General features: G+C 63.0%; 55 protein-coding genes and 1 tRNA gene (2 of these 56 only partly in view). 32 read left to right on the top strand and 24 right to left on the bottom strand.

Annotation, left to right across the window (positions count from 1 at the left end):
• From PAF12_RS05215 to PAF12_RS05205, 3 genes are all read left to right on the top strand, one after another.
• Nucleotides 1–59 carry the end of a glycine zipper 2TM domain-containing protein gene (locus PAF12_RS05215; protein ID WP_271108934.1) on the top strand. It extends 166 nt beyond the left edge of the window, so only the last 59 of its 225 coding nucleotides appear in the window; its start codon lies beyond the left edge, outside the window; its stop codon occupies nt 57–59.
• 99 nt (nt 60–158) lie between these two features.
• Nucleotides 159–2,216, top strand: a complete 2,058-nt coding sequence (locus PAF12_RS05210; RefSeq protein WP_271108933.1) for an acetyl/propionyl/methylcrotonyl-CoA carboxylase subunit alpha — start codon at nt 159–161, stop codon at nt 2,214–2,216.
• A gap of 2 nt (nt 2,217–2,218) precedes the next feature.
• On the top strand, nt 2,219–2,791 hold the full coding sequence (locus tag PAF12_RS05205; protein ID WP_271108932.1) for a hypothetical protein: 573 nt from the start codon (nt 2,219–2,221) through the stop codon (nt 2,789–2,791).
• 90 nt (nt 2,792–2,881) lie between these two features.
• On the opposite strand, the gene PAF12_RS05200 is transcribed toward PAF12_RS05205, so the two are convergent.
• Nucleotides 2,882–3,418 (bottom strand): DUF4174 domain-containing protein, encoded by a 537-nt coding sequence (locus PAF12_RS05200; protein WP_271108931.1) that lies wholly within the window; start codon nt 3,416–3,418, stop codon nt 2,882–2,884.
• Nucleotides 3,419–3,539: 121 nt separating this feature from the next.
• Here PAF12_RS05200 and PAF12_RS05195 point away from each other — a divergent pair, with 121 nt between their 5' ends.
• From PAF12_RS05195 to PAF12_RS05180, 4 genes are all read left to right on the top strand, one after another.
• Nucleotides 3,540–4,034 (top strand): MAPEG family protein, encoded by a 495-nt coding sequence (locus tag PAF12_RS05195; RefSeq protein WP_271108930.1) that lies wholly within the window; start codon nt 3,540–3,542, stop codon nt 4,032–4,034.
• Nucleotides 4,035–4,081: 47 nt separating this feature from the next.
• Nucleotides 4,082–4,618 carry a hypothetical protein gene (locus PAF12_RS05190; RefSeq protein ID WP_271108929.1) on the top strand — a complete coding sequence of 179 codons (537 nt, stop codon included), beginning with the start codon at nt 4,082–4,084 and terminating at the stop codon, nt 4,616–4,618.
• Between the two features lie 124 nt (nt 4,619–4,742).
• On the top strand, nt 4,743–6,029 hold the full coding sequence (locus PAF12_RS05185) for a homoserine dehydrogenase (RefSeq protein ID WP_271108928.1): 1,287 nt from the start codon (nt 4,743–4,745) through the stop codon (nt 6,027–6,029).
• Nucleotides 6,030–6,059: 30 nt separating this feature from the next.
• Complete coding sequence (locus tag PAF12_RS05180) at nt 6,060–6,413, top strand: MmcQ/YjbR family DNA-binding protein (protein WP_271108927.1); 354 nt, start codon at nt 6,060–6,062, stop codon at nt 6,411–6,413.
• Here the strand turns inward: PAF12_RS05180 and PAF12_RS05175 are convergent.
• The 4 genes from PAF12_RS05175 to PAF12_RS05160 all read right to left on the bottom strand — a co-directional run bounded on the left by PAF12_RS05175 (nt 6,410) and on the right by PAF12_RS05160 (nt 9,491).
• Nucleotides 6,410–7,504, bottom strand: a complete 1,095-nt coding sequence (locus PAF12_RS05175; RefSeq protein WP_271109653.1) for an ABC transporter ATP-binding protein — start codon at nt 7,502–7,504, stop codon at nt 6,410–6,412. The two genes, PAF12_RS05180 and PAF12_RS05175, sit on opposite strands and share 4 nt — an antisense overlap.
• Nucleotides 7,505–7,593: 89 nt before the next feature.
• Complete coding sequence (locus tag PAF12_RS05170; RefSeq protein ID WP_271108926.1) at nt 7,594–8,400, bottom strand: ABC transporter permease; 807 nt, start codon at nt 8,398–8,400, stop codon at nt 7,594–7,596.
• Nucleotides 8,397–9,266: an ABC transporter permease gene (locus PAF12_RS05165; RefSeq protein WP_271108925.1), complete on the bottom strand. Its 870-nt coding sequence runs from the start codon at nt 9,264–9,266 to the stop codon at nt 8,397–8,399. Before PAF12_RS05165 ends, PAF12_RS05170 begins: the two co-directional genes overlap by 4 nt.
• A 45-nt stretch (nt 9,267–9,311) precedes the next feature.
• Nucleotides 9,312–9,491 (bottom strand): hypothetical protein, encoded by a 180-nt coding sequence (locus PAF12_RS05160; protein WP_271108924.1) that lies wholly within the window; start codon nt 9,489–9,491, stop codon nt 9,312–9,314.
• A 51-nt stretch (nt 9,492–9,542) separates the two neighbouring features.
• Here PAF12_RS05160 and PAF12_RS05155 point away from each other — a divergent pair, with 51 nt between their 5' ends.
• Nucleotides 9,543–10,667 carry a TRAP transporter substrate-binding protein gene (locus PAF12_RS05155; protein WP_271108923.1) on the top strand — a complete coding sequence of 375 codons (1,125 nt, stop codon included), beginning with the start codon at nt 9,543–9,545 and terminating at the stop codon, nt 10,665–10,667.
• 67 nt (nt 10,668–10,734) lie between these two features.
• Here PAF12_RS05155 and PAF12_RS05150 read toward each other — a convergent pair whose 3' ends face one another.
• Complete coding sequence (locus PAF12_RS05150; protein WP_271108922.1) at nt 10,735–11,250, bottom strand: DinB family protein; 516 nt, start codon at nt 11,248–11,250, stop codon at nt 10,735–10,737.
• A gap of 202 nt (nt 11,251–11,452) precedes the next feature.
• Between PAF12_RS05150 and PAF12_RS05145 the strand changes: the two genes are divergently transcribed.
• Together PAF12_RS05145 and PAF12_RS05140 are read left to right on the top strand one after the other, a co-directional pair.
• Nucleotides 11,453–12,112 (top strand): 50S ribosomal protein L25/general stress protein Ctc, encoded by a 660-nt coding sequence (locus PAF12_RS05145; protein WP_271108921.1) that lies wholly within the window; start codon nt 11,453–11,455, stop codon nt 12,110–12,112.
• Between the two features lie 167 nt (nt 12,113–12,279).
• A complete protein-coding gene (locus tag PAF12_RS05140) occupies nt 12,280–12,663 on the top strand; it encodes a hypothetical protein (RefSeq protein WP_271108920.1) in 384 nt (127 codons plus the stop codon).
• A 17-nt stretch (nt 12,664–12,680) separates the two neighbouring features.
• On the opposite strand, the gene PAF12_RS05135 is transcribed toward PAF12_RS05140, so the two are convergent.
• Entirely contained in the window at nt 12,681–13,451 is a 771-nt protein-coding gene (locus tag PAF12_RS05135) for a hypothetical protein (RefSeq protein WP_271108919.1), read from the bottom strand.
• Between the two features lie 153 nt (nt 13,452–13,604).
• On the opposite strand from PAF12_RS05135, the gene yecR reads away from it, so the two are divergent.
• Nucleotides 13,605–13,910 (top strand): YecR family lipoprotein, encoded by a 306-nt coding sequence (gene yecR / locus PAF12_RS05130; protein ID WP_271108918.1) that lies wholly within the window; start codon nt 13,605–13,607, stop codon nt 13,908–13,910.
• Between the two features lie 8 nt (nt 13,911–13,918).
• Entirely contained in the window at nt 13,919–14,386 is a 468-nt protein-coding gene (locus PAF12_RS05125) for a transposase (protein ID WP_271108917.1), read from the top strand.
• A 181-nt stretch (nt 14,387–14,567) separates the two neighbouring features.
• Here PAF12_RS05125 and lepA read toward each other — a convergent pair whose 3' ends face one another.
• Entirely contained in the window at nt 14,568–16,367 is a 1,800-nt protein-coding gene (gene lepA / locus PAF12_RS05120; protein WP_271108916.1) for a translation elongation factor 4, read from the bottom strand.
• A 137-nt stretch (nt 16,368–16,504) separates the two neighbouring features.
• Here lepA and ade point away from each other — a divergent pair, with 137 nt between their 5' ends.
• Entirely contained in the window at nt 16,505–18,199 is a 1,695-nt protein-coding gene (gene ade / locus PAF12_RS05115; protein ID WP_271108915.1) for an adenine deaminase, read from the top strand.
• 170 nt (nt 18,200–18,369) lie between these two features.
• The gene (locus PAF12_RS05110; protein WP_271108914.1) at nt 18,370–19,035 is read left to right on the top strand and encodes a L,D-transpeptidase; all 666 of its coding nucleotides are present in this window, start codon (nt 18,370–18,372) and stop codon (nt 19,033–19,035) included.
• 52 nt (nt 19,036–19,087) lie between these two features.
• On the opposite strand, the gene PAF12_RS05105 is transcribed toward PAF12_RS05110, so the two are convergent.
• The 9 genes from PAF12_RS05105 to PAF12_RS05065 all read right to left on the bottom strand — a co-directional run bounded on the left by PAF12_RS05105 (nt 19,088) and on the right by PAF12_RS05065 (nt 30,032).
• Nucleotides 19,088–19,360: a hypothetical protein gene (locus PAF12_RS05105; protein WP_271108913.1), complete on the bottom strand. Its 273-nt coding sequence runs from the start codon at nt 19,358–19,360 to the stop codon at nt 19,088–19,090.
• Nucleotides 19,361–19,428: 68 nt separating this feature from the next.
• Entirely contained in the window at nt 19,429–20,211 is a 783-nt protein-coding gene (locus PAF12_RS05100; RefSeq protein ID WP_271109652.1) for a ZIP family metal transporter, read from the bottom strand.
• Nucleotides 20,212–20,347: 136 nt separating this feature from the next.
• Nucleotides 20,348–21,712, bottom strand: a complete 1,365-nt coding sequence (locus tag PAF12_RS05095) for a sigma-54 dependent transcriptional regulator (protein ID WP_271108912.1) — start codon at nt 21,710–21,712, stop codon at nt 20,348–20,350.
• Complete coding sequence (locus tag PAF12_RS05090) at nt 21,709–23,511, bottom strand: ATP-binding protein (RefSeq protein ID WP_271108911.1); 1,803 nt, start codon at nt 23,509–23,511, stop codon at nt 21,709–21,711. Before PAF12_RS05090 ends, PAF12_RS05095 begins: the two co-directional genes overlap by 4 nt.
• Complete coding sequence (locus tag PAF12_RS05085; RefSeq protein ID WP_271108910.1) at nt 23,508–24,521, bottom strand: 4Fe-4S dicluster domain-containing protein; 1,014 nt, start codon at nt 24,519–24,521, stop codon at nt 23,508–23,510. The genes PAF12_RS05090 and PAF12_RS05085 overlap by 4 nt, the downstream gene beginning before the upstream one ends.
• Nucleotides 24,521–25,270: a molecular chaperone gene (locus PAF12_RS05080; RefSeq protein WP_271108909.1), complete on the bottom strand. Its 750-nt coding sequence runs from the start codon at nt 25,268–25,270 to the stop codon at nt 24,521–24,523. The genes PAF12_RS05085 and PAF12_RS05080 overlap by 1 nt, the downstream gene beginning before the upstream one ends.
• The gene (locus PAF12_RS05075; RefSeq protein WP_271108908.1) at nt 25,263–25,931 is read right to left on the bottom strand and encodes a 4Fe-4S dicluster domain-containing protein; all 669 of its coding nucleotides are present in this window, start codon (nt 25,929–25,931) and stop codon (nt 25,263–25,265) included. Before PAF12_RS05075 ends, PAF12_RS05080 begins: the two co-directional genes overlap by 8 nt.
• 12 nt (nt 25,932–25,943) lie before the next feature.
• Nucleotides 25,944–28,502 carry a molybdopterin-dependent oxidoreductase gene (locus PAF12_RS05070; RefSeq protein ID WP_271108907.1) on the bottom strand — a complete coding sequence of 853 codons (2,559 nt, stop codon included), beginning with the start codon at nt 28,500–28,502 and terminating at the stop codon, nt 25,944–25,946.
• A gap of 12 nt (nt 28,503–28,514) precedes the next feature.
• Entirely contained in the window at nt 28,515–30,032 is a 1,518-nt protein-coding gene (locus PAF12_RS05065; protein WP_271108906.1) for a cytochrome c family protein, read from the bottom strand.
• Between the two features lie 104 nt (nt 30,033–30,136).
• Between PAF12_RS05065 and PAF12_RS18995 the strand changes: the two genes are divergently transcribed.
• The gene (locus PAF12_RS18995) at nt 30,137–31,129 is read left to right on the top strand and encodes a DUF4573 domain-containing protein (RefSeq protein WP_368045171.1); all 993 of its coding nucleotides are present in this window, start codon (nt 30,137–30,139) and stop codon (nt 31,127–31,129) included.
• Nucleotides 31,130–31,238: 109 nt separating this feature from the next.
• Here PAF12_RS18995 and PAF12_RS05055 read toward each other — a convergent pair whose 3' ends face one another.
• Entirely contained in the window at nt 31,239–31,553 is a 315-nt protein-coding gene (locus PAF12_RS05055; RefSeq protein ID WP_271108904.1) for a hypothetical protein, read from the bottom strand.
• Between the two features lie 308 nt (nt 31,554–31,861).
• Here PAF12_RS05055 and PAF12_RS05050 point away from each other — a divergent pair, with 308 nt between their 5' ends.
• The 7 genes from PAF12_RS05050 to PAF12_RS05020 all read left to right on the top strand — a co-directional run bounded on the left by PAF12_RS05050 (nt 31,862) and on the right by PAF12_RS05020 (nt 40,268).
• Nucleotides 31,862–32,893, top strand: a complete 1,032-nt coding sequence (locus tag PAF12_RS05050; protein WP_271108903.1) for an Mrp/NBP35 family ATP-binding protein — start codon at nt 31,862–31,864, stop codon at nt 32,891–32,893.
• Between the two features lie 219 nt (nt 32,894–33,112).
• On the top strand, nt 33,113–33,877 hold the full coding sequence (fabI, locus tag PAF12_RS05045; RefSeq protein ID WP_271108902.1) for an enoyl-ACP reductase FabI: 765 nt from the start codon (nt 33,113–33,115) through the stop codon (nt 33,875–33,877).
• A gap of 12 nt (nt 33,878–33,889) precedes the next feature.
• A complete protein-coding gene (locus PAF12_RS05040) occupies nt 33,890–36,358 on the top strand; it encodes a DUF3141 domain-containing protein (protein WP_271108901.1) in 2,469 nt (822 codons plus the stop codon).
• Complete coding sequence (locus tag PAF12_RS05035) at nt 36,358–37,767, top strand: bifunctional enoyl-CoA hydratase/phosphate acetyltransferase (RefSeq protein WP_271108900.1); 1,410 nt, start codon at nt 36,358–36,360, stop codon at nt 37,765–37,767. Before PAF12_RS05040 ends, PAF12_RS05035 begins: the two co-directional genes overlap by 1 nt.
• Nucleotides 37,764–38,948, top strand: a complete 1,185-nt coding sequence (locus PAF12_RS05030) for an acetate/propionate family kinase (RefSeq protein ID WP_271108899.1) — start codon at nt 37,764–37,766, stop codon at nt 38,946–38,948. Before PAF12_RS05035 ends, PAF12_RS05030 begins: the two co-directional genes overlap by 4 nt.
• Nucleotides 38,945–39,595: a CoA transferase subunit A gene (locus PAF12_RS05025; RefSeq protein WP_271108898.1), complete on the top strand. Its 651-nt coding sequence runs from the start codon at nt 38,945–38,947 to the stop codon at nt 39,593–39,595. Before PAF12_RS05030 ends, PAF12_RS05025 begins: the two co-directional genes overlap by 4 nt.
• A 10-nt stretch (nt 39,596–39,605) precedes the next feature.
• Nucleotides 39,606–40,268, top strand: a complete 663-nt coding sequence (locus PAF12_RS05020) for a 3-oxoacid CoA-transferase subunit B (protein WP_271108897.1) — start codon at nt 39,606–39,608, stop codon at nt 40,266–40,268.
• A gap of 354 nt (nt 40,269–40,622) precedes the next feature.
• On the opposite strand, the gene PAF12_RS05015 is transcribed toward PAF12_RS05020, so the two are convergent.
• The 3 genes from PAF12_RS05015 to PAF12_RS05005 all read right to left on the bottom strand — a co-directional run bounded on the left by PAF12_RS05015 (nt 40,623) and on the right by PAF12_RS05005 (nt 44,297).
• Entirely contained in the window at nt 40,623–41,858 is a 1,236-nt protein-coding gene (locus tag PAF12_RS05015) for a calcium-binding protein (RefSeq protein WP_368045170.1), read from the bottom strand.
• An 861-nt stretch (nt 41,859–42,719) separates the two neighbouring features.
• Nucleotides 42,720–42,796, bottom strand: a tRNA-Arg gene (locus PAF12_RS05010).
• 76 nt (nt 42,797–42,872) lie between these two features.
• The gene (locus PAF12_RS05005; protein WP_271108895.1) at nt 42,873–44,297 is read right to left on the bottom strand and encodes a sensor histidine kinase; all 1,425 of its coding nucleotides are present in this window, start codon (nt 44,295–44,297) and stop codon (nt 42,873–42,875) included.
• A gap of 258 nt (nt 44,298–44,555) precedes the next feature.
• Between PAF12_RS05005 and rpmH the strand changes: the two genes are divergently transcribed.
• The 6 genes from rpmH to PAF12_RS04975 all read left to right on the top strand — a co-directional run bounded on the left by rpmH (nt 44,556) and on the right by PAF12_RS04975 (nt 48,057).
• Nucleotides 44,556–44,693, top strand: coding sequence for a 50S ribosomal protein L34 (gene rpmH / locus PAF12_RS05000; RefSeq protein WP_090525302.1), 138 nt, complete (start codon nt 44,556–44,558; stop codon nt 44,691–44,693).
• Nucleotides 44,694–44,836: 143 nt separating this feature from the next.
• Entirely contained in the window at nt 44,837–45,190 is a 354-nt protein-coding gene (rnpA, locus tag PAF12_RS04995) for a ribonuclease P protein component (protein ID WP_271108894.1), read from the top strand.
• Nucleotides 45,187–45,456 (top strand): membrane protein insertion efficiency factor YidD, encoded by a 270-nt coding sequence (gene yidD / locus PAF12_RS04990; protein WP_271108893.1) that lies wholly within the window; start codon nt 45,187–45,189, stop codon nt 45,454–45,456. The genes rnpA and yidD overlap by 4 nt, the downstream gene beginning before the upstream one ends.
• On the top strand, nt 45,453–46,373 hold the full coding sequence (gene ttcA, locus PAF12_RS04985; RefSeq protein ID WP_271108892.1) for a tRNA 2-thiocytidine(32) synthetase TtcA: 921 nt from the start codon (nt 45,453–45,455) through the stop codon (nt 46,371–46,373). Before yidD ends, ttcA begins: the two co-directional genes overlap by 4 nt.
• Nucleotides 46,374–46,557: 184 nt before the next feature.
• Nucleotides 46,558–47,265, top strand: coding sequence for an EAL domain-containing protein (locus PAF12_RS04980; RefSeq protein ID WP_271108891.1), 708 nt, complete (start codon nt 46,558–46,560; stop codon nt 47,263–47,265).
• 81 nt (nt 47,266–47,346) lie between these two features.
• Complete coding sequence (locus PAF12_RS04975; RefSeq protein ID WP_271108890.1) at nt 47,347–48,057, top strand: methyltransferase; 711 nt, start codon at nt 47,347–47,349, stop codon at nt 48,055–48,057.
• Between the two features lie 6 nt (nt 48,058–48,063).
• On the opposite strand, the gene aroB is transcribed toward PAF12_RS04975, so the two are convergent.
• Nucleotides 48,064–49,164, bottom strand: coding sequence for a 3-dehydroquinate synthase (gene aroB, locus PAF12_RS04970; RefSeq protein WP_271108889.1), 1,101 nt, complete (start codon nt 49,162–49,164; stop codon nt 48,064–48,066).
• Nucleotides 49,161–49,697, bottom strand: a complete 537-nt coding sequence (locus PAF12_RS04965; protein ID WP_271108888.1) for a shikimate kinase — start codon at nt 49,695–49,697, stop codon at nt 49,161–49,163. Before PAF12_RS04965 ends, aroB begins: the two co-directional genes overlap by 4 nt.
• A gap of 113 nt (nt 49,698–49,810) precedes the next feature.
• On the opposite strand from PAF12_RS04965, the gene PAF12_RS04960 reads away from it, so the two are divergent.
• The 4 genes from PAF12_RS04960 to PAF12_RS04945 all read left to right on the top strand — a co-directional run bounded on the left by PAF12_RS04960 (nt 49,811) and on the right by PAF12_RS04945 (nt 53,948).
• Nucleotides 49,811–50,020, top strand: coding sequence for a hypothetical protein (locus PAF12_RS04960; protein WP_271108887.1), 210 nt, complete (start codon nt 49,811–49,813; stop codon nt 50,018–50,020).
• On the top strand, nt 50,007–51,629 hold the full coding sequence (locus PAF12_RS04955; protein ID WP_271108886.1) for a hypothetical protein: 1,623 nt from the start codon (nt 50,007–50,009) through the stop codon (nt 51,627–51,629). The genes PAF12_RS04960 and PAF12_RS04955 overlap by 14 nt, the downstream gene beginning before the upstream one ends.
• A complete protein-coding gene (locus tag PAF12_RS04950) occupies nt 51,626–52,561 on the top strand; it encodes a tyrosine recombinase (RefSeq protein WP_271108885.1) in 936 nt (311 codons plus the stop codon). Before PAF12_RS04955 ends, PAF12_RS04950 begins: the two co-directional genes overlap by 4 nt.
• Before the next feature lie 85 nt (nt 52,562–52,646).
• Nucleotides 52,647–53,948 (top strand): HlyC/CorC family transporter, encoded by a 1,302-nt coding sequence (locus PAF12_RS04945; protein WP_271109651.1) that lies wholly within the window; start codon nt 52,647–52,649, stop codon nt 53,946–53,948.
• A gap of 17 nt (nt 53,949–53,965) precedes the next feature.
• Here the strand turns inward: PAF12_RS04945 and PAF12_RS04940 are convergent, their stop codons facing one another.
• A protein-coding gene (locus PAF12_RS04940) for an ABC-F family ATP-binding cassette domain-containing protein (RefSeq protein WP_271108884.1) crosses the window boundary here: on the bottom strand, nt 53,966–55,489 show its 3' portion. The gene runs 300 nt beyond the window's last position; only the last 1,524 of its 1,824 coding nucleotides appear in the window; its start codon lies off the right edge, out of view — the gene reads right to left on this strand; the stop codon is at nt 53,966–53,968.

Genomic DNA, 55,489 nt, shown 5'->3' with positions numbered 1-55,489 from the left:
CCGCCGCAGCCGGAGCGGCTGCTGGTGCGGTCTGCAACGACGTCGGTTTCTGCGAATAATACCAACACGCCGCGCCTGATCTCGCGGCGTGTATCCGACACGAACCTCGCCGCCTGCGGAGCCTCCGCGGGCGGCTTTTTCTTGCCAGCGATGCCGATATGTTCAAGAAAATCCTGATTGCCAATCGCGGCGAGATTGCCTGCCGCATCATCAAGACCGCCCGGAAAATGGGGATCGCCACCGTCGCGGTCTATTCCGACGCCGACCGGCATGCGCTGCATGTGAAGATGGCGGATGAGGCGGTCCATATCGGCCCGGCACAGGCCAGCCAGTCTTATATCGACATCGACCGGATCATGACCGCCATTCGCGAGAGCGGCGCGGATGCCGTCCATCCGGGCTACGGGTTTCTGTCCGAGAACCGTAGATTTGCCGAGGCTCTGGCGGCTGAAGGCGTCACCTTCATCGGCCCGCCTGCTGCGGCCATCGAAGCCATGGGCGACAAGATCACCTCGAAGAAGATCGCGGACGAGGCGGGCGTGTCCACGGTTCCGGGCCATATGGGGCTGATCACGGATGCGGAGGACGCGGTGCGCATCGCCGCGCAGATCGGCTATCCGGTGATGATAAAGGCGTCGGCGGGTGGCGGCGGCAAGGGAATGCGCATCGCCTGGAACGACGACGATGCACGGGCGGGGTTTCAGTCCTCGAAGAACGAGGCGGCGGCGAGTTTCGGCGATGACCGTATCTTTATCGAGAAATTCGTCACCTCGCCGCGCCATATCGAAATCCAGCTTCTGGCCGACAGCCACGGCAAGTGCGTCTATCTGCACGAGCGCGAATGCTCCATCCAGCGGCGCAACCAGAAGGTAATCGAAGAGGCCCCCTCACCGTTTCTGGACCCGAAGACGCGCGCCGCTATGGGCGAACAGGCGGTGCGGCTTGCGCAGGCCGTGGGCTATGTCAGCGCCGGGACAGTCGAATTCATCGTCGATGCGGCGCGGAATTTCTATTTCCTCGAAATGAACACGCGGCTTCAGGTCGAACATCCGGTGACGGAGTTGATTTCCGGCATCGATCTGGTCGAACAGATGATCCGCGTTGCAGCGGGTGAGCCTCTGGCCTTCGCGCAGCAGGATCTGGCGCTGAACGGCTGGGCCATCGAATCCCGCGTCTATGCGGAGGACCCGTATCGCGGCTTTCTGCCCTCCACGGGCCGGCTGACCCGCTATCAGCCCCCGGAAGAACAGCAGGCAGGTCCGTTGGCGCAGGCAGGCAACTGGGTGCCAGCGGTCCCGGACGCGGCCCCGCCAGAGGCCGCAACCGGCATCCGCAACGATACCGGCGTCTATGAGGGCGGCGAAATTTCGGTGTTCTACGATCCGATGATTGCCAAGCTGTGCAGTTGGGCCCCGTCCCGCGAGCAGGCGATTGAGACCATGCGCGGCGCGCTGAATGCTTTCGAGATTGACGGGATCGGCCATAATATCCCGTTCCTGTCCGCCGTCATGGATCACCCTAAATTCATCGCAGGCGACATCTCGACCGGGTTCATCGCCGAGGAATATCCGACCGGATTTCACGGCACCGAACTGCCCGAGCGGGAGTTGCACCGGATCGCCGCTGCCGCCTCGGCCATGTACCGGGTCACGGAAATCCGCCGCAGCCGGATCAGCGGGCGGCTTGGCAATCACGAACGCAAGGTGGGCAGCGACTGGGTCGTCTGCATCGGCGATCAGGAGTTCGAGACGCGGATCGACGCCGACCGCGCGGGCTCGACCGTCACGGTGGCGGGGCGCGCGCTTCGGGTGGTTTCCGACTGGGTGCCGGGTCGCAGCCTCGCCCGCATGACGGTCGAGGGGCGGCCTTTGGTGATGAAGGTCGACCGGATCAGTGCGGGTTTCCGGCTGCGGACCTCCGGCGCGGATCTGGCGGTGCATGTCCGTACGCCCCGTGCCGCCCGCCTCGCCCGGCTGATGCCGGTGATCGAGAAGCCTGACCAGTCGAAGCTGCTGCTCTGCCCGATGCCGGGGCTGGTGCAGTCCATTGCCGTGTCCGAGGGGGATACGGTGGAGGAAGGCCAGCCGCTCGCCACCATCGAGGCGATGAAGATGGAAAATATCCTGCGCGCCGAAACCAGGGGCGTGGTCAAACGCATCGCGGCGGAACCGGGCCAGAGCCTCAAGGTCGACGACATCATCATGGAGTTCGCCTGAACATGGCCGCCCCGCTGGACCAGTTCCTTGCCCCGCAGGCACAATCCGCGATGATCGCGGGGTGCTTCATCGTTCTGGGCTGGTGGGTGGTCTGGTGGCAGGGCCGCAAGCGCGACGCGCGGCAGCGGGCGGATCGGGTGCGCGACGTTCAGCGCGCCATCTTCGCAGAAATCCGCGCCTATCTGTCGGTTCTGGAGCGCGATCATATCGCGGAATATGGCGAAGACATCGCGCAGCGGATCGAGCATCAGACGGGATATTTCCCGGTCATCCCGACCGAGCATAACAATGCGGTTTTCCACGCGATCATCGGGGAAATCCACATTCTGCCGCGCGATACGATTGATCCGGTGGTGCTTTATTACAGCCAGCTCAACGCGATTTCGGCGATGATTACCGATCTGCGGGAGCTGGACACGGCGAAAATCGGCGCAAAACGCGCCGCGGCCATGTATCGTGACTATATTTCGATGAAACTTGGCGCAATCGAACTTGGCGAAGGCGCATTATCGGCCATCCTGTCGAATATGGACGGCAGGGGTCGTATCAGTAACCTGGACGCGGGCCGGTCCTGACCTTGATCGGTTTCGGTGCGTAGGATGCGGACATGATGCATTCCTCCTTTTCACGCATAATATAGGGCGTCGGCGCGATTTTCGCAAGAATTACGGCAAGACCCCTGCCCTGCCGATCTCCTCTCGCCGCATCGGGAATTTGTCGATGGCGCGCGAGATTTCCCGCACGCTCCACGGGCGGGGTTTGCGCAGCTCTGCCTGACCGTCCTTGTCGAGCAGCACGAGGGAGAAGCCGCGCGGACGCAATTCCTGCCGCCAGACCGTATTCGCCGCCGGATCGGCGTCGAAGATCACCACCACGTCGCGTTCGATCAGCGCCGCCGGGCGGTCGCGCAACGACTGCATCTGGGTGATGAAAGCCGGATCGGACGGGGTTTCCGCGAACACCACCAGCGGGCGGAACTCCCACAGGAATGCCTCCGGGTCGACATCGGCGGCGTCATGGATCAGCAACTCGCTCAGCACCGGATTGCCGTTGTCCTGCGGCGCTGCGGGACGCGGGGATTGCGCGGCATCCACCTCTGCCGGGGATGGTGGATTGACCTGTGACGGCGGCGGCGCATCGCGCCCCGGCCCCATTGCCATAAGCATCATTCCGAAAGCCGTGAACCGGATCAAGTTTATCATCGCCACCTCGCTCATAGGACTCATATAGTCCGGCAGAGGGAATGGGAAAGACATGCTGTCACGTTATCCGGCGTCAGATCGGTTATATGGGACTGACTGACGCGTGAATGGGGGGCAGAGAATGGAAAAACAACGGAAGGTCGCAGCCGGGATGGTGATCGCCGCCATCTGGGTGCTGCCGGTCCTGTGGCTGGGGTTTTCATGGGGGCATTGGATCGACCCGCTTCCGGCGATCATGCTGGCGGGGTTGCCGGGCGGGATGGTGATGCTCACAATGGTCGCCCGCCTCGCCGCAGGACGGTTTTTCAGCCCCGGCAATATCGACGGCGAGGCCTTCGCGCCCGGCAGCACGGAGGAGATCACGCAGCGTGTCCTGACCAACACCACCGAACAGCTTGTCCTTGCCGCTGCCATCTGGCCTGCCGCCGGGGTGCTGTTCGGCCCCGGCCTTCCGGCTGCGCTCGGGATCAGCTTCGGGTTGACGCGGATTGCCTTCTGGCTCGGCTATCTGAAATCTCCGCCGCTGCGCGCCTTCGGCTTTGCAGCCGGGTTCTACCCCACGGTCGTCTGCGCGGTGCTGAGCGCCATCGTCGGGCTTGGGCGGGTGTTTTTCTGAGCCTCGGGGGGCAGACAAGTCCGAAAAGCTGATTTAGGAATCGCCCCATGAGCATGAGCCGCGCGCCAGACCGCCTGCCCGACGACTTCGCCGCCGCGATCGGTCACGCTGTGGCCAGTTTCGGCTTTTTGGAGGAGGCTCTGAAACGCGCCATCTTCGCGCTGTCCAGGGACGGGCTGGGCGAGACCCCGAATGACCGCGCGCTGGCAGCCTGGCTGCGCCGGATGGAGGAGATCGCGGACGACACAATGGGTACGCTGATCGACCAGTTCGTCAAACAGATGGGCCGCGCCCAGGTTCGCGGGCGCGACGATCTGGCCCGCGATCTGCGCGCCATCCGCAAATCCCGCAATATGCTGTGCCATGCCTCATGGAAGCCGGTCGCCGACAGCCCCCGCTGGCATCCGGCATTTCTGAATACCAAGGGGGAGAGCTTCCCCGATGATCTGAGCGCCGAGGATATTTACCAGATCCACGAAGCCACGCTGAACGCCGCCGCCCGGATCGTCTCCATCATGCGGGCGACCGGGATCGAGGGCGAATGGGTCGGCCACGATCAGGGCGACGACCATGATCACGGCTGAGCCTCGCGAAAACGGGACCACGCGGTACACGAAATTTCCCATGCGTCACCGGCGCGCCGACAGACGCGTTGCAACCCGGCGCGGCTCGCGATAACAGGCGGATCAAGCGAAAAAAGAGGCTATCATGTCCGCCCCATTACGGCTTGGCATTGCCGGGCTCGGCACCGTCGGGATCGGTGTCGTCAAGATCATTCAGAAACATGCCGACCTGATCGCGGCGCGGTCCGGTCGTCCGGTTGCCATCACCGCTGTGAGCGCGCGCGACCGGATGAAGAACCGCGACGCGGATCTGTCGGCCTATGAATGGGTGGACGACCCGACCCAGCTTGCCGCGCGCGACGATGTGGATGTCTATATTGAACTCGTCGGCGGGGATGAGGGCATCGCAAAGGACTCCGTCGAGCGCGCGCTGAAATCCGGCAAGGATGTCGTGACCGCGAACAAGGCGCTTCTGGCCCGTCACGGTCAGGAACTGGCCGAACTGGCCGAAGCCGAGGGCCGCGTCCTGCGGTTCGAGGCAGCGGTCGCGGGCGGGATTCCGGTCATCAAGACGATGACGGAGTCACTCGCCGGGAACGATCTGCATCGGGTCATGGGCGTGATGAACGGCACCTGCAACTATATCCTGACCCGGATGGAAAGCGGCGGCCTGCCCTATGAGGCCGTGTTCGAGGAGGCCCGCCAGCTTGGCTATCTGGAGGCCGATCCGACGCTTGACGTGGGCGGCATTGACGCCTCGCACAAGCTGTCCATCCTGTCATCCATCGCCTTCGGCACCAGGGTCGATTTCGACGCGGTCGAGATCGAGGGGATTGAGCGGGTCAGCATCGACGATATCCGCCGCGCCGCCGATATGGGCTATCGCATCAAACTTCTCGGCGTGGCGCAGATGACCGCGCGCGGGCTGGAGCAGCGCATGTCCCCCTGCCTCGTCCCCGCCGACAGCCCCATCGGGCAATTGCAGGGCGGCACCAATATGGTGGTGATCGAGGGCGACGCGGTCGGCCAGATCGTCCTGCGGGGCGCCGGTGCGGGCGAAGGCCCGACGGCGAGCGCGGTCCTGTCCGATATCGTGGAGCTTGCCCGTGGCGTGCGCATCCCGGTATTCGGCCAGCCCGCCAAGGGTCTGAAACAGGCGGTTCCGGCGCGGACGGCTGTGCCTGCGGCCTATTACATGCGGCTGGCCCTGCTGGACAAACCCGGCGCGCTTGCCAAGGTGGCGAGTGTGCTGGGCGATGCCGGCATTTCCATCCACCGGATGCGGCAATACGACCATGAGGACGGCCCGGCCCCGGTGCTGATCGTGACCCATAAAACCACGCCCGACGCGATTGACCATGCCATCGAGATGCTGCCGAAAACCGGCGTTATCGCGGAAGACCCGGTCGAGTTGCGCATCGAAGAGGTTTGAGCGCGGCCTCTTTCAGGCTAAGCTGTCCCCATGAGCCGGAAACAGGTAAACGAGCTTTGCGCGACCTATCCCGGGGCGGAACATTCCGATCCCTGGGGCGGCGGTCATGATTGCTGGAAGGTGGGCGACAAGATCTTCGCCCTGATCGGCATGAAGGAGGACCGGGTCTCCGTCAAATGCGACAGCATCGACACCGCCGCCATGCTGATTGACGCAGGCGTGGCGGCAAAGGCCCCCTATATGCATCGAAGCTGGGTCGCCCTGCCCTGCGATGCCGACCGGGACGAGCTTGAACACCGGATCAGCCAGTCCTACCGGCTGATCCGCAAATCGCTGACGAAGAAGGCTCAGGCAGAGCTCGCCCCGTTCGACGAGGAACCTTAACGGAACAGGATCATGCTTGCCGGTGACCACGCGACCGAAACGCGGGTGCCGACGCTGGGAATATCGCGGCCATAGACATTGCGCATGGAGATCCGAACCGGCTCTGACGTGGTGCCGTCCTCCTCGTCCAGCCGCACATCGTAATAGGTCATGTCGCCGTAATAGACGACCTCGTCGATGATGCCGCCACTCTGCCGCGCGGCATTCTGGGCCTGACCTTCGGGAAAGACGCTGACCGCCTCGGGCCGGAAGCCGATAAGGGGGTCTGCATCGTTCTCGTTCTTCGCGGCGATCTGACCGGGGGCGATGTCGAACTCTCCCAGCCCCTCGACATCCACGCGGGCGCCGGTTTCGTCCTCCGACAGCACCGTCACCGGCAGGAAATTCATCACCCCGATGAAATCCGCCACCCGCCGGCTGACCGGACGAGCATAGAGCGATTCCGGCTCATCAAGCTGGGCAATGCCGCCCTCGAACATCACGGCGATCCGGTCCGACATCACCAGAGCCTCCTCCTGATCGTGGGTGACCAGAACGAAGGTGATGCCAACCTGACGTTGCAGCTTGATAAGCTCCACCTGCATCTGTTCGCGCATCTTGCGATCAAGCGCCGAAAGCGGCTCATCCAGCAGCAGCACCTTCGGCTTCAGGATCAGGGCGCGGGCCAAAGCAACCCGCTGCCGCTGCCCACCTGAAAGCGCATGCGCCGCGCGCTCGCCATAACCGGCAAGGCCCACCATCGAAAGCGCCTCCTCCACGGCGGCATCTTTTTCGGCACGCGACCGCGGATCACGGCGCAGCCCGAAGGCGACATTCTGCGCCACCGTCAGATGCGGGAAGATGGCATAAGACTGGAAAACCATATTCGTCGGGCGCTTGTTCGCGGGCACCGACACCATATCGCCACCGTCGATCATCACCACGCCCGAGGAAATCTCCTCAAACCCGGCGATGACCCGCAACAGCGTGGTCTTGCCGCAGCCGGACGGCCCGAGCAGCGAAAAGAACTCGCCCGCGCGGATGTCCAGATCGATGCCGCGCAGCGCGTGGTAATCGCCGTAATATTTATGCACCTCCCGACACTCGATCATCGGTCTGGCCGCCTGCAACTCCGCATAGCGGTTTGCGGCCTTGGACATGCGGGAGGCAGGTTTGGCGGCGCTGGCCTGTGCGGTCTCGGTCAAATGAAGCCTCCGGTGTCTTTCTGGCCGGTCCGGGCAACACCCCGGCGGCGGTAATATTCGGCAGCGGTCAGGAGCAGGATCGACATCGCCACCAGAACGGTGCCGAGCGCCATGATGACCGGGATGGATTGCGGGAAACGCAGCTGACTGAAGATATAGGTCGGCAGCGTCGGTTCGTTCCCGGCGAGGAAGAAGGCGATGATGAATTCGTCAAGGCTGATGGTGAAGCTCATCAGCAGCGACGACACGATCCCCGGCATGACCAGTGGCAGGATCACCAGCCGGAACGCGCTCCATCTCGTTTCGCCCAGATCATAGGCGGCCTCCTCCAGCGATTTGTCGAGGCTGTTGAACGCCGTCGACAGGATCGCGATGGCATAGGGCATGCAGATCAGCGTGTGACCCAGAATGACGGTGAACACCGATAGCTGCACCCCGATCGCCAGCAGCACCACCAGAAGCGACATCGCCACGATGATTTCCGGCAGGACCAGCGGCAGCATGATCAGCCCCATGATCCCTGTCTTGCCCGGAAAGCTGAACCGGGTGGAGGCACGCGCCGCGAAGATACCAAGCGCGGTCGCCAGCACAGCGGAACTGACGGCGATAATCATCGAATTGGTGAAAGCACGCCGCAGGGTCTGATTGCCCAGCATCTCCGCGAACCAGTCCGTTGTGAAACCGCGCAGCGGAAAGGCGATGATCGTGCCGGAGTTGAACGCGAACAGCGGCAAAAGCAGGATCGGCGCATAAAGAAACAGCAGATAAAGGATCGCGTAGACGCGCAGCCCGGTGAACTTCATTGCCTCACCCTCAGAAAGCGTCGGTTGAGCAGGATGAAGATCACGCTGACCACAGCCACGATCAGCATCGCCGTCACCGCAAGCGCCGAGCCCATTGGCTTGTTGTCGAGCGCCAGCATATTCACCTGCACCATATTGGCGATCATCGGCACCTTGCCGCCGCCGATCAGCTCGGGCGTGACGTAATCGCCGATGGTCGGGATGAACACGATCAGCGTTGCCGCCACCACCCCCGGCATGGCCAGCGGCAGGGTCACGCGCCAGAAGGTCATCAGCCGGGATTCGCCCAAATCCCGCCCCGCCTCCAGCAGCGATCGGTCGACCTTTTCAAGCGCGACATAGATCGGCAGGATCGCAAAGGGCGCATAGGCATGGGCCAGCGTCACCACAATGGCCTGAACATTATACAACATGTCCCCGGCAGGCTGGACCAGTGGCAGAAGATCGAGGACGGAGTTGATAACCCCCTCCTCCGACAGGATCACCTTCCACAGGAACACCCGGATCAGATACGAGGTCCAGAACGGAATGGTGATGAGGAAAATCCACATCGCCTTGCGCTCCGGCCTGAGCCCGAAGGACAGGAAATAGGCCACCGGAAACGCCAGCACCACGGTCGCCAGCGTCACCAGAACCGCCACCAGCAGCGAGCGGATCATGATCTTGTGGAACACCGGATCGGCCCAGACGGCGCGGTAATTATCCAGCGTGAATTCCCGGATGACCTCCAGATAGCCGTCGCGGAAGAAGGAATAGGCGAGGATCGTCAACAGGGGTGCCGCCAGCATCAGCACCGCATAGATCAGCGGCGGCGACACCATTGTCAGGCCCTGACGCGCCTCGGCGTCGAAACGGGTGGCGGACATGAACTCTCCCTGCGGCCGCGCTTTTCCAGCGAGCTTATAAACGGATCAGGGCGATGAAAAGTGCGATTGCGCTGCATTGGCGCGTTCTTCTTCGCCGCCGGATCGGGCACGCATAAGCTGCCGCTTGCCGTGCGCCGCGCCGAGGCGGGTCTGAACTGGCCCGGAGTTGTGATCGAAAAATTCTTGCTGGCCGGGTGTTTGATCTCGACAGAATGCTGCGGCCATGCACAATATGTTCCAAGCGCGGCGAAGCGAGCCGCGCAATGTGGAGGACTTATGACAGAAAAATCAAACCTCAACCGCCGTCGTTTCCTGACCCATGCCACCATCGGCGGCGCAGGCGCTGCTGCGGCAACGACGCTTGCTGCCCCGGCCATCGCGCAGGAGATGCCGACGATCAACTGGCGTCTGACCTCGTCTTTCCCGAAATCGCTCGACACGATCTATGGCGGCGCAGAAGTGCTGGCCCGGATGCTGAGCGAGGCGACGGACGGCAAGTTCACCATCCAGCCTTTCGCCGCCGGTGAAATCGTGCCCGGCCTGCAGGCTGCCGATGCCGCCAGCGAAGGCACCGTCGATTGCTGCCACACGGTTGCCTATTACTATTGGGGCAAGGATCCGACCTGGGCGCTTGGTGCAACGGTGCCATTCGCATTGTCGGCGCGCGCGCAGAACGCCTGGCACTATCACGGCGGCGGGATTGATCTGTTCAACGAGTTCATGGCGACCCAGAACATCGTCGCCTATCCCGGCGGCAATACCGGCGTCCAGATGGGCGGCTGGTATCGGAAAGAGATCAACTCGGTCGAGGATCTGGCCGGTCTCAAGGTCCGGCTCGGCGGTTTTGCGGGCGCGGTCTGCGAACGTCTGGGCGTTGTGCCGCAGCAGCTTGCAGGTGGCGATGTCTATCCGGCGCTTGAGAAAGGCACCATCGACGGCGCCGAATGGGTTGGCCCCTATGACGACCAGAAGCTCGGCTTCGCGAAGGTCGCGCCGTATTACTACTACCCCGGTTGGTGGGAAGGCGGCCCGACGGTCCACTTCATGTTCAACAAGGCCAAATTCGAGGAATTGCCGGCGAATTATCAGTCCCTGCTGCGCACCTGCTGTCAGGCGGCCGATGCCGACATGCTCCAGAAATACGACTGGAAGAACCCGACGGCGCTGAAAGAGCTGGTCGCGGGCGGCGCGCAGCTTCGTCCCTTCCCGCCGGAGGTGATGGAGGCGTTCTATAAAGCCGCCAACGAGGTCTATGCCGAACTCGACGCCAGCAACGAGAACTGGAACAAGATCTGGTCCTCGATCAAGGCTTTCCGTGCCGACTGGTATCTGTACAACCAGACTGCGGAATACACCTATGATACCTTCATGATGATCCAGCAGCGTAACGGCACGCTCTGATCCTCTCCCACGCTCAGCAGAAGGACGCCTTCGGGCGTCCTTTTCTTTTGGCGTCAGTCAGAATGATTTACAGACCCTGATAATCCTTGGGCATGAACGGCACATCCGTTGCGCCGGGTTTTGCCCCCGCAGCGGTCAGCATGGCATGGACCTGCCCCCGGTGATGGGTCTGGTGGTTGAACATCTGGATCACGAGCGTCGAGCGGGGCCGGGTCAGTTCTTTCCCGCTCGCACCGGAATACCATTTCAGATCACCGGCAAACCAATCCGGCGCCACCTCATGCGCCCATTGCAGGATGCGCCGGTCAAACTTTGCGCGAGCCGCGCAGTAATCGTCCCAATCGGCAATCAGCCCGGTCGAGTCCGCAATCCCGCAATCCGGGGCCGGCGTGTCCGCAAACCTTGCGAGCCAGACCTGATCGCCCCAGAACAGATGCGACAAGGTCCGCTCGATCGAGCCGAAGAACGCACCCCGGTCCTTCTGCCGCTCAGCCTCGCTCAGAGTGCTTGCGGCTGTCAGGATATTCTCATTCTGCCAGAGATTATATCTGGCCATCGTCAGCGCGTATTCCTTGCTTGCCATCGCGTCCTCCAGTGGTCATCACCTGCGCAACCATAGCCCGACCGGTGACACCAAACCATGACAGGCCGCATCACTTGGCGGCTCGGGGGTCGGTTTTTGCCAATTCCCCCTTTTCAAACCGCCCGATCACTGCTAAAGGCGCGTCTTCGCGGCCACGCACCCTTGGAGGATGGCCGTCAACTTAAACCTGAAGGAATATATCATGGCCAAAGAGATCCCGGATCTGGTGGCCGAGGCACGCACGGGGACAGGCAAGGGGGCCGCCCGTAAAGCTCGCCGTGAAGGCAAGGTGCCCGGCATTGTATATGGCGACGGAAAAGACCCGCTGCCGGTACAGTTCGAATTCAACAACCTGCTGACCAAGCTGCGCGCCGGTCGCTTCATGTCCACGCTGTGGAACCTGAAAGTCGAAGGTCAGGAAGACGTGCGGATCATCTGCCGCGGCGTTCAGAAAGACGTCGTGAAAGACCTGCCGACGCATATCGACTTCATGCGCCTGCGCCGCACCACGAAGGTGAACCTGTTCATCCATGTCGAGTTCATCAACGAAGACAAGGCACCCGGCCTGAAACGCGGCGGCACGCTTGTGACCGTGCGTCCGGAAGTCGAGCTGGTCGTGACCGCCGGTGACATCCCGGAAAGCGTGATCGTCGATCTGGAAGGCCGCGAAATCGGCGACTCGATTCATATCGGCGACGTGAAGCTGCCCGAAGGCGCGAAGCCGACCACTGATCGTAACTTCGTGATCGCGAATATCGCCGCACCGTCGGCTCTGGTTTCGGAAGAAGCCGAAGAGGGTGGCGAAGGCGAAGCTGCGGCGGAAGCCGAGGGCGAAGCAGAGGCAGAAGCCAGCGAAGAGTAATCTTCCCGCAATATTTGCAGACAGGGCGGCACTTCCGGGTGCCGCCCTTTTCTATTCCGCTGCCCCTGAGGCGCGGCTGTCCGAAGCGTGATTTGGCGGCCCTGTCTATCCGCGATATGCTGTTCCCTCGCCCCACACCCGGTCGCGGCGATAAAACGGAGTTCACCATGCGGCTGCTATGCCTCGCCTTCCTGCTGTTTCCGCTTCAGGCTGCTGCGTTTACCGCGCAGAACGGCATGACGGCAGTGCAGATCAGCCCGACGGAAATCGCTGTCGATTATCATTCACGCCGGGATGAGACCGATTACTGGTGTGCCGCCGGGGATTTTGCACAGCGTGTCATGGACGCCCCCGGCAAGACGCGGATCTGGCGCGCTTCCCCCAAGCCGCGCAAGGCGGGCGGCGGCATCGTCTTCACCCTCGATCCGGCGCGCAAGGCCGAAGGTGCGGGGCTGTCCAGCTTCGGCTCCGGCCCGCGCGACGGCTCGATCTCCGTTGCGATGGCGGTCGGCAATCACTGCCGGGTGATCCGCCCGATCTGGGATTACTGATCGCAGACGCGCCGCAACTAAGACCGCGCCGCCTCGCTCAGCCGCCATTCCAGCAGCCCATCCTTATTGGACATGGCCCGAACCCTGACAGCCTCCTGCCCAAGATGGGCGATCCGCTGATGCCCTTCGGCCAGAGCCCGCAAAGGGTTCGCCGTAAACCCCAGACGCTGAGTCGGCGTGAAGAATTTCAGTGGCCGCTGCAGATGCGCCGCTTCATAGAAAAGCGGCTCGCGCGGCGTATAAACCTTAACCGAGTTCATCGCATAGGCGGTCATGATATCGAATGGCCGGCGCAGTTCCAGCGCCTGCGCCACTGCTCCACGCCACGCGTCCAGCCCCCGCTGCGACACATAAAGGATCGCGAAAGCCCCGGTCATCGAATGAAGCCTGAGCCAGTCAGCCCCCGCAGCCGAAGCAAGCGCCAACCCGCTTGCCGCGCGATGCCCGAACCTGCCGATATTCTCCTCGCTGTCGGGCAGACAGCCGAAGGGCACCACCCCGAGGTAAACGATATCCGCATCCTGCGGTATGTCCGGCAGGCCGATTTCAGCTGTGAAAGGCGCGACATCATCCTCCAGCACCAGCGCAGGCAGCCGGTCGATAGCATCCAGCGCCGCCCGATGTGCAAGCGAGCAGCCCATGAAATGACGTTTCGCCTTCACACCTTCGGAGAAGCTGAAACCGATACCCTGATGGCCGAGCACCGCTGTCACATGCTCACGACGGATCGTGGAGCCCGGCAGGCTGATGACGCGGCACTCCGCTATCACGTCGCGTAATCTCTGCATCTTTTCGCCAATCCCTGCCCGCCACTGATCCGCCCACAGCCTAGCGAAGCCGCAGGACTGCGGGAAGCCGAAGCGGATCGCGCCTTAACCGGTTATTAGCCTTTTCATGCGAGGCAGAGACCGACCAAACGCGCAAATACCAAAGGATCCGCGATGAAGACCTACCTGCTCTGCCTGCCGCTCATCCTGACCGCCGCTTGCGAGGTTCAGAAAACCCCGGTCCCAACCGGCGGCAGCCGCTCCGACGCCTCGGTCGATATGTCATACGAGGTGCTGCCGCTTGAAAAACCGCTGGTGGACTGGGCCAGCGCCGAAAGCTCCGCCACCAAACGCTGCAATGCCTGGGGCTACAGCAAGGCCGACCCCTTCGAGGGCGTGCGCACTCAGTGCCAGGCGGCGGATCTGTACGGCAACTGCAACCGGGCGACAGTCACGAAAACCTATCAATGCACAGGGTAACCCTACCCATGCCCCGCTATATCCGCCCGCGCCTGAACGGCGTCCCGATCTTCTTCACAGTCACACTCGCCACACGCGGCGGTCATCTGCTGACAACGGAAATCGAGCATCTGCGCGATGCGGTACGGCAAACACGGGCGGAGCGCCCTTTCGCCATCAAGGCGTGGGTTGTCCTGCCGGATCACCTGCATTGCATCTGGCGTCTGCCGGACGGAGATGTCGATTACTCAACCCGTTGGCGTCTCATCAAATCCCGCTTTTCACGCGGTTTGCCGGCCGGCCCACGACGCAGCAGCCATATCGCGCGGCAGGAGCGCGGCATTTGGCAGCGGCGTTTCTGGGAGCATCATATCCGTGATGATGCGGATTTCGCGGCACATATGCGCTATTGCTGGTGGAACCCGGTCAAACATGGATATGTGAGCCGCCCGGAGGATTGGCCTTATTCATCCTATCAACGGGATGGGGATGGGTGATTGATGGTGCGTGTGAACACACGCCCTACGCTTATCGGCACCGTATATGGTGCGTGCGAGCACGCACCTACGATTATCGGCATAATCGGCCCGGTATTGCCCCGTAGGGTGCGTGTTCACACGCACCATTTACACAAGGCACGCTCCCGCAAACGGCACATGTTCACACGCACCATTAACGCTACCCATCCATCTTCAACGCCTGAATAAACGCCGTCTGCGGGATCTCCACTTTGCCGAACTGGCGCATCTTCTTCTTACCGGCCTTCTGCTTCTCCAGCAGCTTCTTCTTCCGCGTCGCGTCCCCGCCATAGCATTTCGCCGTCACGTCCTTGCGCATGGCGCTCAGCGTTTCGCGGGCGATGACGCGCGACCCGATGGCCGCCTGAATCGGGATCTTGAACATGTGACGCGGGATCAGCTCTTTCAGTTTCTCGACCATCACCCGGCCCCGAGCCTCGGCCCGGTCGCGGTGAACCATGATCGACAGCGCATCGACCGGCTCGTCATTCACGAGGATCGACATCTTGACCAGATAATCCTCGCGATATTCGCTGATCTGGTAATCGAAAGACGCATAACCCTTGGTCACCGATTTCAGCCGGTCGTAGAAATCGAACACGACCTCCGCCAGCGGCAAATCATAGACAACCATCGCCCGCGCCCCGGCATAGGTCAGGTCGATCTGGATGCCGCGCCGGTCCTGACACAGCTTCAGCACATCGCCCAGATACTCATCCGGGACCATGATCGTGGCTTTGATGCGCGGCTCCTCGATATGGTCGACCAGAGTCAGGTCAGGCATATCGGCGGGGTTGTGCAGTTCGATCACCTCGCCGTCGCGCATATGCAGGCGGAACACGACGGAAGGTGCGGTCGTGATCAGGTCCAGATCATATTCACGCTCCAGCCGGTCGCGGATCACCTCCAGATGCAGAAGCCCGAGGAAACCGCAACGGAAGCCGAAGCCAAGCGCGGCGGATGTCTCCATCTCATAGCTGAAGGACGCATCGTTCAGCGCCAGCTTCTCGATGGCATCGCGCAGCGCCTCGAAATCATTCGCATCAACCGGGAAGAGGCCGCAGAACACCACCGGCTGCGCGGGTTTGAAGCCCGGCAGCGGCTTGTCGGTCGGTTTCTTCTCATGGGTAATCGTATCGCCCACGCGGGTGTCGCGGACCTGCTTGATGGACGCGGTAAAGACTCCGATCTCCCCCGGTCCAAGTTCCGCAATATCCTTCATCGCGGGCGTCAGCACGGCCAGCTTGTCCAGCTTGTAGGTCGCGCCGGTCTGCATCATCTTGACCTGATCGCCCTTGCGGATGACGCCGTCCATGACCCGGATCATGACCACAACGCCCAGATAGGAATCGTACCAGCTATCAACCAGCATGGCCTTCAGCGGCGCATCGCGGTCGCCGGTCGGTGCGGGCAGGCGCGTCACGATCGCCTCCAGCACATCGGGGATCCCGAGGCCGGTCTTGGCGGAGATCGGCACGGCTTCGGATGCGTCGATACCGATCACATCCTCGATCTGCTCCTTGACCCGGTCGGGTTCCGCCGCCGGCAGGTCGATCTTGTTCAGCACCGGCACGATGTCGTGATCCGCGTCGATGGCCTGATAGACATTGGCCAGCGTCTGCGCCTCCACCCCTTGCGTGGCGTCGACGACCAGCAGAGAGCCCTCGACCGCGCGCATCGACCGGCTGACCTCATAAGCGAAATCGACATGGCCGGGCGTGTCGATCAGGTTGAGGATATAGGTCCGCCCGTCCTTTGCCGGATAGGCGATCCGCACGGTATTGGCCTTGATGGTGATGCCGCGCTCCCGCTCGATATCCATCGCGTCCAGAAGCTGCGCCTTCATATCCCGCTCGGCCACCGTGCCGGTCAGCTGGATCAGCCGGTCGGCCAGCGTGGATTTGCCGTGGTCGATATGCGCCACGATGGAGAAATTGCGGATGAGATCAAGATCGGTCATGGAGCGCATATACAGGGGCGCGATTGGACGTGGAAGAGGCCAGATGCACGCCCGCGCAATGAATTCGTGGCGAATCTTCGCCCCCTTTACGGCAAAGCGCCGCTGGCCGATCATTGCCCAAACCGACGGAGAAGACGATGCCCGAATCCCCCCTTGAAACCCGTATCGCCCAAGGACGCGGCGAAGTGCCGGCCGATCTTGTCCTGAAAGGCGGGGAAATCTGGTGCATGGTCACCGGCAGCCGTATCCCGGGCGATGTGGCGATCTGCGGCGAACGGATCGTCGGGATCGGGACGGACTATAGCGGCAGGCAGGAAATCGACGTGGCCGGGGCGGTTCTGGTCCCCGGCTTCATCGACACGCATCTGCATATCGAAAGCTCCTGCGTGATGCCTGCGGAATTCGACCGCTGCGTCACGCCGCGCGGCGTCACCACGGCGATCTGCGACCCGCATGAGATCGCCAATGTGGTCGGGGAAAACGGGATCCGCTATTTTCTCGACGCCTCCGAAACCACGCTGATGAGCCTGCGCGTCAATCTGTCCTCCTGCGTGCCGTCATCGCCGCTAGAAACCTCGGGCGCGGCATTATCGGCCAGTGATCTGGCTGCTCTCGCGGATCACCCGGCGGTCATCGGGCTGGCGGAGTTCATGAACTACCCCGGCGTCCTGACCCGCGATCCCGCCTGCATGGAGAAGCTGGAAACCTTCGCGGGCGGCCATATCGACGGGCATGCGCCGCTGCTGTCGGGGCGCGATCTGAACGGCTATATCGCCGCAGGCATCCGCACCGAGCATGAGGCGACCACAGCCGCCGAAGCGACCGAGAAGCTGCAAAAGGGCATGCGCATCCTGATCCGCGAGGGGTCCGTGTCGAAAGACCTCGACGCGCTCGCCCCGGTTCTGACGCCGCTGACCGCGCCCTATATCTGCCTGTGCACCGATGACCGTAATCCGCTGGATATTGCGGAGGAAGGCCATCTCGACAGCATGATCCGGCGGCTGATCGGGCATGGTTGTGATGAACTGGCGGTCTATCGCGCCGCCACGCTCTCGGCGGCGGAGGCGTTCGGGCTGAAAGATCGCGGCCAGATCGCACCGGGCAAGCGCGCCGATATCGTCATGCTGGACGATATTGCGGATTGCCGGGTCCGCCGCGTGATCTGCGGCGGCGTTCCGGTTTCGGAGGACGCGTTCGCAGGGCGCGAGCCACCCGCCCCGGTCGGCCTTCACTCCGTCCGATTGCCGGACATCTCCGCCGAGAGCTTCCGCCTGCCCGGCGACGGCGAAACCCCGGTCATCGGCATTCAGCCGGGCCGCATCATCACCGATCATCTCCGCGAAGACATCGCCGCAACCGATGGCGACCGCCGCCCCGACCCGGCCCGCGACCTCGCCCGGATCTCCATCGTCGAGCGGCACGGCAGAAACGGTAATATCGCGAATGGTGTCGTGCGCGGTTTCGGCATCAGCTCGGGCGCCATCGGATCGACCGTTTGCCACGATCACCACAATATCGCGCTGGTCGGGGTGGATTACGACGACATGGCCCTCGCCGCCCGGCATCTGGCCCGGATCGGCGGCGGTTTCGTCGTCGCAGAAGGCGGCGAGATCAAAGCGGAACTGCCGCTGGAGATCGCCGGCCTGATGAGCCACCAGCCCTTCGAGGAGGTCCACGCCGCGCTGAAAACCCTGCGACACGCCGCAAGCGACCTCGGCATCACCCTGCATGAGCCATTCCTGCAACTCGCCTTCCTCGCCCTGCCGGTGATCCCGCATCTGAAAATCACGGATCGCGGTATGGTCGATGTGGATCGGTTTGAACTGATCTGACGAGACAGTGACGCTGCGTCGCGTGTTTTTGGATGCAGCGCGGCGGCCAAAGGGCTATGACCTTATCGTTATCAGATTTTCCTTGAAGCTCTAGCCGCTAGAGGCTTTATCCGGCTTAAATACCGATTTGCCGCCATCGGCGGCGACACGCAGAACGACGAAGGGGACAGATGCTTACGAGACGACATTTCATCCAGACCACCACGGCGCTTTTCTCGGCAACGGCGGCAGGGCCGCTGCTTGCCTCGACCTGGCCGACCGGCGCGCAGAAAGCGGCGTGGGACGCGGAAGTGACGCCGCCCGGCTATAACGCCGCCATCTCGAACCCCTGGGGGCTGCATCCGCGGTTTCTGCCACAACGGGTCTTTGCGAATGCCGGGTTGGTTCCGGGCGATATTCACGTCGATGCGGTCGCGCGGTATCTTTACCATATCGAACAGGGCGGCACGGCGATGCGTTATGGTGTCGCAATCGGGCGCGGCGATCTTTACGAGCCCGGCGTCTACACGATCAAGCGCAAGGTCCAGTGGCCGCACTGGACGCCGACGCAAAACATGATCGACCGCGAACCGGAGATCTACGCCCAATATGCAAACGGCATGGAGCCGGGGCCGGAAAACGCGCTTGGGTCACGCGCGCTGTATCTCTATGTCGGGGATCGCGACACCTATCTGCGCATTCACGGCACGCCGTTCCCCAGATCCATCGGCAGCCGCGCCAGTTCCGGCTGCGTCCGCATGGTCATGCCGCATATCAACGATCTTTATCCGCTGGTTGAGATGGGTTCGACAGCCTATCTCTACTCCGCCGATGGCGGGCTGACGGCACGAAGCTGACCCGGCATTTCCAAAGGACCGTCCGTCATCACGCCGGACGGTCCTGACCGGATCAGGCGGAAACCGCGTTGCAGATCTGGTTGCCGTTTGCAGCGCGCAGCGGAACCGTGGTCGTCTCAACGGGTCCGGCGTAATCATACCAATAGCAACCATCCTCCGGCCGGAAACGCGCCGATGCGAGGTTCTGGCCCGGTGCCGCGATCGCGGCGACCTCGGGGGGCAGTCCCTCGTCCTGCGCCGGCTCCGCGCTGGTTTCAATTGTCCGTGCGGTGCAGCCCGCCGTAATCAGCAACGCAAATGCGACGACTGCGTAACGTTTTGCCATGTGAGTATCTCCCAGATTCAGTGTAATATTTGGTGGCGGTTTACGGGTGTGCGGGGTGCGCCGTGGCCTCACCCCAGCCAGACATCGAGAAACAGCATGATGACCAACCCGACCGCGAGGCCAAGCGTGGCCTTGTTCTGGTGGCCGCCACGATGGGTTTCGGGGATGATCTCATGGCTGATGACATAGAGCATTGCACCAGCGGCAAAGGCCAGCCCCCAGGGCAGGATCGGTTCGGACAGCACCATGATCCCGGCACCGATCAGGCCCCCGATCGGTTCGACCATGCCGGTCATCGCGGCAATCCCCCAGGCGCGATATTTGTTGTAGCCCTCGCCCAGCAGCGACACGGCGACCGCCAGACCTTCGGGCGCGTTCTGCAGACCGATCCCGATGGCCAGCGGCATCCCGCCCTCCACCCCGCCGGAGCCGAAACCGACACCAACGGCCAGCCCTTCCGGGAAATTATGGATCGTGATCGCGATAATGAACAACCATACACGCCGCAGGGATGCGGCCTCCGGCCCTTCCCGACCGGTCTTGAAATGCTCATGGGGCAGTTTTTCGTTCATCAGCGCCACGGCACCCATGCCAAGCAGAATGGCGATACAGACGATGGCAGCGGGTGCTGCCTCGTTGGTATACATGCCTTCCGCAGCATCAAGCGCCGGGATGATCAGCGAAAAGAACGACGCGGCCAGCATCACGCCAGCGGCAAATCCCAGCGAAAGATCGCGCATCGCCCTTGAGGGGACACGCCCGAACAGCACCGGGATCGCCCCGATGGCCGTCAGCGATCCAGCCGCCAGACTGCCCATAAAGCCAAGCATCACAGGTGAAAGATGATCCACGTCGACGAACCTCATCCGAATTGCCCCGGCGCAATATCGTGAATTGCTTGGGTATTCACCGGGCATTTACAACTTCCCCGGATGACTACGCGTCCCGGCGGCAATGTAAAGGGCTTGGCGCAGGTTCAGCCGGACATCAGGCGCGAGGTTTCAGCAGCCGGTAGAGGTTCCGCTCCGATATGCCCAGCACAGTGGCGATGCGCTGACGGTTTCCGTCCAGCCGTTCGATCAGTTCCGCGATATAGGCATCGCGCAGGTCGTCCAGCGTCGGCGGGGCGGCAAAACGCAGCGTAACCGCCGTGGCGTCGTCCCCTGTGGCGCTCTTGCGATGCGTCAGGCCAAGCTGATCCGGCTCTATCACTGCCTCGCCAGCGGACAGCATGACACCGCGATCCACGGCATTCGCAAGCTCGCGGATATTTCCCGGCCAGTCGTGATGCAGCAGCAGATCCCGCGCATCGGCTGAGAAGGATTTCTCCACCCCCCGCTGGAAACTGCGATTGGCCAGCAGCGAGTCCGCCAGCGGCAGAATATCCTCGCGCCGGTCCCGCAATGGCGGCACAACCAGCGCAAAGCCCGACAGCTTGTAGTAAAGCTGAGACCGGAACCGGTCCTGCGTCACAAGCGCATCGAGATCCGCAGCGGTCGAAACGATCACCCGCGCATCCTTGTAGATCTCGGCATTGCTGCCATGCGGGCGGTAACTGCCCTTTTCAAGCAGGCGCAGCAGCCGGCTCTGCATGGTGCCGCTGAGTTTTTCGATGTCGTTCAGAAACACGGTGCCGTGATCCGCCGCCGCCAGAAGCCCCTCGATCAGCTGACCGTTCCGAACCTTGCCGAACAATTCGGATTCCATCATCTCCGGATCGCAATCGACGGTCACGAAACGGCCATTGGCGCGCGGTCCCTGGGCATGGATCGCGGCGGCGATCACGCCTTTGCCGACGCCGCTTTCGCCCCGTATCAGCACCGGCGAATCCGATGCCGCCAGCAACCCGACCATGCGGCGCAACTCCGCCAGCGCCGCACTGTCCCCGATCAGCTCATGACGCGCCGCACGTTGCGCCTCCGCCTGCCAGAAGGCCAGATCGCGACGCAGCGCCATCGTCTCCAGCGCACGACTGATCGCCAGTTCAAGCCGGGCGGGGCTGACCGGCTTGACGAGATACTCGCTTGCCCCTTCCTTCACAGCCTCAACCGCCTGATTGATCGAGGCATAGGCGGTCAGGACGATCACCGGGCAATATTCGCGCAGTTCCGACAGAAAGCTCAGCCCGCTGCTGTCAGGCAGACGAACATCGAGCAGCGCCAGATCCGGCGCAATGCCGCCCAGCAGCTCCATTGCGTCAGCGCGCGAGGCCACCCCATGCACGGCATGGCCCATTTCGCTCAACTGTCCGCAAAGCAGGCGGTTCAGCGTCATGTCATCCTCGATGACCAGAATGGTGCGGCGGCTGCCGTTTCCGGGCTTCTCGGGTGACGAAATATCCGACTGTGTCATGATGCTGCATCCGGGTCGGGGAACGAGATGGTGAAGCGGCTGCCCTGGCCGGGCGCGCTTTCGACGCTGATCCGCGCATTCGCACGGTCGACAATTGCACGGGTGATCGCAAGGCCAAGGCCGCGCCCCGTGGTCTCATCCGCGCGGCGCGACCAGAACGGCATGAAAATATCGTTGATGTCCTGCGCCGGAATGCCGACGCCGGTATCGCACACCTCCAGCAAGATGCGCGCCTCGCTCCGGCGGCCGGACAGTGTCAGCACGCCGCCACCGGGCATGGCGTGGATCGCATTCAGCGCAAGATTGCTGATCGCCATCAGAAGATCGGCCTCGGCGATCAGAACCCGCAACTCGTCGGATATATCAATCGCGACACTGACGCCCCGACGCTCCGCCTCGAAGGACAAAAGCCCGGTTACGCCCGTCACGGCGCGGCGCAGATCGACAAGCTGCTGCCCCTCCTCCGCCGGACCGCCGAGGCGCATCAGATTATCAGTGATCTCAAGGCATTTGGCGATTTCCCCACGGATCAGCGGGAAATATTCCTGCGCCTTGTCATCGCGCCCCTGTGCCAGATCGCGGGTGATCCGGTCCAGCGCCAGTTCCATCGAACTGAGCGGGTTGTGGATCTCATGCGCCACGCCGGTCGCCAGCAGACCGATTTCCGACAGGCGCTGCGCCTGAGAAATTCGCGCCTGTTCGTCCAGATTGCGGATCGCCTCGACCACGCAATCCTCCATCGGCGCGGCGGAAACCTCCACCGGGATCTGCACCCCGTCCGGGTTCAGATGCACGTCGCGAAAGGTAAGATGGCGGGCGGTTTTGCGCATTTCCGCAACCGGACAGGTCACCAGCGTGTAGGGACAGGGTTCATCCCTGCCGTGGCTGGAGGCATAGCAGGGCTGGCCGATAATCTCGGACAGGGGCCGTCCGGTCTGCTCGCCATAAGCGGCATTGGCGCGGAGGATGCGGAAATCCGGGCCGATGACCCGGATACCGTCAGGGATGGCGTCGATCAGCGCCTGGCTCATCCGCTCCGACCGGGTCAGCGCAGCCTGCCCGGCTTCGATATTCTCCGCCATCTGGTTGAAGCTTCGGCCAAGGGCGGAAATCTCATTGCCGCCGGGATCGGGGGCGACCCGCGAACTCAGGTCACCCGCAGCCATCTGTTCCGTCGCCATGCCGAGCGCCTTGACCGGCCGCACCACGATCCGCCGCAACCCGAGCGCCAAAACGGTCGAGGCTGCCAGCGTCACCAGACCGCCCAGCACCACCAGCCCGACCGCACTAACCAGCGTGTCACGCATGATCCCGCTGACGGCATAATCCACCACCAGAAACCCGTTCACAGGGTTTTCCACGACCGCGCCGTGACAGCTTTCGCAGGCCGGCTGGTTGGGGACCGGGCGCTCGATCCGGGCGAAACCGTCCTGCCCGGCGGGCTGATCCGGTTGCAGGATGCCGCCCGCAGGCAGCGCGCCGCTGGTAAAGCGAATGCGCCGATCCCGGTCGAGAACCGCGATCTCCGCAATCGTCGGCGTGGCGCTCAGCGCATCGACCGTCCCCTGAAGGGCTGGGATGTCACGGGCGAGCATGGCCTTTTCCAGCGCGGTTTGCAGCAGGTCGCCGATCATCTCCGCCGAGTTATCCTGCGTCGCTGACAACCGCTGATAATAAAACCCGATGACCAGAACCAGCAAAACGGTGGAGGCCGCAAGCAGCGTCGCGCCCAGCAGGGTGACAAGCTGTATCCAGACCCGCGACGCGATCCGGTCCCGAAACCCGGTCATGATGGTCATGCAAGAACCTGAAACAGCTTCTTGTGATGCCCGGTCCGCTCGCAAACCGGGCACAGCCCGGTTCTGCCGAAATCACCTGCGGCAGGCACATGGGTTTCCCTGCCACAGGCGCGGCAGCGAAACTCATTCAGGGCGACAGCTGGCGGCGCTGGCTTCATCGCATCAACCTCGATCGCGGCATCCGTGCAGACATCCTCGCAAAGCAGGCAACCCGTGCACGCATCCGCAGAAACCACATAGCGCATTTCGCCGTCATCGTCGTTGATCAGGGTCAAGGCCGCTTCGGGACACAGACGGATGCAGGCATCGCAGCCTGTGCAGGTCGCGGCATCTATCACCGGCACGAAGGCGCGCGGCGCATCGGCGGGCATTTCGGATTGCAACCGCCGCAATGCGGGCCCTGCCCGGTCATCCGCCACGCTTTCCCGCAACGGCGCGACCACAGCGCGCAGAAGGGCACGGCGTGATTGGGCCGGGGCGTCTTGTGCATGCCGACGCCATGTCTCGACCTCAGAAAGGCTCGCCTGCGTGATCCGTGGCGGTATCCGGCCTGCGGCCTCGGCCAGCGGGGCCAGATCATTCACCGTTTCAGCCAGACCGGCAGCAGGCGCATCGGGGCAGGTTTCGCAATCCCCGGTGGCGCAGGCGATATGGCGGATATTGTCGAGCATCCAGCGCGCCACCTGCTCCCGCCCGGCAGACTGGATACAGGCACGGGCGGTCAACCCGCGCGCGGCCTTGTGGCGCTGACAGACAAGGGTCAGCGTTCCGGTATCGGCCAGCGGCGTCACCTGAGGCTGCCCGGCAGTTATCGCCCGAACCGGACAGACCCCAACACAAGCGCCACAATCATTGCAGGCAACCGGGTCGAGGTGAATGGCTCCGCCGGAAAAGCTCAGCGCCTCATGCGGACAGGCGGCGATGCAATCGGCGCATCCCGCCATGACCGACAGCCCATGCAAACAGGCCTCGTGATCGATCCGGGGGCCGCGCTGTCCCCGCGAGGACATCACCAGCTCGGTGCGGCACCGGGAATATAAAGCTCCCGTTCCGGCGCTTTCGGATGTGGCTTGTCCCCCGGCAGAGGCGCGATGCTGATCGCGACGCCAGTCAACTCCGCCAGCAACTCGCGCAGCACCGGCAGCAGATCCGCGACAAGCGCCCCGGTCGCGGCATAGAGCGGCGTCGCACAGCGCTGCGCCATGCGGCGACCCATCTCCGGCGCCCAGGGCAGGACATGGCGGTCCATGAAATGCGCGGCATCGACAAGCGCGACCTGTTCCGACAACTCCATCAGATGCTGCACGAATTGCAACTGGTGGACGAGATGATCGTCGGACCTGATCCGCCAGTCCGGCACTTCCAGCCCGTAATGCGCATACCACTCGCGCACCTCGAACATCGGCAATTGCCGTTCCAGCCGCTCCTCCATCATCCAGACAGAGCCATTGGGCGACAGCCTGTATCCGTGGGTCAGGAAGCAATCGGCGAAATCGGCCGCGAGCAGGTCTAGCACCTGCTGATCCGGCGCGTCAGGCAGACTGTCCAGCGCCGATTGCAGCGCCAGCCCGGCCTCGTGCCCGCGCCCGACCGGCAGCAATTCGGCATAGAAATCGCCCGCCCGCATCTCCTTCAACGCCGAGAGCAGTTCCGCATCCGGTTCCCGGTCCAAAAGCCGGATCAGCAGGCCGAGCGCCTGCGCCCCGACGCCAAGTGCCTCGACCGCTTCCTGATCCGGCGTTCCGCTTTGATCATCCATCGACACGCCCCTTGCTGTGCGGCACGAAGCGGATAGAGGGGTTGGTCAGTTCCGGATCGGCCATCGTGCGGACCTGACGGACCATTTCGTCATTCGGCCCGACCGCCTTGGTTTCATAGCTGCCCGCGTCGATCTGATCGATCGGCCCGACATCCAGCACCCGCATCATGCAGGCGGCGACGCAGTAAGGTTTGCGATCCGCCTCCAACTCGTCGATGCACATATTGCATTTCTTGACGACGTTTTCCTCCGGGTCGAATTGCGGCGCGCCGAAGGGACAGGCGGCTTCGCATTTCCGGCAGCCGATGCACAGCGTGCTGTCGATGTCGACGACGCCGTTATCGGCCCGTTTCCAGATCGCGCCGGTCGGACAGGCCGGAAGGCAGGCCGGTTCGGCGCAGTGGTTGCAGGACATGTTGATCTTGAAGGCGAACACGTCCGGGAACACCCCGCCCTCGATATACTGCACCCGGCGGAAGCGCGGCCCCGCCGACAGCCCGTTCTTGTCCTTGCAGGCAATTTCGCAGGCCCGGCAGCCGATGCAGTCCACATTGTTGTGGATGAAGCCCATCTGCATATCCGGCACCACCGGGGTGTAACCCTCACGCTTGATGCGGGCGGCGTTCTCCTTGATCCGGGCCTTGTCGATCTTGTTTGCCATGATCGTTACTCCTCACAGATCGCGACGGAAGACATGGCTGCGCGCGGTCGCAAGCTGATCCCATCCCGGTCGGTGGCTGAGATCGGTTTTGCGGATATCACACAGCACCGTGTTGTAAGCGAAGGCACCTGCCGGGCTGGGTTCGTCCAGCGTCAGGAAATCCGGGTTGCCCGACAGATCCTTGCCGTTCTCGTCCAGATCCATCCACGCGCCTTCATGCAGCACGGCCACGCCGGGCATGCAGCGCTCCGTCACATAGACCGGCACGATGCAGGAGCCGCGGTCGTTATAGACCTCGACCGTGTCGCCCATTTCGATCCCCAGCCGTTTCGCGTCCGAGGCATTGACCGTCAGTTCCTGACTGAACGTCTCGCGCAGCCACGGGATATTGTTGAAGATCGAATGCGTCCGCCAGCGCGGATGCGGCGAGATGACGTGGAACGGGAAGTCGGCGGTTTTTTCGCTGTTCAGGCTCTCCCACGGTTCGATCCATTTCGGGATCGCGGGGATTTCATAGCCATACTGGGTCCGTGTCCAGTCAGGCGTCTGGGCCAGCGTCGTCGAGAATATCTCGATCTTGCCCGACGGGGTCTGGAACGGCACCCCCTGTTCGATCTGCTCGCGGAACGCCACATGCGGCTCGTGTAGGATGAACTTATAAACGCCGCGTTTCTTGAACGTCTCCCAATCGATCTCCACGCCCTGATTCATCTGCACCCGAGACCACCAGTCGCGCAGATAGGCCTCATCGACCGAGGTCGGATCCCAGAAGTAATCGCGGGTGGCCTTCGGGTTATACCCCTCCCCAAAGCCCAGCCGGTAGGCAAGTTCGGTGAAGACCTGCAAATCCGTGCGGCTTTCGCCCAAGGGCTGAATAACGACGGGACGGTGAATATAGTAGTGCCCCTTATACCACGGCAGCGCCACGTCATGCCGTTCGAAATGGGTGGCAATCGGCAGCAGGTAATCGCACCAGATGCCGGTCGGGGTGATGGTCGAGTCCATGCAGACGAACAGGCTTTCTTCGTCCCCTTCCGCCTCCAGCTTGCGGATCGCCTCGATCTCCTTGTTGATATTGGTCAGCTGGTTGAACCAGTCCGAGCCCTGATAGAAAATCCCGCGAATATTCGGGATCACCCCGTCGAGATTGTCCTGACGCGGCCACAGCCCGACCTCTTCGCGCTTCAGGTTCGGATAGTTCAGCACGCAATGCGCCCAGCGGTCGGACTTGATCGAGGCGTACCAGACATTTGCATATTGGTCGTAAGGATAGGCCACGCCTTCCGCGTGCCACGCCTTGCCGACACCTTCCGCGCAGCCGCCGAGAATGCCGATATTGCCGGTCATCGCCTGAAGGGCTGCGGCCATGCGGTTATATTGTTCGCCATACGCGTTGCGGCCTGGTGCCCAGCTTGCCTTCAGCGCGGCTGGCTTGGTGGTCGCATACATCTCGGCCAGCTTGCGGATGTCATCGGCGCTGACGCCGCAGATCTCCGCCGCCCATTCCGGGGTTTTGGGCGTGCCGTCACGCTCGCCATAGATATATTCCCGGAAGCTCTCCTGACCCTGTGCCCAGTCCGGCATCGTGCCGGGGTCCATGCCCTGCACGAAACTGTCGATAAAGCCCTGATCGTGCCATTCGTTTTCCCAGATATGATAGGCCATGCCGGCCATCATCGCGGCATCGGTGTTGGGCCGGATCGGGATCCACCACGCGTCATAGGCCGCAGCACTATCGGTATATTGCGGATCGACCAGCACGAATTTGCAACCGCGCTGCTTGGCCATACGCATATAGTAGAACGTATTGCCACCGTGGAACGTATAGGCCGGGTTCCAGCCCCACATGATCATCAGCTTGGTGTGGGCGAAGGTGTCGTCCTCGTTCCCGTCCTCGATGGTGCCGAAGGTGGTGCGGCTGCTGAAGGTCGTGCCCTGATAGGACGGCACCGACCAGCAATTCGTCCGGCAGCCGAACATGCCGAGGAAGCGGCCCAGAAGCCCCTCGATCTGGTCGGATTTATGCAGCACGCCATAGGACGCCCCGGCATAGGACTGATCGACCAGAGCCGTGGGGCCGTATTTATCCTTCAGGTAAACCATGCGGTTGGCGATATCGGTCAGCGCCTCGTCCCAGCTTACGCGCTTGAACTTGCCCTCGCCGCGCTTGCCGACCCGCTTCATCGGGTAGAGCAGACGTTCGGGGCTATAGAGGCGCGAGCGATAGGACCGGCCGCGCAGACAGGCCCTGATCTGCGGCTTCTCCTCGGTATCGGTGCCATAAGCATCGCCCTGATAGGTGCCGTTATCGGTCGACAGGCGCACGATCACGTCGCCCTTCTTATGCGCGACCAGCATGTGACGGCTGCCGCAGTTATGCGCGCAGGAGGTCACGACGGTCTCCAACTCGTCATCGGTCGGATAGGGCTCATAGGCGAAGCCATGCGCCTTGCGCGGCATATTGCCCGCGACCAGCACCGTGGCGGCGGTCGCACTCGCGGATTGCAGGAAGCGGCGACGGGTCGGGGTGATGGCCTTGGCCCAGTTCGACAGGCGGGATTGCAGTGTCATCTTGGGTTCTCCTCAGTTCGCCGGACGCTGAAAGCGTTCATCGCTGCTTGTGGGCCGGTTCGCCGCCCATTCGGGAAGCGTCGGGTCCATATCGGGCCACGGATGGCGCGGATAGGGATAGCTGATCCGGTACCAGGCCCGGCCGCCGTGACAGCCGTAACAGGTGTCAGAGCCGGACTGCGCCAGTTCCTCGATCCCTGCGGCCTTCAGATAGGTCACATTGTGGCGGTTGGTGCGGTAGAGATCCTGATGGCAACTCAGACAGCCATTCGCCAGCGTCGGATCGTCACTCGTCTGATCCTCCAGATCGGCGCGGATTTCAGGCCATTCGCCATAAAGCCCCATGATCCCTTCCGGGTCCGGCATCGCGCCGTGACAGCGCAGGCAGGTCTCTGACGGGTTCACCATCTTGCGCAACGTGAACTCCGGCGAGGTCGCATCGGCGCTGAAGGCCGCGCGCAGCGGTACGAGGTCCGGGCTTTCCTCGCGCGGATCATTGCCCTGATGGCAGAAATTGCATTGCAGGTTCATCGTCTGCTGGGCCAGCGGGCTGGAGATATGGCGCCAGTGGAAATTGGACTGCCCGGTCTCGTCCTGCGGGATATAGGTGTCGAGCGTCTGATACCATGCAAGCGCCTCGGTAGATTTCAGACCGGCGGGGGATTCCAGCCGCACCTCGCGGTCGAGAATTTCCTGATGGCAGGCGAGGCATTCCTGATCGGAGGCAGCGTTGATCTCCGGCTGGTTGTGGATCGGCAGATACCGCGCGCGCTGATAATCCAGCGTCGGGATTTCGGCCTGCAATTCCTCAAGCCGTGCCGCGATCCGGGCGATCTCATCCTCGCCGGGTTCGGGCGGATCGGTATAGGCGATCTGCGCGATCTGGGGCGTATCATCGGCGGGCTCGGCCGTGGCGGCCGCATCTGCGGAAGCCAGCGCGACACCGGCGAATGACAGCGCATCCGCCGCAACCGGGCTGTCGGATTGCGCCGCAAGCCATGCTATCACGTTCTGGCGGTCCGCCGTGTCCTTCAGACCGGCAAAGGCCATCTTGTTGCCCGGAATATCGCCCTTCGGATCGGCCAGATAGGCGTCCAGTTCCTCAACGGTCCAGTTTCCGCCATGCCCGGCCATCGCATCGGAATAGGCAAACCCCTCGACAGAGGCGACGGGGCGGTCAAACACACCCCAGAGATGCGGACCGATCCTGTCGGCCTTGCCGCTATCGGCGGTATGACATGCCTTGCATTTGGCGAATACTTTTTCGCCTGCCGCCGGATCGACAGCCGCCGCCATTTCGACAGCGGGTTCCGGGGAAGGCGCAGAGCCGCTGGCCGGGGTGTCCTCAGCGCCGGCGTCAGGATTTGCCGCCGCCGCCTCTGCTGCGGCGCGTGCCGCGACGATATATTCCGGCGTGCGGTCAGGGACGCCTTTGACAATAAGTGTTCCCAGTACAAAAACGGCGAGCACGCCCGTCAGCGCATAAAGCGCCAATGCGGCCATACCAAACCACTGTTCCAAACGCTGCATAATCATGTCTCCGATACGGCTGGTCCGGACGGCGGCCTGCCGCCGCCCGGTTTGGCGAGGAGAACGGGGCGATCAGTTCGCCGGCTTCTCTTCCGGCGGGGTCCATGAGCCGTCCATGCCGCTCATGCCCGACATGCCACCCATGCCGGACATGCCAGACATTCCGCCCATGCCGCTCATGCCGGACATGCCCGATTGCCCGGAGGCCAGCGTGTACTGGGTGCAGGTCCAGCCCGCATTGTTACCGGCCATCCCGGACATGCCGCTCATGCCGGACATTCCGCCCATACCACTCATGCCGGACATTCCGTCCATGCCGCTCATGCCGGACATTCCGTCCATGCCGCTCATGCCGGACATTCCGTCCATGCCGCTCATGCCGGACATTCCGTCCATGCCACTCATGCCGGACATCCCGTCCATGCCGCTCATGCCAGACATGCCATCCATACCGGACATGCCCGACATCCCGTCCATGCCGCTCATGCCGGACATCCCGTCCATGCCGCTCATGCCAGACATTCCGTCCATGCCGCTCATGCCCGACATGCCATCCATGCCGCTCATGCCAGACATGCCATCCATGCCGCTCATGCCCGACATGCCATCCATGCCGCTCATGCCGGACATCCCGTCCATACCGGACATGCCAGACATTCCGCCCATGCCACTCATGCCGGACATTCCGCCCATGCCGCTCATGCCGGACATTCCGCCCATGCCGCTCATGCCGGACATTCCGCCCATGCCGGACATGCCGCCCATGCCGCTCATGCCGGACATGCCGCCCTGACCGGTCATGGTCCACTGGGTGCAGGTCCAGCCGGGGTTACCGCCAGCCATGCCGGCCATACCGCTCATCCCGGACATGCCGCCCATGCCACTCATGCCGTCCATACCGGACATTCCCGACATGCCATCCATGCCGCTCATACCCGACATGCCATCCATACCGGACATGCCCGACATCCCGTCCATGCCGGACATACCCGACATGCCGTCCATTCCATCCATGCCGCTCATGCCCGACATACCCTGAGCACTGGCGACCGACATCAGCGCACCCGTGCAAAGAGCCGCTGCGAATGTGGTCCTGATCGTCATCTTCATACGCTTCGCTCCTCATATAAGATCGCGTCTGGCACGGGCCCATCCCGTGGAAACGCTGCCCTCCGGCGCAGGTCGGCGCCGAAAGTCCGGTTGCGGCTAGTCCGTCTGGTACCAGCCGCGAATATCGTAGGGAGGTGGCATTCCCGGATGCAGGAATGGCGAGAACCAGTTGCCCTGCTCCTCCAGAAAGCTCAGGCTTGCCGGATAGGGCTGGCTGACCCCGGTCAGGGCCTGCGCATACCAATCCGCGTCCTTGTCCACGGCCTCGATTACCGGGGCTTCGGGCGGCCTCGCCGATGGCGCGGTCCCGGCCACAAACGCGGCCCCCGGCTCCGGTTCGGCCTCCTGCGCGCCAGCAAATCCGGCGCAAACCATCACAATCACAGTGGCGGCCCAAATACGGTGGCTCATCCGGCTCTCCCTCGTCTGGGAAGGCGTCTCGCTGCCTTCGGTCACACCCCATAGATAGCCGGTGATTTCCAAGTTGAAATAATAAAAATAAGCAAATACAATTGCTTATATGAATTTCACCTGACAATCTGTCATGGCTGGCCCGCGGCCCCGGCACAGTCTGTTGAAAAGCAAAGGCTTCGATCCTGACAATCTGTCAGGTCAGAATGTCAGGCGGGATTCGCGACATAACGCCGCATCTCACAGCCAGTTGACGTCGCGGGACGAAGTGGCATCAAACATGTATCACATGTCGGAAAGGACAGGTCATGGACACGCGAATCGAGACGCTCGTCAGGGCGGAACTGGCCGGGCTTCTGCCCCCGGACGCCATGCGCGCCCTGCAGATCCGTCACGGCAAGGTCAGCTTCGTGCTGGATGCCGCGCCCGACACCCTGCCCGAAAACACTGTGGAAACAGCCCGCAAACGGCTTCTCCGAATTGAGGGCGTGACCGGGGTCGATATCGTCCGCGCCGCCCCGCGAGCAGAAGAACCCGAAGCTCCCGCCGGTCCCGCGCCGATCGCCGGGGTCGGGGCGATCATCGCCATCGGCTCCGGCAAGGGCGGGGTCGGGAAATCGACGGTCTCCGCAAATCTGGCTGTGGCCCTGGCCGATCAGGGATTGCGGGTCGGGCTGCTCGACGCCGATATCTATGGCCCCTCGCAGCCGACCATGCTGGGCGCGTCGGGCCGGCCCATCGGGCGGGAGAACCGGATCGTGCCGCTGTCGGCGCATGGCATACGCTGCATGTCGGTCGGGATGCTGATGGACCCGGACCGGGCGCTGGTCTGGCGCGGGCCGATGCTGGTCACCGCCATGCGGCAGCTTCTGCATGAGGTGATCTGGGCGCCGCTTGATGTGCTGCTGGTCGATCTGCCGCCGGGCACCGGAGATGTGCAGATCACACTGGCCCAGACCGTGCCGCTCAACGGCGCAATCATCGTCACCACCCCGCAGGATGTCGCCCTGATCGACGCAAGGCGGGCGATTGATCTGTTTGCCCAGACCGGCACCCCTTTGCTGGGCCTGATCGAGAACATGTCCAGCCATATCTGCCCGCATTGCGGCGGCGAGGACGATATTTTCGGCCATGGCGGCGGCGCGGCCGAGGCCGAAGCGCGCAATATCCCCTATCTCGGCGCGCTCCCGCTCAGCCGGAGCATGCGGGAAACCGGCGATGCCGGAAGCCCGATCGTCCGGGCCGATCCCCAAAGCCCCGAAGCAGCGCGGTTTCGGGAGGTCGCAGCCGCATTGAAGGACAGATTGCCGCAGGCAACCGCATCCGGCGAGGGAAACTGAGGAAAACCGGACGGATCGTCGACCGGAATTTCGCATATCCGCGCGGCGGTTTTTCCCAGCATGGCAGTTAAAACGAGGAACCGCCGCAAAACCGCGATACCGCGCCGCACCCCGGACCAGCACCAACATCGGAATAGTCTGGCATTATTTTCGTTACGCACCCGTCACGCGACTGACTCAAACCGGGGTTAGGGTCTCGCTGTCATTGCGAGGTGCCTCATGTTTTCCCTGTCCGGCCAGAAAACCCTGATTGTCGGGATCGCCAATGAGGACTCAATCGCCTGGGGCTGCGCGCGGGCGCTGCGGGCTCAGGGGGCCGATCTTGCGATCACCTGGCTGAACGCAAAGGCCGAACCCCATGTCCGCCCGCTGGCCGAGCAGCTGGGGGCGGATATCATGATGCCGCTGGATGTCTCCCAACCCGGTCAGGTCGAGGCCGTGTTCGATGAGATCACACAACGCTGGGGACGGCTGGACACGCTGATCCACTCCATCGCCTTCGCGCCGAAAGCCGATCTGCATGGCCGTGTCATCGACTGCTCGGCGGAAGGTTTCAGCAAGGCAATGGACATCTCCGTCCATTCCTTCCTGCGCATGATCCGGCTTGCCGAACCGCTGATGCCCGAAGGCGGCACCTGCCTTTCCGTGTCGTTCTTCGGATCGTCGCGCGTCGTGGACCATTACAACATCATGGGTCCGGTGAAAGCGGCACTGGAAAGCGCGGTCCGCTATGCCTCTGCCGAGCTGGGGCCGAAGGGCATCTCCGTTCACGCGCTGTCGCCGGGACCGCTGGCGACGCGCGCCGCCTCCGGCATCGCCCATTTCGACGAGCTTCTGAACAACGCGGCCAGCCGTGCGCCCACGCATCAGCTTGCCACGATTGAGGATGTCGGCGCGGTTGCCGCCTTCCTCGCCTCGCGTGAGGCAAAGAACCTGACCGGCGGCGTTCATGCCATCGACGGCGGGTATTCGATTACGGCCTGAAGGAAGTAAATGATGAGTAATATATTCCAACTGTTCGATCCTGCGGGCAACGCCTTCGCCGCCCCGGCGGAGGATGCAGCCGAGAAGATGACCGAAATCTTCAACGCCGCGAAAGCCGAATCCGAGGCGAATGTCCGCACCGGCGACATTCTGACCACGGCCCTGTCGCGGCATTCACGCCGGATCATGGATGAACACGGCGCACGGGCGGGCAATCTGTCCGGGCAGACCGGCACGCTGGTGACCGGGCTGCGCGAGGCCGCGCATGACCGCAAGCTTCCCGCACTCTGGGCCGAGTATCTGCGCGATGCCGGCGAACGGGCGGTGCTGACCGCCGATGCGCTGCGCAAGCGCGGCGATATCTTCATCGCCCATGAGGAGGCGGGCTGCCCGCCGGTTCTGGTTTATGATTATGAGCTGGTGATGGACGGGGCCGACCTGCCCTTCCCGTCGAACTACATGCTGCTGCGGATCGTCCCGCCGGAAGGCGTGACGGTGATCGACAAGCGCCGTCCCTATATCGTGATCGATCCGCGCGCCGGTCACGGTCCGGGCATTGGCGGGTTCAAGACCGACAGCCAGGTCGGCGTGGCGATGCGCGAAGGTCATCCGGTCTATTTCGTCGCCTTCCGCCGCGCGCCGGAGCCGGGGCAGTATCTGTCCCACGTCACCCGCTCCGAAGCCGCCTTCGTGCGCGAGGTGATGCGCCGCCACCCCGAAAGCTCCGCCCCGGTCATCATCGGCAATTGTCAGGGTGGCTGGGCAACGCTGCTTCTGGCGGCGGCGAACCCGGATCTGACCGGGCCGATCGTCATCAACGGCGCGCCGGTCGCGCCGTGGTCGGGCCGGGTCGGTCAGGACCCGATGCGCTATAATGCTGGCGTTCTGGGCGGGACCTGGATCCCGATGTTCCTGTCGGATCTCGGCGGCGGGATTTTCGACGGCGCGCATCTGGTGCAGAATTTCGAGTTGCTCAATCCGGGCCGCACGATGTTCCGCAAATACACCGATATTTTCCGTGACATCGACAAGGGCGAAGAGCGTTTCCTTGAGTTCGAAACATGGTGGGGCGGCTTCTTCCTGCTGAACGAGCCGGAAATCCGCTGGATCGTCGAACAGCTTTTCGTCGGCAACCGTCTGGTCAAGAACGAGGCGCGGATCGAACCGGGCCGCCCGCTGGACCTCAAGCAGATCCGCGCCCCGATCATCGTCTTTGCCAGCCACGGCGATAACATCACCCCGCCCCAGCAGGCGCTGAACTGGATCGTTGAGACCTATGCCGATGTGAATGAAATCCGCATCCGCGGTCAGCGGATCATCTATATGGTTCATGAACAGGTCGGGCATCTGGGCATCTTTGTCAGCTCCCAGATTGCCAATCGTGAGCATCACGAGATGGCCTCGACCATGAAAACCATCGAGGCGCTGGCACCCGGCCTCTATGAAATGCGCATCGAGGATGTGACTGAAAAGGACGGCAAGAAGCATTTCACCGTCGGCTTTGCTGAGCGGAATTTCAGCGACATCCGCGCCATTGACGACGGGTTCGACGATGAACGCCCCTTTGCCGCCGTCGCCCGCGCCTCCGAGGTGCAGTCGCAGCTTTACGAAGGTCTGGTGCGGCCATTCGTGAAAGCCGCCGTCACCCCCAGCATGGCGGAGGCCAGCCGGACCCTGCACCCGCTGCGGCTGAACCGTGCGCTCACCTCCTCCCAGAACCCGGCCATGTCGGTTGTCGAATCCGCCGCAGAAACCGTGCGTGCGAACCGCAACAAGGCGCAGCCGGGCAACCCCTTCCTCGCCGCCGAGGCGCTTTGGGTCGATGCGGTCGAGCAGTCGCTGGATTTCTGGCGCGACTGGCGCGACATGAATTATGAGCTGATCTTCCATTCGGTCTGGTCGAACCCCTGGGCGCGCGCCTTTGGCCGCAGCCACGAGGCGCGGCGGACGCTGAAAAACGCCGATGAGCTGCGCGGCCTGCCGGAGGTGACGAACGCGCTGATGCACATCGATCAGGGCGGCTTCCCCGAGGCGGTCATCCGCATGCTGATCCTGATGGCGGAGAAACGCGGCACGGTGCGGCGCGACCGGCTGGAACGCTCCAGCCGTGTCCTCACCCGCGACGAGCCGTTCCGCAGCCTGGGCGCGGCACGGCGCTCGATGATCATCCAGCAGCAGACTTTGATCGCCACCTATGAGCCGGAACAGGCCATAGAAACCCTGCCGCAACTGCTTAATGAAAAGGCAGATCGCGAAACTGCGTTGCAGGTTGTCCAGTATATCCCCGGTCGCCTCGACGAAATGTCGGCGGACACGCTTGCCCTGCTTGACCGCTTCCGCAAAGTGCTTGGACTCGGGCCGATCACGGCAGATGTGCTTGAGGACCCGTTGACAGATGCCGGCCCGGATGACAGCGACGGTGCCGATAAGAAAACGACAGCTCCGGCACGGAGCGTGAGACGAACCAGAAAGGCGAGCTGATGAGACTGGTCAACAAAACCTTCGACGAGCTTTCAGTCGGTGACGAGGCAGAAATCCGCCGCCTGATCACGCTGGATGACCTGTTCTCCTTCGCGGCAATCTCGGGCAATTTCAACCCGATGCATCTGCCGGACGAGGATGGCGACGGCGACGGTCGGGCGGAAAGCGTGGCACCGGGCATGTTCCTCGCCTCGCTCTTTTCCGCCGCTCTTGGCACGCAACTGCCCGGGCCGGGTTCGCTCTACATGAAGCAGACGCTGAACTTCCACGGCCGCGCCCATGCCGGAGAGGAAGTGATCTGCCGGGTCAGGGTCGCCGAAAAACGCGATGACGGCACAGTCACGCTGGTGACTGAGCTGCGCATGTCCGCAACCGGCAATCTGCTGCTGGATGGCGAGGCTGTGCTGCAGGCACCGCGTCAGAAATACGACCGCGACGGGATCGAAGTGCCGGGCCTGCTGGTCGAGCGTCATCGCCATTTCGACGCGCTGATCGAAAAGGCCCGCCCCCTGCCCCCGATCCCGACCGCCGTTGTCTGCCCGGACGATCCGAACTCGCTCGGCGGCGCATTGAAGGCAATGAAAGCCAGCATTATCACCCCGATCCTCGTCGGTGACGAAACCGCCATCCGCGCCAATGCCGCAGAAATGGGCAAATCGCTCGACGGGATCGAGATCGTCGATATCAAGGGCGATTTGGCAGCCGCGACCGAAGCCTGCCGGATGGTCCATGAAGGCCGCGCGGCTGCGGTTATGAAGGGGCATCTGCACACGGACGACCTGCTGCGCCCGATGCTGGACAAAACCAACGGGCTGCGGGCGGGACGGCGTTTCACCCATGTGTTTGTCATGGATGTTCCCGGCCAGCCGCATCCGGTTCTGGTCACCGACGCCGCAATCAATATCTCGCCCGATCTGGCGACCAAGGTCGATATCGTCCAGAACGCCATCCACCTCGCCACTTCCATCGGTCTCGATCCACGCGTCGGCGTGCTGTCTGCGGTCGAAACCGTCAACCCGGCGATCCAGTCCTCGATCGACGCGGCTCTTCTGTCGAAAATGGCGGAGCGCGGTCAGATCAAGGGCGGCGACGTGGACGGGCCGCTGGCCATGGACAATGCCGTCGACATGGGTGCCGCGCGCACCAAGGGCCTGACCGGAGAGGTCGCGGGCCGCGCCAATATCCTCGTCGTGCCGGGGATCGACGCGGGCAATATGTTGGCCAAACAGCTCTCCTTCATCAGCCATGCCGAAGGTGCCGGGCTGGTGCTGGGCGCGAAAGTTCCGGTAATCCTGAACTCGCGATCCGACAGTGCGGCCTCACGGCTGGCGTCTTGCGCGGTCGCCGCCCTGCATCACGCGGCCCGGAACGGCATTCTGCCCGAAACCCAGAAGGAGGCGGCGGAATGAGCGGCGCGGTCCTGACGCTGAATGCCGGTTCGTCCTCGCTGAAATTCGCGCTTTATGCCGGGACCGGCGATCTGCCGATGGCCGAAGGCATGGTCGACCGGATCGGCGCGGATGAGGCCCGGCTGACGCTGAAAAGCGCCAGCGGCGAAAGCCTGCCCGTGGCCGACCTGCCGCTGAACGATCACGCGCAATCAATGAACGCCGTTCTGAGCAGCCTGCGCACGGCCTTCCCCAATACCGAGCCGCGCGCCATCGGTCACCGCGTCGTTCATGGCGGGGCCAACCACGCCCAGCCGGTTATGATAGACGAGGCAAAACTGGCGGAACTGGAGACCTATTCCCCCTTTGCCCCGCTGCACCAGCCCCATAACCTCGCCGGTATCCGCGCCGCGATGAAGGCATTTCCGGGCGTGCCGCAGATCGCCTGTTTCGACACGGCGTTTCACCGGACGCATCCTTGGGTCAACGACACCTTCGCCCTGCCCCGCGAATATTACGACCGCGGCGTGCGTCGCTACGGTTTCCACGGGCTGAGCTACGAATATATCTCCGGCGAGTTGCGCAATACCGCCCCGCTGATCGCGGATGGCCGCGTGGTGGTGGCGCATCTGGGCAATGGCGCGTCGATGTGCGCGATCCAGAATGGCCGCTCCGTCGCCTCGACAATGGGGTTTTCGGCGCTGGACGGGTTGCCTATGGGCACGCGATCCGGGCAGGTGGACCCCGGCGTGCTGCTTTACCTGATGGATCAGGAAAACATGGATTCGACGGCGATCTCCGACATGCTCTATCGCCGCTCCGGCCTGCTGGGCCTGTCGGGCGGGGTGTCGAACGACATGCGCACGCTGGAAGCATCGGACAGCAAGGAAGCGCATCAGGCCATCGAATATTTCGTGTTCCGCGTCCAGCGCGAACTCGGCGCGATGGCAGCGGCAATGGGCGGGATCGACGCGCTCGTCTTCTGCGGCGGCATTGGCGAGAACTCCCGCCTGATCCGCGCCCGCGTCTGCGAACGGACGGAGTGGATCGGGCTGGAAATCGACCACGCCCGCAATGCGGAAAATGCCCGGATCATCTCATCAGATGTTTCCCGCGCCCGGATCATGGTGATACCAACCGATGAAGGTCTGGTTATCGCGCGGGCTGCCCGCGCCCATCTTGCACAGGAGCGCGCCGCATGAAAGCTGCCATGAACGCCCATGACGCGGCGGATATGATCCCCGATGGTGCCAGCCTGCTGATCGGCGGCTTCATGGGCGTCGGCTCCCCGCACCGGATGATCGACGCGCTCGTTGCCCGCAAGGCCAAGGCCCTGACCGTGATCGCCAATGACACCGCCCGCCCCGGTTTTGGCATCGGCAAGCTGATCTCCGCCGGGGCCGTGGTGCGTGTGATCACATCCCATATCGGGCTGAACCCGGAAACCCAGAAGGGCATGATCGACGGCACGATCGCGGTCGAACTGGTCCCGCAAGGCACGCTGGTCGAACGCATCCGCGCCGGCGGCATGGGCCTCGGCGGCGTGCTGACAGCGACCGGCGTCGGGACGGAGGTCGAGGAGGGCAAGCAGGTGGTTGAGGTTGAGGGCAAGAAGTTCCTTTTGGAAACTCCGATTTCGGCGGATTTCTCGCTGCTCGCAGCAGCGCAGGCGGACTACGTCGGCAATCTGGCCTATTCGCTGACCGCGCATAACTTCAATCCGGTCATGGCGCTTGCCGGGGACACGGTGATTGCCGAATCCGATACGATTGTGCCGGTCGGGGTGATCCCGCCCGATGCGGTCAAGACGCCGGGCGTGCTGGTCGACCATCTTTTGCTGCGTGGATAAGGATTTCGTCATGGACGCCAAGGAAGTCATCGCCCGCCGCGTGGCGCAGGAAATCAAGCCCGGCATGCTGGTCAATCTGGGCATCGGGTTGCCGAGTCTGGTGGCGAATTATGTCCCGTCAGAGCGGGGCGTGTTCTTTCAGGCCGAAAACGGCGTGATCGGTCTGGGCGCGCGCCCGCCGGAGGGGATGGAGGACCCGAACCTCACCGATGCGGGCGGGGCCTTCGTGACCGCCGTGCCGGGCGCCGCCTCCATCGACAGCGCGATGAGCTTCGGCCTGATCCGGGGCGGGCATCTGGATATGACCGTGCTGGGCGGGCTGGAGGTGGACGAGGCCGGTCAGCTCGCCAACTGGAAAGTGCCGGGCAAGATGGTGCCGGGCATGGGCGGCGCGATGGATCTGGTTGCCGGTGCCGCGCGGGTCGTCGTGGCAATGCAGCATTGCGCCCGGGGAAAATCGAAGATCGTGCCGCGTTGCACCCTGCCGCTGACGGCGCTGCGGCGGGTCGATCTGATCGTGACGGAACTGGCCGTGATCGTTCCGGATGATGACGGGCTGATGCTGCGGGAACGCGCACCGGGGGTTACCGTGGAGGAAATCGTCGCGGCGACAGATGCGCGGCTGAATATCCCGGAAAACCTGCCGGAAATGGCGCTGACCGAAGCGGCGTAATCGCGGCGCGAGCGGGTCGGGATGGCTATGGCTGTGCCGACCGCGACATAAGGCAGACCTATCTGGTCGCAAGGCGGTGTGATCGCCGGGTTGTAAACCCGACATCAATACCGCCGCAGGCCATAGCGCCGGTTTATATAAATTTCCCAATTTTTTGAGCCCGCACAGCGCGTACACCGAACGTACACAGCCTGTACACAGGCCGTATTCGGAACGCAGTGCGCGCGTATCACACCCGTATCACATCTGTGGTGACGGATCTGGTGACGAAACGCCCACGATATTCCCCGGGCAAAGAGAAAAGGGCGGGAAAATCCCCGCCCTTTCCGTTTTCTTGTATTTGACTGAAGTAGATCAGGCAACGCCGACGGGAGCAGGCGCGCTGACAGCTTCCATGTTCTGGAAGTTGGAGGTGATGTCGACCCACTGGTCGCCGTTCAGAGCGATGTTCTGAGCGCCGAAGGCCATGAAGTCGACGTCGTCTTCGAAGTAGATGGTGATGGTACCGCCATCTTCCAGACCAAGCATTGTGGTATCGATGGTGACAGTGCCACCAGCAGACGGGACGCCAGGCAGGAAGTAGTTGAAGACAATCGCGCCGTCATCGACAGCATCCTGGAACTCGCCTTCGAAGTTGGCGGTGCTAAGGTCGATCAGGTCTTCACCGTTCTCCCAATCGCGGTTGCCGCCTTCGGACCATTCGCCAGCGTCGAAATCGCCGATGGTGTCATTGCCGTGACCTTTGACGAAGCCGAAGATATCGGTGTCATTGTCGTCGCCACCATACATGCCGTCGTCACCTTCACCACCCCAGATGGTGTCAGCGCCTTCACGACCGAAGATGGAGTCGTTACCTTTACCGCCGTAGATTTCGTCGTTACCGTTATGGTTGTCGTCATTCGACACCCACTCGATCCCGTCGAGATAGTCAACCAGCAGATGCGGGGGCTGAAGGTTGCCCGGTGCAACGGCGTCAGGATCGATGTCATAAAGATCGTTGCCGCAGCAGATCGGGGTTTCGTCGCCGTCGATAACGTCGTCGCCGTCGCCACCGAAGAGCTGGTCGTCTTCGTCGCCGCCCAGAACAACGTCATTACCGGCATAGCCGTAGATGGTGTCGTTGTCGCGGTTACCGACGAGCAGGTCGCTGCCGTAGCCGCCGCCGATGAGGTCATTGCCCCAGCCGCCGAAGATCATGTCGCGACCACTGTTGCCCCACATCGTGTCGTTGCCCGACTCCGACTGACGGAAGGAGTTCAGGTAGTTGTCATCGATGCCGATGTGGTCGAGCAGACCCAGCCAAGCCAGCGGACCCTGCAGACCTTCGTTGAAGGTGTAGTTGGTGATTTTCTCGGCATAGGGGTCGAAGCTGCGCACGCCGGTGTCGCCGAACATCAGGTCGTTGCCGGTGCCGCCGCCCATGTAGTCGTCGCCAGCGCCGCCATCCATCAGGTCGCCGCCGCCGCCACCGTAAGCGGTGTCATTGCCGTCGCCGCCGGACACATAGTCGAGATCGGTGTCGTCGGCGCCAGCGAAGATCTGGTCGTCGCCGGTGTTACCGATCAGCGCGTCAGCGCCGTCGTGACCGATGATGGTGTCGTTGCCGCCCAGACCGTCGATCCAGTCGGCCGAATACTGGCCGCCTTCAAGACGCTCGCCCAGAATGGCTGGTATTGGTGATTACGTTGAATGCCATTCGCTTAGTCCTCACTAGTGAATTTAACGCAGCACGAAATGTACTGTGTTGTGCGCTGTACAGAAATGAAACTAAACCAAAATTACCCCCCTCGCAATCAATGTTAGCCTTTCATTCACCTCGGATACTAAACGCAACATGAATGTTGCAGCAATATCACAGCAATAAGGTCAGGCTTAAGTTCATAAAATACCGCCTTAAGTTGTATATTCACCAAAACCAGCCCAAGCAGTCCAAATTCATCCCGACAGTTAAAGATTTCTCGCGCGGCACCCTGAAAATATCGCCTAACCGCCACGAATCGGGACAAAGATGGGTCTTCACACCAACTTTATGCCGCATATTCCGCGCCATACAGATTTGGACCGCCCAGACCGTCGCAAATTGATCGCGTCTCATTACAGATGATTTTGGCAACATTCAATCAAAACGAATATAATAAAAATATAACACAATCTATAATTGCATTCTGGAATCTGACTTTCTCTGGTGTCGGTCCAAACCTTCCGGAGAAGGTAAATAGCTGCCAGCACAAAGGCTTAAGTTCCCGACAGCATTCTTTTCTCAACGGTATATTCGGATCGGTGAGATCAGCACAGGAGGCGCATGATTGTCCGGGAAACGAATGGCGCGGATTTACCGGAGCAGCACGCCGCAATCCGAAACTGCGGCAGGTGTCCATGTAAACTGGGCCAGCCCCTCGCAAAGGCGGAGCGTCGTCTGTTCGACAAGCTGAAAAACAGATTTTCAGAAAGTGGCGGACCCGGAGCGATTCGAACGCCCGACCCCCAGATTCGTAGTCTGGTGCTCTATCCAGCTGAGCTACGGGTCCGCTTTCGGACAGTGTCTTGCCTGTCCGGTAGGGCGGCTATCTAGGACTGCGCGCAGGTGAGTGCAAGGGAAAAATTTCACTCGATTGCAAGATTCTCCATCACGGCGCCGCGTGGCAGGGAAATGCTGAAGGCGGTGCCGCTGTCATCGCTGCGCAGAAGCTCCAGCCGGCCGCCATGACCGCGGATCAAATCGGCGGCGATGGCGAGGCCGAGACCGGTGCCGCCCTTGCGGGTGCCGCCGGTGAAGGGCTTGAACAGGTAGTCGCGCGCCTTCTGCGGCAGGCCGGGGCCGGTATCGGTGATCTGGATGAGCCAGTCCTGATCGGTTTCGCTCGCGGCGATCTCGATGCTGCCCGGTTTGCCGGAAGCCTCGATTGCCTGTCGGGCGTTGCGGATGAGGTTGGACAGGACCCGGTGCAGCTGGTCGCGATCGGCACGGATCACGAGATTGGGGCTGATATCGGTGGCGAATTCGACCAGCGGTGCGGATTCGCTGGCCTGAGCGAGGAGCGATTCCGCCTCGGTGATCTCATCGGCGAGGCTGCGCAAAGCGAAGCGCGACAGTGTCGGCGGCGGTTCCTCGGCCTTGCCGAAGGCCATCGTGGTTTCGCAGAGATTGACCGCGCGGGAGATGGAGTTGACCAGTTTCGGCGCGGCGCGGCGGACGGCGGGGTCGTCGCTGTCCTCCAGCCGGTCGGCGAATATCTGGGTGGTGGTCAGGATATTGCGCAGGTCATGGGCGATCTTGGCAACGGCCTGACCCAGACCGGCGAGCCGTTCCTTTTGCTTCAGCGATTGGGTCAGCGTCGTCTGCATGGAGGCGAGCGCGGTTTCAGCCTCGCGCAGCTCGGTGATGCGCGCGCCGGGGGTGATGATCGAGCGCGCATCCTCCGGCGCTGCAGCATAGCTGGCCATGTGGGAGACGACGCGGCGGATCGGTTTCAGGATCAGGCGCTGCGCGGCGAGGTTCAACAGCGCCGCGGTCAGCGCCACCAGCACGGCGGAGACGATCAGCACCTGAAGACCGAAATCCATCATCGCATGGCGCAGCGGCGTGGTCGGCAGGGTGACCTCGATCAGTTGCCCGGCGTGATTCACCGGCGCGCCGATCACGCGGATCACCTTGTCCTGACGGTCGAGAAGCTGGCTGAGCGCATCGGAGGCGCTGCGCCAGACCGAATTATCCCGCAGATCGAAGGTCGCCACGATCGGGCCCGGCAGGGGGGATGACAGGACAAGCTGGCGGACATCGTCGCGGCGCAGAACCACGTTATAGACACCGGCATTGTCGAGCAGTTCCGATTCCAGATCGGCGGCGATATGTTCATCCTCATCCGTCGCCAGCAGCGCGAGCGAGGCGATCTGGGCTTTTTCAAGCTGGGTCTGAAGATATTCGACACGGAAATTCGACACGGACGGAATCAGGATGAACAGCTCGGCCAGCGCCACGAAAAGCAGCGTCAGCACGGCGAAACGGCCTGACAAAGTGTCGATTGACATATGCGGCGCAACTCTCACTTCAACGACCGCTTCCGGCCCATCTGGCAAGACCTAGTCCCCGGCAGGCGCAAATTCAAACGATTGTGTACTTGGCACCGTGGGGCAATGCGATTTTCCGCGACATCTGCCGATTGCGGCGTTGACTTACAGCGCCGCTTGGCCTATTGCGCGGGCTTCGAATTAACCGACGCGGTCGCGTGGGGCGGATATCTTTATCCCTGAACCCAGACCTTCCGCGCCTGAAACTGGAGAAGAGAGATGTCGAAGCGCACGTTCCAGCCGTCCAACCTGGTCCGCACCCGCCGCCACGGTTTCCGCGCCCGCATGGCCACCAAAGCTGGCCGCGCGGTTCTGAACCGTCGCCGCGCCAAGGGCCGCAAGCGCCTGTCCGCCTGATCCGGGCTGCCGGTCAGGCGCGTTTCCGCGCCAGTCAGGACGTGAAGATGCCGCCGCATCCCCCCCTTGCTGCCGATTCAGTCAAGCGTGGGGAAGATGCTGCGGCTTTTCCTGTTCCGGCACCTGCCACGTCGAAACCTGCAATGGCCACCATGCGCAAACGGGCGGAGTTCCTGCGCGCAGCCAAGGCCCGGCGAGCGGGAACTGCGGGATTTCTGCTGCAAGCACGTCACCGCGCCCCGGATGAACCGGCAGAGGCGGCGATCCGCATTGGCTATACCTGTTCCAAGAAGGTCGGCAATGCGGTCGCCCGGAACCGGGCCAAACGCCGGTTAAGGGCGCTCGCACGGGAAGTCTTGCCGACGAAAGCCCGTCCCGGTTGGGATTATGTGCTGGTCGGGCGACCAGAGGCGACGGTGACGCGCGATTTTGCCGCGCTGATAAACGATCTTGGCGCAGCACTTGAGCGGGTGCATTCCGGGAAGGGCGGGAAATGAGCCCGCTGGCCCATATCGTCGCCCTGCCCGTGCGCGCCTACAGGCTGTTTTTCAGTCCCTGGGTCGGACATGGCTGCCGGTTTCAGCCGACCTGTTCCGCCTATGCGCTGGAGGCCCTGCAACGCCACGGTGCCTTTCGTGGCACCTGGCTGACCGTCCGCCGTATTTTCCGCTGCCATCCCTGGGGTGGCGATGGATATGACCCCGTCCCTGAGCGGTCGAACCGCAAGCGGACGGGTGAACCCCCTGCCCCGAGGTCGCCATGAACGAACACAGCACGCTCGACGATGCGGACGACACGGACGACACGGATCGCGACGAAGAACACGCAGAGATCCATGCGCTTTTCCGTGGCGCGCCGACCACCACGGCGTTCCGCAAGCTGCGCAAACGGCTGGTCCGCGATACCCGCGCCGCGATTGAGGATTTCGGCATGGCGCGGCCCGGCGACCGCTGGCTGGTCTGCCTGTCGGGCGGCAAGGACAGCTATACATTGCTGGCGATCCTGCATGAGTTGAAATGGCGCGGTCTGCTGCCGGTCGATCTGCTGGCCTGCAATCTCGATCAGGGCCAGCCGGGATTTCCCGCAACCGTGCTGCCGGAATTTCTGAGCGACCGGCAGGTCGAACACCGGATCGAGTATCAGGACACCTATTCCATCGTCACCGACAAGATTGCTCCGGGCGGCACCATGTGCAGCCTGTGTTCGCGGCTGCGGCGCGGGAACCTGTACCGCATCGCGCGGGAGGAAGGCTGCACCGCCGTGGTCCTTGGCCATCACCGGGACGATATGCTGGAAACCTTTTTCATGAACCTGTTTCATGGCGGGCGGCTGGCCACGATGCCGCCGAAGCTGCTGAACGAGGAAGGCGACCTTCTGGTGCTGCGCCCGCTGGCCTATGTGGCCGAGGCGGATTGCGAGAAATTCGCCCGTGACATGGCTTATCCGATCATCCCCTGCGATCTTTGCGGTTCGCAGGAGGGGTTGCAGCGGGCACAGGTCAAGAAGTTGCTGGACGAATGGGAGGCGCGCAGCCCCGGTCGTCGGCAGGTGATGTTCCGCGCGCTGATGAACACCAGGCCCTCGCATCTGGCCGATCCTGGCCTGTTCAATTTTGCCGATCTCTGGCCGGGCGAAACGAAAAAAACTGGCCCGGATCTGCCGATTCTAAGCAATTGTTAATTCATTTGTAAAACCGTCGGTCTAATTTTGCTATCAGGCAGAAGACGAATCGGGGTTATTCATGACGTTGACTGGTTTGGTATCGGCTCTCCGAAATCGATTGGGTCTGAGCGCCCCTACTGAACACAGTGAAGACGCCAAATGCAGCGGTTCGGCACCCCGGATTATACCCGAGACTGCGCCGGTGACGGTGCCGCCCACGGATCGCGCGACCCCCGTGCTGCGCTTCAGGCCGCAATTCGACAGTGACACGCTGAAAATCGCCTCGGTCCTGATCCTGCCGCCGGCGCATCTGAAGGACGAGGTCGAGGCGGTTCTGCGCGTCGGTCTGCGCCATCTGTGCAAATGGGAGGAGGACGATCTGTCGGTCCCGGCGATCGCGCTGAATCTGCCCGATGAGGTGGCGGCGTCCAAAGATCTTGCGCGATATCTGATCTGGGAGATTGACCGGCAGGACATCGCGCCGGACCGGGTTATTTTCTGCGCCGCCGCCCCGCCGATGCAGCCCGTCCCCGCTGCGGCGGATTTCGAGGGGCTGCGGGAGCTGGCGGAATTCGGTTGCTGCATCGAACTCGACAGTCTGGATCAGGATGCGTTGCATACGCTAAGCGCGGCGCAACTGCCGGTGCTGTGGCTGCGGCTGGACGAAACGGCGGTCAGGGACTGCCATCGCAACGCCGCCGATAATCAGCTTCTGCTTTCGCAGATGGCGCTGGCGGAAAAGGCGGAATTGCCGACCATCGCCGGTCCGGTCAGCGACCCTGACGAGCTGGCATTCATCACCAAAATCGGCTGCAAATTCGTCTATGGCGACGCTGTGGGCAGTGACTGCGACCTTGACGGGATCAGCGCCCTTCTCAGCGAAAAATCCGGCGCCGAATCCGCTGCCTGAGAGGGTTGGAAGCGGCCGGGGGCCAGCAGGCGCTAGGCAAGGCGGGCTGGCAGGTCTAAAAGACAATACAGACCATTGGAAATGGCAGACAGGCGCGGGATGGATGACACGACCGGACCCGAAACGGTGAAGCTCGGCCCGGTGCGGGTTCCGATCCTTCCTTCGCTGGTCTCACCGATGATCGAAAAGGGGCTGCGCAAGGGCTGGTACGAGTTCGAGGAACGCCGTGCCATCGCCTCTGCCGTGCGCAAGGGGGACCGGGTGCTGGATCTCGGCGGCGGAATCGGGGTCTGTGCGGCGACAGCGGCGCTGACGGCGCAGGATATCCGGCTGACGATTGTCGAGGCGAACCCGGCCTTGCATGACGCGATCCGGCTGACCATGAGGCTGAACGGGATCGCGGATTACGAATTGCTCAGCGGCGCGGTCAGCCTGACATCGGCGCGCACCACAAGGCTGGAACTGGGCGAGCATTACTGGGCGGCGCGCGAGGTCTACGGGCCGTCCGACAACAGTGTCGAAGTGCCGATCCTGCCGCCGGGTCCCTTGCTGGAACGGGTCCGGCCCGACGTTCTGGTCTGCGATATCGAGGGCAATGAGCGCGGACTCATCGAAACCTGCGATCTGTCTTCCGTCCGCTGCTTCATCGTCGAACTGCACCCGGATATTTACGGGGGCGGGACCAGCGAAGCCCTTGACGCGAAGCTGCTGCGGGACGGGTTCCGGCGCGTGACGGAATGGGCCGCGCCAAGCAGCCCGCAGGTCCAGCACTACCACAGAGATGCCGGATAAGCCGTGTCAGCGTGACGCGGCCAGAACCTCCGCCAGATCCTGCGCATTCACCCCGTCTGTAACGAAGGCATCACCGATACCGCGGGCGAGAATGAAACGCAGCTTGCCGTCGACGACCTTCTTGTCCTGCCCCATCAGCCCGATCAGCGTCGCATCATCCGGCAGATCACCGGGGATGTCGGCGAGCCGGGACGGCATGCCCATCTGCGCCAGATGCGCGCCGACGCGGGACGGGTCCTCCTGACTGCACAGCCCCATTTTCGCGGACAACTCAAACGCAAGCGCACAGCCGATCGCCACCCCCTCGCCATGCAGCAGCCGGTCGGAATAGCCGGTTGCCGCCTCTAGCGCATGGCCGAATGTGTGGCCGAGATTAAGCAGCGCGCGTTCCCCCTGTTCGGTCTCGTCCCGCTCCACGATCCCGGCTTTCATGGCGACGGAATGGGCGACGGCGTGGACGCGCGCCTCCATATCGTCGCACAGCCGCGTGGCGTTTTCCTCCAGCCAGCCGAAAAACGCGGCATCGCCCAGAAGCCCGTATTTCATCACCTCACCATAACCGGCCAGAAAATCGCGCGGCGTGAGTGTGTCGAGAACGGCGGTATCGGCCAGCACCAGCGTCGGCTGGTGGAACGCCCCGATCAGGTTCTTGCCGCGTTCGGAATTGATCCCGGTCTTGCCGCCGACGGAGCTGTCGACCTGCGCCAGAAGCGAGGTCGGCATCTGCACGAAACGAACGCCCCGGCGCAGGATCGCGGCGGCAAAGCCGACCAGATCGCCGATCACCCCGCCGCCAAGCGCGATGACGATATCCCGACGTTCGATCTTCTGTTCCAGCAGCCATTCGACCGTCCGGGTCAGATGCGGCCATGATTTCGTGGCCTCCCCCGCCGGAAGGGTCAGCGCCTCCGACGCGATCCCCTCGGCCTGCAAAGAAGCCTGAAGTGCTGCGAGATGCAGCGCGGCGACATTGGCATCCGTCACGATGGCGACGCGCGGGCGCGACAGGAAGGGGGTGATTTCAGCCCCCGCCGTCTGGATCAGGCCGGGACCGATGCGCACATCATAGGCGCGCTCACCAAGCGGAACGTGAACGATACGGGTCATGATCCCTCCAGAAATTCAGGGCGGATGCGGCCGATTGCGGCGATGACACGGCGCGCGCTTGTCTCGATATCCGATTTCGAATCCGTCCGCACCCGCAGATCGGCGCGGGCATAGACCGGGCTGCGGGTCTCGATCAGCTTGGCGAGCGTGCCGCGCGGATCATCCGTCATCAGCAGCGGCCGCGTCGGGCGCAGCTTCACGCGGTGCCATAACGTGTCCAGATCGGCATCGAGCCAGATGGAAATCGCATGTTCGCGGAGCAAGGTCCGGTTCTGCGGCTGTATCCACGCCCCGCCACCGGTCGAGACGACGCCGCGCGCGCCGGACAGGATTCGCGCCAGCACCTCCGATTCGCGTCTGCGGAAGAACGCCTCTCCGTCGCGGTCGAAAATTTCAGGGATGGTCATGGCCGCGGCACGCTCGATCTCGGCATCTGAGTCGTGGAACGGCACCCCCAGCTGACGGGCGATTTCCTGCCCAACAGCGGTTTTGCCCACCCCCATCATGCCCACAAGCGCAATATGTCCCTGCATCCATATGTCCTTTCAATTCCTGACGTGAATGGCGTGATCTTTGCCGGATTGCCAGTTATAAAGCGGCAAACCGGCCGAAAGACCGGAAGAAGCGGCAGGCGAAAGGGCTTGAGATGCGGTTGCTGAAGATTGTGATTGTGCTTGTGGTGTTGGCGTTTCTGGGACTGGCGGGTTACGCCTATTTCGGTGATATGGCCCCACGCCAGCAGGAAGTCCGGCAGCCGGTCGACCTTCAGACGGGTGGCGCGCAGCCGCCCGCGACGGCCGCAGCGGAAGCGCCCGAAGGTGCCGGGGACGACGCGGATTCCGATGCAGAACAATAAGCGACCCGGTCGTCTGATTGCGACGGCACTGGCGCTTGCCGTGGGCGTGACACCGGTAGCGGCGAATAACGCGCCGCTTTCGGCGAATGACTGGTTGACGGGAACTGCCGCTGCACCGGGCGCGAGCAGCGCGTGGCGGCCCGGCGACCCGGTCCCCGCCGATGCACAGGCGCTGAGGCCGGTCAAACGTCCGCCGCAAAGCAGTGCTGCGAAAAGCGATCCGCCGGATGTCGCGACAACCGCAGCCACGGTTCCGGTCGGGGTGCGCCGCCTTGATGCGGCGGATGCGGATGGCACCGGGATCATCTCTGCCCGGCAGGCGGGGCTGCCGCGGGATTTCTGGAAAGGCACCGATCTGGAAACCGCGCTGCGCATGATCCGGTTCGAGCCGCTTCTGCCCGCCTCCGCCGATCTGGCGCGGCGGGTGATCGAGGCGCAGCTTCCCCCGCCGGAAAGCAATGGCGAGGCACGGCCCGGCGATTTCTTTCTGGCCCGCGTCGATCATCTGACAGAGGATGGTGCGCTGCCATCGGCGCAGGCGCTGTTGCAGGCATCGGGTGCAAGTGACCCGGAGAGCTTTCAGCGGCTGTTCGATATCGCCATGCTCACCGATGGCGAGGACCGGATCTGTCATCGCATGGATGCCGAGCCGGGCATCACCCGGATGCAGGCGGCCCGGATATTCTGCCTGGCCTATTCAGGGGACTGGTCTGCGGCGGCGCTGCTTTATCGCGGAGCGGGCCGTTTGGGTCTGATCGAGCCGGGTATGACCGACTTGCTGGGATTTTATCTCGACGACAGTGCCACTGACGGCGCCTCGTCACTGCCGCAGCCGGATTTCGACAATATGACGCCGCTGGCGTTCCGGCTTTATGAGGCGGTCGGCCAGCCGCTGCCGACCGGCGATCTGCCGAATGCCTATGCGTGGTCCGATCTGGATGACCGTTCTGGCTGGAAAGCCCAGCTTGAGGCGGCGGAGCGGCTTTCTCGCGCCGGGGTGTTGCCTGCCAGCACGCTTCATCGCCTGTACACCTTGCAGCGCCCTGCCGCGTCTGGCGGGGTGTGGGAACGCGCGGCTGCGATACAGGCGCTCGATGCCGCATTGCTCACCGGCGATGGCGACCGGATTGGCCCGGCCCTGCAATCGGCGTTTCACCAGATGGAGGCCGTTGGCCTGCGCGACGGCCTTGCGGCGATGGAGGCGGAGCGTCTGGATCTGTCGGTCCTGACCGGCGATGCAGCACGTCTGGCGTTGTGGCTGCGGCTTTGGGAAGGTGAGACGGAGACCCCTGCCGTGCCCGAAAACCAACTCGACGCAGCGCTTCTGGCGCTGGCATCGGGTGGCCAGCCGGGGCCGCACAGCCCGGTTCTGGGCGCGCTCGCCCCGGTGTTCAGCACCGAATTGCCGAATGGTGCGGCGAGCGGAGGCGGCGCGATTGCCCCGGCGCTGTTCGGTGCGCTGGCCGATGCCGATGCCGGTTCGCAGGGCGACGTGACGCGGGCAGCGCGTGGGGTCGCGACGCTTCGGCAGCTTGGGCTGATTGCGGATGCGCGCCGTGTCGCCACGCAGATCGCGCTCGATCCGATTTTCCGGGATGTCGCGAAATGAAGGCGCTGACGCAGATATCAACCTTTCTGGATGCGCAGGCTGCCGAGGCCGGGGCGGCGCGGAACACGCTGCTGGCCTATGGGCGCGACCTGCGCGATTTCACCGAATGGCTGGACCGGGACGGGCTGACACTGGACGCGATCACCCGCGACGACATCACCCGCTATCTGTCATGGTGCGAGGCACAGGGGCTGGCGCGCTCAACACGCGCGCGCAGGCTGTCTTCGATCCGGCAACTGACCCGTTTTGCGCTGGAGGAGGGCTGGCGCGACGACGATCCAGCGCTGCGCATCTCCGGCCCCGGCAAGACTCAGCGCCTGCCGAAGGTGCTGACGCAGGCGGAGGTCAGCCAATTGCTCGCAGCGGTGCCGAAGACCGGCCGGACCGACGCTGACCGGGCGCGGAACCGCTGCCTGATCGAGCTGCTTTATGCGACCGGCATGCGGGTGAGCGAGCTGGTCGCCCTGCCGGTTTCCGCCACGCGCGGCGATCCGCAACTGCTGCTGATCCGCGGCAAGGGCGGGCGGGAACGCATGGTGCCGCTGTCCGATCCGGCGCGGGAAGCGCTGACGGCGTGGCTGCATATCCGCGACGGTGCGGACAGCAAGTCGCCGCTCGGTCGTCTGGTCGCGGGCAAAAGCGCGCGTTTCCTGTTCCCCGCCAATTCCAAGACCGGCCATATGGCGCGGAAATCCATGAACGACCTGATCCGCGATCTTGCCATCGCCGCCGGGATCGAGCCGTCGCGCGTGACCCCGCATGTGATCCGCCACGCATTCGCCACCCATCTGCTGGAAGGCGGCGCGGATCTGCGGGCGATTCAGACGCTGCTCGGCCATGCCGATCTGTCCACAACCGAAATTTACACCCATGTGCTGGATGCGCGGATGCGCGATCTGGTGTTGAACCATCACCCCCTCGCCCGCGTTTGAGCGCATCATGTTGACCGTATTTCTCTCCACCTCCGCCGCTGCGGCAAGTGCCGCCACCGAAACCGAACCGAGCGGGGCAAGCCCGATGATCTGGGGCTTTGGTATTGCCATCCTGTTCCTGCTGGTCGGGTCGGCCTTCTTCTCCGCCTCCGAAACCGCGCTGACCGGGGCCAGCCGCGCCAAGCTGCGCAGCCGCGCCGACAAGGGCGATCAGGGCGCGGAGGCGGCACTCGACATCACGCGGGAAAGCGACCGGCTGATCGGGGCGATCCTGCTTGGCAATAACGTGCTGAACATCCTGTCGGCCTCGCTGGCGACGGCAATGTTTACGGCGCTGTTCGGATCTAGCGGGGTGGCCATCGCAACCTTTGTGATGACCGTTCTGGTGCTGATCTTCGCCGAGGTTTTGCCGAAATCCTACGCCATCGCCAATTCCGAAACCCTCGCCTCCGTCGTGGCGCGACCGATGCAGCTGATCATGAAATTGCTGTCCCCCATTGTGCTGGTGGTCCGCGCGATTGTGCGGTTGATCATGCGGCTGTTTGGACTGCAAAGCGATCCCGACGCCAATATGTTCTCCGTTCACGAGGAAATCGCCGGGGCCCTCAGCATCGGTCACGAGGCGGGCGAGGTCGAGAAGGCTGACCGGGACCGGCTGCTGGGCGCGCTCGATCTCGGCAACCGGACGGTGGATGAAATCATGAAACACCGTTCCGAGATCCAGATGATCGACGCCGACCTGCCGCCGGAAACCATCCTCGACACGGTGCTGTCAAGCTCCCACACCCGCCTGCCGGTCTACCGCAATGAGCGTGAAAACGTGGTCGGGGTGGTCCATGCCAAGGATGTGCTGCGCGCCGTGCATAAATCGGCCTATGACGGGATCGGCGATCCGGCTGATGCGGTGCGCGATTTCGACGTGATGGGCGTGGCGATGAAGCCGTATTTCGTGCCGGACACCACGGCTCTGGACGAACAGATGCGCGAATTTCTGGACCGCCGCAGCCATTTCGCGCTGGTCGTCGACGAATATGGCTCGCTGCGGGGGTTGATTACGCTGGAAGATATTATCGAGGAAATCGTCGGTGAGATCGCCGACGAACACGATACGGAGGCCGATCACGACCTGAAACCCGGCCCCTCTGGCGACTATCTGATCGACGGGGCGATGACGATCCGCGACCTGAACCGCGCGCTCGACTGGACCCTGCCGGATGACGAGGCGAACACCGTCGCCGGGCTGGTCATTCACATGGCCCAGTCGATTCCGTCGCAAGGACAGGTGTTTTCGTTCCTCGGCTATCGTTTCGAGGTGGTGACGCGGAAGGATAACCGGATCACCAAGCTGCGTATCCGTCCCCTGCCCGGCCCCGCCATCCCATCCTGAGACTGTCGCGGCGTTCCTCAGCCCGCCTTTTCAGCCAGGGTCAGCCATTCTTCCTCTGCCGCGTCCAGCGCCGCCTGACGTTCCGACAGGGCATTGACCGCCTTGGTCGCCCGGTCGGGATGGGTGCTGTAGACATTTTCATCCGACAGGAATTCGGACAGTTTCGCGATTTCCGCTTCAAGCCGTTCCATAATCGCGGGCAGTTCCTCCAGCCGGTGTTTTTCGGTGAAGTTCAGCCCGGATTTCGCGGGTTTCGGCTTGGCAGAAGCTGGTGCTGCGGGTGGCGTCGCGGCGGCGGGTCTGGGCGCGGGCTGTGACACAACCCCTGCCGTTTCCGGACGCTGCGCGCGATAATCGCTCCAGCCGCCGGGATAGATCACGGCGCGGCCATCCCCCTCCATTGCCACGGTGGTCGTCGCCACACGGTCGATGAAATCGCGGTCGTGGCTGACCAGAAGCACGGTGCCATCATATTCGCCCAGAATATCCTGCAACAAATCCAGCGTCTCGACATCCAGATCATTGGTCGGTTCGTCCAGCACCAGCAGGTTCGACGGTTTCGCCATGATCCGCGCCAGCAGCAGCCGGGCCTTCTCGCCCCCCGAAAGGCTGCGGACCGGTGCCCGCATCTGCGCCTCATCGAACAGGAAATCCTTCAGATAGCCGACAACATGGCGCGGCGCACCACGCACCATGACCTGATCGGAGCGTCCGGAGACCGCCATTGACGGGTCCAGCGTCATCGCATCCCACAGGCTCTGATCCGGGTTGAGCGCACTGCGGGTCTGGTCGAACACGGCGATTTCCAGATTGGTGCCGTGGGTGACGGTGCCGCTGTCGGGCGCGATTTCACCGGTCAGCATCTTGATCATCGTGGTCTTGCCGACCCCGTTCGGGCCGACAAACGCCACCCGGTCGCCGCGCAGGATGCGCAAATCGAAGGGGCGCAGGATGGTGCGGCCTTCATAGGCTTTCGTGATCCCTTTCGCCTCGATCACCCGCTTGCCGGATTGCGGACCGGCATCCAGCTCCATTGCAGCGGCACCCTGACGGCGGATCTGGGCGGCGCGTTCGGCCCTGAGCGCCTGCAATGCCCGCACCCGGCCCATATTACGCTTGCGACGCGCGGAAATGCCTTCCACGGCCCAACGGGCCTCCGCCTTGATCTTGCGGTCGAGCTTGTGACGCGCCTCATCCTCGGCGGTCCAGATCGCTTCGCGCCAGTCCTCGAATGCCTCGAAACCCTTATCCTGACGGCGCACCTCGCCCCGGTCGATCCACAGCGTTGCGCGGGTCAGGGCGCGCAGAAAGGCGCGGTCGTGGCTGATCAGCACAAAGGCCGCACGGGTCTGGGAAAGCTGATCCTCAAGCCAGCCAATCGCCTCGATATCAAGATGGTTCGTCGGCTCGTCGAGCAGCATCAGATCGGGCGCTTCGGCCAGAAGCCGGGCCAGCGCCGCCCGGCGCCGCTCCCCGCCCGAGGCAGTCGCCACAGGCCGGGCGGCGTCGAATTTCAGCCCTTCCGCCGCCATCTCGACCCG

Source organism: Paracoccus sp. SCSIO 75233 (assembly GCF_027912675.1).
GTDB lineage: Bacteria > Pseudomonadota > Alphaproteobacteria > Rhodobacterales > Rhodobacteraceae > Paracoccus.
The sequence above is the reverse complement of the archived record's forward strand: the minus strand, read 5'-3'. Positions and strand labels throughout refer to the sequence as shown.

What these genes read in the sequence shown, in the direction of transcription:
- PAF12_RS05210 (WP_271108933.1), top strand. Translation starts at nt 159, where the DNA reads ATGTTCAAGAAAATCCTGATTGCCAATCGCGGCGAGATTGCCTGCCGC.
- PAF12_RS05205 (WP_271108932.1), top strand. Translation starts at nt 2,219, where the DNA reads ATGGCCGCCCCGCTGGACCAGTTCCTTGCCCCGCAGGCACAATCCGCG.
- PAF12_RS05200 (WP_271108931.1), bottom strand. Translation starts at nt 3,418, where the DNA reads ATGATAAACTTGATCCGGTTCACGGCTTTCGGAATGATGCTTATGGCA.
- PAF12_RS05195 (WP_271108930.1), top strand. Translation starts at nt 3,540, where the DNA reads ATGGAAAAACAACGGAAGGTCGCAGCCGGGATGGTGATCGCCGCCATC.
- PAF12_RS05190 (WP_271108929.1), top strand. Translation starts at nt 4,082, where the DNA reads ATGAGCATGAGCCGCGCGCCAGACCGCCTGCCCGACGACTTCGCCGCC.
- PAF12_RS05185 (WP_271108928.1), top strand. Translation starts at nt 4,743, where the DNA reads ATGTCCGCCCCATTACGGCTTGGCATTGCCGGGCTCGGCACCGTCGGG.
- PAF12_RS05180 (WP_271108927.1), top strand. Translation starts at nt 6,060, where the DNA reads ATGAGCCGGAAACAGGTAAACGAGCTTTGCGCGACCTATCCCGGGGCG.
- PAF12_RS05175 (WP_271109653.1), bottom strand. Translation starts at nt 7,504, where the DNA reads ATGATCGAGTGTCGGGAGGTGCATAAATATTACGGCGATTACCACGCG.
- PAF12_RS05170 (WP_271108926.1), bottom strand. Translation starts at nt 8,400, where the DNA reads ATGAAGTTCACCGGGCTGCGCGTCTACGCGATCCTTTATCTGCTGTTT.
- PAF12_RS05165 (WP_271108925.1), bottom strand. Translation starts at nt 9,266, where the DNA reads ATGTCCGCCACCCGTTTCGACGCCGAGGCGCGTCAGGGCCTGACAATG.
- PAF12_RS05160 (WP_271108924.1), bottom strand. Translation starts at nt 9,491, where the DNA reads ATGGCCGCAGCATTCTGTCGAGATCAAACACCCGGCCAGCAAGAATTT.
- PAF12_RS05155 (WP_271108923.1), top strand. Translation starts at nt 9,543, where the DNA reads ATGACAGAAAAATCAAACCTCAACCGCCGTCGTTTCCTGACCCATGCC.
- PAF12_RS05150 (WP_271108922.1), bottom strand. Translation starts at nt 11,250, where the DNA reads ATGGCAAGCAAGGAATACGCGCTGACGATGGCCAGATATAATCTCTGG.
- PAF12_RS05145 (WP_271108921.1), top strand. Translation starts at nt 11,453, where the DNA reads ATGGCCAAAGAGATCCCGGATCTGGTGGCCGAGGCACGCACGGGGACA.
- PAF12_RS05140 (WP_271108920.1), top strand. Translation starts at nt 12,280, where the DNA reads ATGCGGCTGCTATGCCTCGCCTTCCTGCTGTTTCCGCTTCAGGCTGCT.
- PAF12_RS05135 (WP_271108919.1), bottom strand. Translation starts at nt 13,451, where the DNA reads ATGCAGAGATTACGCGACGTGATAGCGGAGTGCCGCGTCATCAGCCTG.
- yecR (WP_271108918.1), top strand. Translation starts at nt 13,605, where the DNA reads ATGAAGACCTACCTGCTCTGCCTGCCGCTCATCCTGACCGCCGCTTGC.
- PAF12_RS05125 (WP_271108917.1), top strand. Translation starts at nt 13,919, where the DNA reads ATGCCCCGCTATATCCGCCCGCGCCTGAACGGCGTCCCGATCTTCTTC.
- lepA (WP_271108916.1), bottom strand. Translation starts at nt 16,367, where the DNA reads ATGACCGATCTTGATCTCATCCGCAATTTCTCCATCGTGGCGCATATC.
- ade (WP_271108915.1), top strand. Translation starts at nt 16,505, where the DNA reads ATGCCCGAATCCCCCCTTGAAACCCGTATCGCCCAAGGACGCGGCGAA.
- PAF12_RS05110 (WP_271108914.1), top strand. Translation starts at nt 18,370, where the DNA reads ATGCTTACGAGACGACATTTCATCCAGACCACCACGGCGCTTTTCTCG.
- PAF12_RS05105 (WP_271108913.1), bottom strand. Translation starts at nt 19,360, where the DNA reads ATGGCAAAACGTTACGCAGTCGTCGCATTTGCGTTGCTGATTACGGCG.
- PAF12_RS05095 (WP_271108912.1), bottom strand. Translation starts at nt 21,712, where the DNA reads ATGACACAGTCGGATATTTCGTCACCCGAGAAGCCCGGAAACGGCAGC.
- PAF12_RS05090 (WP_271108911.1), bottom strand. Translation starts at nt 23,511, where the DNA reads ATGACCATCATGACCGGGTTTCGGGACCGGATCGCGTCGCGGGTCTGG.
- PAF12_RS05085 (WP_271108910.1), bottom strand. Translation starts at nt 24,521, where the DNA reads ATGTCCTCGCGGGGACAGCGCGGCCCCCGGATCGATCACGAGGCCTGT.
- PAF12_RS05080 (WP_271108909.1), bottom strand. Translation starts at nt 25,270, where the DNA reads ATGGATGATCAAAGCGGAACGCCGGATCAGGAAGCGGTCGAGGCACTT.
- PAF12_RS05075 (WP_271108908.1), bottom strand. Translation starts at nt 25,931, where the DNA reads ATGGCAAACAAGATCGACAAGGCCCGGATCAAGGAGAACGCCGCCCGC.
- PAF12_RS05070 (WP_271108907.1), bottom strand. Translation starts at nt 28,502, where the DNA reads ATGACACTGCAATCCCGCCTGTCGAACTGGGCCAAGGCCATCACCCCG.
- PAF12_RS05065 (WP_271108906.1), bottom strand. Translation starts at nt 30,032, where the DNA reads ATGCAGCGTTTGGAACAGTGGTTTGGTATGGCCGCATTGGCGCTTTAT.
- PAF12_RS18995 (WP_368045171.1), top strand. Translation starts at nt 30,137, where the DNA reads ATGAGCCGTCCATGCCGCTCATGCCCGACATGCCACCCATGCCGGACA.
- PAF12_RS05055 (WP_271108904.1), bottom strand. Translation starts at nt 31,553, where the DNA reads ATGAGCCACCGTATTTGGGCCGCCACTGTGATTGTGATGGTTTGCGCC.
- PAF12_RS05050 (WP_271108903.1), top strand. Translation starts at nt 31,862, where the DNA reads ATGGACACGCGAATCGAGACGCTCGTCAGGGCGGAACTGGCCGGGCTT.
- fabI (WP_271108902.1), top strand. Translation starts at nt 33,113, where the DNA reads ATGTTTTCCCTGTCCGGCCAGAAAACCCTGATTGTCGGGATCGCCAAT.
- PAF12_RS05040 (WP_271108901.1), top strand. Translation starts at nt 33,890, where the DNA reads ATGAGTAATATATTCCAACTGTTCGATCCTGCGGGCAACGCCTTCGCC.
- PAF12_RS05035 (WP_271108900.1), top strand. Translation starts at nt 36,358, where the DNA reads ATGAGACTGGTCAACAAAACCTTCGACGAGCTTTCAGTCGGTGACGAG.
- PAF12_RS05030 (WP_271108899.1), top strand. Translation starts at nt 37,764, where the DNA reads ATGAGCGGCGCGGTCCTGACGCTGAATGCCGGTTCGTCCTCGCTGAAA.
- PAF12_RS05025 (WP_271108898.1), top strand. Translation starts at nt 38,945, where the DNA reads ATGAAAGCTGCCATGAACGCCCATGACGCGGCGGATATGATCCCCGAT.
- PAF12_RS05020 (WP_271108897.1), top strand. Translation starts at nt 39,606, where the DNA reads ATGGACGCCAAGGAAGTCATCGCCCGCCGCGTGGCGCAGGAAATCAAG.
- PAF12_RS05005 (WP_271108895.1), bottom strand. Translation starts at nt 44,297, where the DNA reads ATGTCAATCGACACTTTGTCAGGCCGTTTCGCCGTGCTGACGCTGCTT.
- rpmH (WP_090525302.1), top strand. Translation starts at nt 44,556, where the DNA reads ATGTCGAAGCGCACGTTCCAGCCGTCCAACCTGGTCCGCACCCGCCGC.
- rnpA (WP_271108894.1), top strand. Translation starts at nt 44,837, where the DNA reads ATGGCCACCATGCGCAAACGGGCGGAGTTCCTGCGCGCAGCCAAGGCC.
- yidD (WP_271108893.1), top strand. Translation starts at nt 45,187, where the DNA reads ATGAGCCCGCTGGCCCATATCGTCGCCCTGCCCGTGCGCGCCTACAGG.
- ttcA (WP_271108892.1), top strand. Translation starts at nt 45,453, where the DNA reads ATGAACGAACACAGCACGCTCGACGATGCGGACGACACGGACGACACG.
- PAF12_RS04975 (WP_271108890.1), top strand. Translation starts at nt 47,347, where the DNA reads ATGGCAGACAGGCGCGGGATGGATGACACGACCGGACCCGAAACGGTG.
- aroB (WP_271108889.1), bottom strand. Translation starts at nt 49,164, where the DNA reads ATGACCCGTATCGTTCACGTTCCGCTTGGTGAGCGCGCCTATGATGTG.
- PAF12_RS04965 (WP_271108888.1), bottom strand. Translation starts at nt 49,697, where the DNA reads ATGCAGGGACATATTGCGCTTGTGGGCATGATGGGGGTGGGCAAAACC.
- PAF12_RS04960 (WP_271108887.1), top strand. Translation starts at nt 49,811, where the DNA reads ATGCGGTTGCTGAAGATTGTGATTGTGCTTGTGGTGTTGGCGTTTCTG.
- PAF12_RS04955 (WP_271108886.1), top strand. Translation starts at nt 50,007, where the DNA reads ATGCAGAACAATAAGCGACCCGGTCGTCTGATTGCGACGGCACTGGCG.
- PAF12_RS04950 (WP_271108885.1), top strand. Translation starts at nt 51,626, where the DNA reads ATGAAGGCGCTGACGCAGATATCAACCTTTCTGGATGCGCAGGCTGCC.
- PAF12_RS04945 (WP_271109651.1), top strand. Translation starts at nt 52,647, where the DNA reads ATGATCTGGGGCTTTGGTATTGCCATCCTGTTCCTGCTGGTCGGGTCG.